The organism is Microcoleus sp. ARI1-B5 (assembly GCF_036705795.1).
Lineage (GTDB): Bacteria > Cyanobacteriota > Cyanobacteriia > Cyanobacteriales > Microcoleaceae > Microcoleus.
The window spans coordinates 399,919-457,589 of record NZ_JAUBVK010000002.1; the positions used below are offsets into that span (position 1 = coordinate 399,919).

At 46.8% G+C, this 57,671-nt stretch carries 57 protein-coding genes and 1 pseudogene (1 of these 58 running past the window's edge); 28 read left to right on the top strand and 30 right to left on the bottom strand.

The annotated features are described in order from the left end of the window. Both QUB63_RS04490 and QUB63_RS04495 read right to left on the bottom strand, forming a co-directional pair. Positions 1–1,842, bottom strand: a 1,842-nt coding sequence (locus QUB63_RS04490) for a calcium-binding protein (RefSeq protein WP_332943599.1), incomplete at its 3' end; no start/stop codon positions are given. 659 nt (positions 1,843–2,501) lie between these two features. Next, positions 2,502–3,161, bottom strand: coding sequence for a restriction endonuclease subunit R (locus tag QUB63_RS04495; RefSeq protein ID WP_332943600.1), 660 nt, complete (start codon positions 3,159–3,161; stop codon positions 2,502–2,504). Between the two features lie 108 nt (positions 3,162–3,269). On the opposite strand from QUB63_RS04495, the gene QUB63_RS04500 reads away from it, so the two are divergent. The 3 genes from QUB63_RS04500 to acs all read left to right on the top strand — a co-directional run bounded on the left by QUB63_RS04500 (position 3,270) and on the right by acs (position 6,217). Next, positions 3,270–3,785: a DUF433 domain-containing protein gene (locus QUB63_RS04500; RefSeq protein WP_442921755.1), complete on the top strand. Its 516-nt coding sequence runs from the start codon at positions 3,270–3,272 to the stop codon at positions 3,783–3,785. Next, positions 3,763–4,122, top strand: coding sequence for a DUF5615 family PIN-like protein (locus QUB63_RS04505; RefSeq protein ID WP_332943601.1), 360 nt, complete (start codon positions 3,763–3,765; stop codon positions 4,120–4,122). The genes QUB63_RS04500 and QUB63_RS04505 overlap by 23 nt, the downstream gene beginning before the upstream one ends. Positions 4,123–4,246: 124 nt before the next feature. After that, positions 4,247–6,217: an acetate--CoA ligase gene (acs, locus tag QUB63_RS04510; protein WP_332943602.1), complete on the top strand. Its 1,971-nt coding sequence runs from the start codon at positions 4,247–4,249 to the stop codon at positions 6,215–6,217. Between the two features lie 304 nt (positions 6,218–6,521). On the opposite strand, the pseudogene QUB63_RS04515 reads toward acs, so the two are convergent. Then, a pseudogene (locus QUB63_RS04515) lies at positions 6,522–7,200 on the bottom strand (iron uptake porin); the annotation flags it as partial. Positions 7,201–8,138: 938 nt separating this feature from the next. Here QUB63_RS04515 and QUB63_RS04520 point away from each other — a divergent pair. Beyond that, positions 8,139–8,906, top strand: a complete 768-nt coding sequence (locus QUB63_RS04520; RefSeq protein ID WP_332943603.1) for a class II glutamine amidotransferase — start codon at positions 8,139–8,141, stop codon at positions 8,904–8,906. Between the two features lie 57 nt (positions 8,907–8,963). Further along, the gene (locus QUB63_RS04525) at positions 8,964–9,431 is read left to right on the top strand and encodes a hypothetical protein (protein WP_332943604.1); all 468 of its coding nucleotides are present in this window, start codon (positions 8,964–8,966) and stop codon (positions 9,429–9,431) included. 83 nt (positions 9,432–9,514) lie between these two features. On the opposite strand, the gene QUB63_RS04530 is transcribed toward QUB63_RS04525, so the two are convergent. From QUB63_RS04530 to gltB, 10 genes are all read right to left on the bottom strand, one after another. Further along, on the bottom strand, positions 9,515–10,120 hold the full coding sequence (locus tag QUB63_RS04530) for a transglutaminase-like domain-containing protein (RefSeq protein ID WP_332943605.1): 606 nt from the start codon (positions 10,118–10,120) through the stop codon (positions 9,515–9,517). A gap of 23 nt (positions 10,121–10,143) precedes the next feature. Next, positions 10,144–10,650 carry an O-acetyl-ADP-ribose deacetylase gene (locus tag QUB63_RS04535; RefSeq protein ID WP_332943606.1) on the bottom strand — a complete coding sequence of 169 codons (507 nt, stop codon included), beginning with the start codon at positions 10,648–10,650 and terminating at the stop codon, positions 10,144–10,146. Positions 10,651–10,735: 85 nt separating this feature from the next. After that, complete coding sequence (locus QUB63_RS04540; RefSeq protein WP_332943607.1) at positions 10,736–11,593, bottom strand: hypothetical protein; 858 nt, start codon at positions 11,591–11,593, stop codon at positions 10,736–10,738. An 85-nt stretch (positions 11,594–11,678) separates the two neighbouring features. Further along, positions 11,679–12,029 (bottom strand): DUF5615 family PIN-like protein, encoded by a 351-nt coding sequence (locus QUB63_RS04545; RefSeq protein WP_332943608.1) that lies wholly within the window; start codon positions 12,027–12,029, stop codon positions 11,679–11,681. Next, entirely contained in the window at positions 12,026–12,346 is a 321-nt protein-coding gene (locus QUB63_RS04550; RefSeq protein WP_332943609.1) for a DUF433 domain-containing protein, read from the bottom strand. The genes QUB63_RS04545 and QUB63_RS04550 overlap by 4 nt, the downstream gene beginning before the upstream one ends. Positions 12,347–12,382: 36 nt before the next feature. After that, complete coding sequence (locus QUB63_RS04555) at positions 12,383–12,616, bottom strand: hypothetical protein (protein ID WP_332943610.1); 234 nt, start codon at positions 12,614–12,616, stop codon at positions 12,383–12,385. A gap of 122 nt (positions 12,617–12,738) precedes the next feature. Beyond that, positions 12,739–12,933, bottom strand: a complete 195-nt coding sequence (locus QUB63_RS04560) for a DUF4926 domain-containing protein (protein ID WP_015175412.1) — start codon at positions 12,931–12,933, stop codon at positions 12,739–12,741. 6 nt (positions 12,934–12,939) lie between these two features. Next, positions 12,940–13,287: a XisI protein gene (locus tag QUB63_RS04565; protein ID WP_332943611.1), complete on the bottom strand. Its 348-nt coding sequence runs from the start codon at positions 13,285–13,287 to the stop codon at positions 12,940–12,942. Between the two features lie 39 nt (positions 13,288–13,326). After that, positions 13,327–13,830, bottom strand: a complete 504-nt coding sequence (locus QUB63_RS04570; protein ID WP_332943612.1) for a GUN4 domain-containing protein — start codon at positions 13,828–13,830, stop codon at positions 13,327–13,329. A 148-nt stretch (positions 13,831–13,978) separates the two neighbouring features. After that, positions 13,979–18,565 carry a glutamate synthase large subunit gene (gene gltB, locus QUB63_RS04575; protein WP_332943613.1) on the bottom strand — a complete coding sequence of 1,529 codons (4,587 nt, stop codon included), beginning with the start codon at positions 18,563–18,565 and terminating at the stop codon, positions 13,979–13,981. Positions 18,566–18,900: 335 nt separating this feature from the next. On the opposite strand from gltB, the gene QUB63_RS04580 reads away from it, so the two are divergent. The 6 genes from QUB63_RS04580 to QUB63_RS04605 all read left to right on the top strand — a co-directional run bounded on the left by QUB63_RS04580 (position 18,901) and on the right by QUB63_RS04605 (position 24,542). Beyond that, positions 18,901–19,092: a hypothetical protein gene (locus QUB63_RS04580; RefSeq protein ID WP_332943614.1), complete on the top strand. Its 192-nt coding sequence runs from the start codon at positions 18,901–18,903 to the stop codon at positions 19,090–19,092. 5 nt (positions 19,093–19,097) lie between these two features. Further along, positions 19,098–19,517 carry a phosphomannose isomerase type II C-terminal cupin domain gene (locus QUB63_RS04585; RefSeq protein ID WP_332943615.1) on the top strand — a complete coding sequence of 140 codons (420 nt, stop codon included), beginning with the start codon at positions 19,098–19,100 and terminating at the stop codon, positions 19,515–19,517. 135 nt (positions 19,518–19,652) lie between these two features. Further along, entirely contained in the window at positions 19,653–19,979 is a 327-nt protein-coding gene (locus QUB63_RS04590; RefSeq protein ID WP_332943616.1) for a HesB/IscA family protein, read from the top strand. Positions 19,980–19,990: 11 nt separating this feature from the next. After that, positions 19,991–20,557, top strand: coding sequence for a Uma2 family endonuclease (locus QUB63_RS04595; protein ID WP_332943745.1), 567 nt, complete (start codon positions 19,991–19,993; stop codon positions 20,555–20,557). A 116-nt stretch (positions 20,558–20,673) separates the two neighbouring features. Then, positions 20,674–21,519, top strand: a complete 846-nt coding sequence (locus tag QUB63_RS04600) for a class I SAM-dependent methyltransferase (RefSeq protein ID WP_332943617.1) — start codon at positions 20,674–20,676, stop codon at positions 21,517–21,519. A gap of 182 nt (positions 21,520–21,701) precedes the next feature. Further along, entirely contained in the window at positions 21,702–24,542 is a 2,841-nt protein-coding gene (locus QUB63_RS04605; RefSeq protein WP_332943618.1) for a two-partner secretion domain-containing protein, read from the top strand. Between the two features lie 65 nt (positions 24,543–24,607). Here the strand turns inward: QUB63_RS04605 and QUB63_RS04610 are convergent, their stop codons facing one another. The 6 genes from QUB63_RS04610 to QUB63_RS04635 form a co-directional block, all read right to left on the bottom strand. Further along, positions 24,608–25,606, bottom strand: a complete 999-nt coding sequence (locus tag QUB63_RS04610) for a glycosyltransferase family 2 protein (protein WP_332943619.1) — start codon at positions 25,604–25,606, stop codon at positions 24,608–24,610. A 299-nt stretch (positions 25,607–25,905) separates the two neighbouring features. Beyond that, a complete protein-coding gene (locus tag QUB63_RS04615; protein ID WP_332943620.1) occupies positions 25,906–27,117 on the bottom strand; it encodes a response regulator in 1,212 nt (403 codons plus the stop codon). 320 nt (positions 27,118–27,437) lie between these two features. After that, complete coding sequence (yidD, locus tag QUB63_RS04620; RefSeq protein WP_332943621.1) at positions 27,438–27,668, bottom strand: membrane protein insertion efficiency factor YidD; 231 nt, start codon at positions 27,666–27,668, stop codon at positions 27,438–27,440. Between the two features lie 10 nt (positions 27,669–27,678). Beyond that, positions 27,679–28,362, bottom strand: a complete 684-nt coding sequence (locus QUB63_RS04625) for an NADPH-dependent F420 reductase (RefSeq protein WP_442921757.1) — start codon at positions 28,360–28,362, stop codon at positions 27,679–27,681. After that, complete coding sequence (truB, locus tag QUB63_RS04630; RefSeq protein ID WP_332943623.1) at positions 28,338–29,276, bottom strand: tRNA pseudouridine(55) synthase TruB; 939 nt, start codon at positions 29,274–29,276, stop codon at positions 28,338–28,340. The genes QUB63_RS04625 and truB overlap by 25 nt, the downstream gene beginning before the upstream one ends. 434 nt (positions 29,277–29,710) lie before the next feature. Beyond that, positions 29,711–30,460 (bottom strand): calcium-binding protein, encoded by a 750-nt coding sequence (locus tag QUB63_RS04635; RefSeq protein WP_332943624.1) that lies wholly within the window; start codon positions 30,458–30,460, stop codon positions 29,711–29,713. Positions 30,461–30,928: 468 nt separating this feature from the next. Between QUB63_RS04635 and QUB63_RS04640 the strand changes: the two genes are divergently transcribed. Continuing rightward, the gene (locus QUB63_RS04640; RefSeq protein ID WP_332943625.1) at positions 30,929–31,267 is read left to right on the top strand and encodes a hypothetical protein; all 339 of its coding nucleotides are present in this window, start codon (positions 30,929–30,931) and stop codon (positions 31,265–31,267) included. Positions 31,268–31,515: 248 nt separating this feature from the next. After that, positions 31,516–32,562, top strand: coding sequence for a galactose-1-phosphate uridylyltransferase (gene galT, locus QUB63_RS04645; RefSeq protein WP_332943626.1), 1,047 nt, complete (start codon positions 31,516–31,518; stop codon positions 32,560–32,562). Between the two features lie 160 nt (positions 32,563–32,722). On the opposite strand, the gene QUB63_RS04650 is transcribed toward galT, so the two are convergent. Both QUB63_RS04650 and QUB63_RS04655 read right to left on the bottom strand, forming a co-directional pair. Next, positions 32,723–33,016, bottom strand: coding sequence for a hypothetical protein (locus QUB63_RS04650; protein ID WP_332943627.1), 294 nt, complete (start codon positions 33,014–33,016; stop codon positions 32,723–32,725). A 146-nt stretch (positions 33,017–33,162) separates the two neighbouring features. After that, positions 33,163–34,089 (bottom strand): acetamidase/formamidase family protein, encoded by a 927-nt coding sequence (locus QUB63_RS04655; protein ID WP_332943628.1) that lies wholly within the window; start codon positions 34,087–34,089, stop codon positions 33,163–33,165. A 36-nt stretch (positions 34,090–34,125) separates the two neighbouring features. On the opposite strand from QUB63_RS04655, the gene QUB63_RS04660 reads away from it, so the two are divergent. Then, positions 34,126–34,410, top strand: coding sequence for a transposase (locus QUB63_RS04660; protein ID WP_332943746.1), 285 nt, complete (start codon positions 34,126–34,128; stop codon positions 34,408–34,410). A 412-nt stretch (positions 34,411–34,822) separates the two neighbouring features. Here the strand turns inward: QUB63_RS04660 and QUB63_RS04665 are convergent, their stop codons facing one another. The 3 genes from QUB63_RS04665 to QUB63_RS04675 form a co-directional block, all read right to left on the bottom strand. Then, entirely contained in the window at positions 34,823–35,107 is a 285-nt protein-coding gene (locus QUB63_RS04665) for a hypothetical protein (protein ID WP_332943629.1), read from the bottom strand. Positions 35,108–35,394: 287 nt separating this feature from the next. Continuing rightward, positions 35,395–37,134 (bottom strand): sulfatase-like hydrolase/transferase, encoded by a 1,740-nt coding sequence (locus QUB63_RS04670; protein WP_332943630.1) that lies wholly within the window; start codon positions 37,132–37,134, stop codon positions 35,395–35,397. A gap of 98 nt (positions 37,135–37,232) precedes the next feature. After that, positions 37,233–37,949, bottom strand: a complete 717-nt coding sequence (locus tag QUB63_RS04675) for a peptidoglycan-binding domain-containing protein (RefSeq protein ID WP_332943631.1) — start codon at positions 37,947–37,949, stop codon at positions 37,233–37,235. Here QUB63_RS04675 and QUB63_RS04680 point away from each other — a divergent pair. Continuing rightward, the gene (locus QUB63_RS04680) at positions 37,941–38,609 is read left to right on the top strand and encodes a response regulator transcription factor (protein WP_332943632.1); all 669 of its coding nucleotides are present in this window, start codon (positions 37,941–37,943) and stop codon (positions 38,607–38,609) included. The two genes, QUB63_RS04675 and QUB63_RS04680, sit on opposite strands and share 9 nt — an antisense overlap. Before the next feature lie 7 nt (positions 38,610–38,616). Continuing rightward, on the top strand, positions 38,617–39,933 hold the full coding sequence (locus QUB63_RS04685; RefSeq protein WP_332943633.1) for a hypothetical protein: 1,317 nt from the start codon (positions 38,617–38,619) through the stop codon (positions 39,931–39,933). Between the two features lie 84 nt (positions 39,934–40,017). On the opposite strand, the gene QUB63_RS04690 is transcribed toward QUB63_RS04685, so the two are convergent. Continuing rightward, a complete protein-coding gene (locus QUB63_RS04690; RefSeq protein ID WP_332943634.1) occupies positions 40,018–41,223 on the bottom strand; it encodes a DUF4336 domain-containing protein in 1,206 nt (401 codons plus the stop codon). A gap of 716 nt (positions 41,224–41,939) precedes the next feature. Beyond that, positions 41,940–42,740, bottom strand: a complete 801-nt coding sequence (locus QUB63_RS04695) for a Uma2 family endonuclease (protein WP_332943635.1) — start codon at positions 42,738–42,740, stop codon at positions 41,940–41,942. A 119-nt stretch (positions 42,741–42,859) separates the two neighbouring features. Between QUB63_RS04695 and leuB the strand changes: the two genes are divergently transcribed. After that, entirely contained in the window at positions 42,860–43,945 is a 1,086-nt protein-coding gene (gene leuB / locus QUB63_RS04700) for a 3-isopropylmalate dehydrogenase (protein ID WP_332943636.1), read from the top strand. 298 nt (positions 43,946–44,243) lie between these two features. Here leuB and QUB63_RS04705 read toward each other — a convergent pair whose 3' ends face one another. Then, positions 44,244–45,722 carry a bifunctional orotidine-5'-phosphate decarboxylase/orotate phosphoribosyltransferase gene (locus QUB63_RS04705; RefSeq protein WP_332943637.1) on the bottom strand — a complete coding sequence of 493 codons (1,479 nt, stop codon included), beginning with the start codon at positions 45,720–45,722 and terminating at the stop codon, positions 44,244–44,246. Positions 45,723–45,851: 129 nt separating this feature from the next. Between QUB63_RS04705 and QUB63_RS04710 the strand changes: the two genes are divergently transcribed. From QUB63_RS04710 to QUB63_RS04730, 5 genes are all read left to right on the top strand, one after another. Continuing rightward, complete coding sequence (locus tag QUB63_RS04710) at positions 45,852–46,241, top strand: pentapeptide repeat-containing protein (protein WP_332943638.1); 390 nt, start codon at positions 45,852–45,854, stop codon at positions 46,239–46,241. A 150-nt stretch (positions 46,242–46,391) separates the two neighbouring features. Further along, positions 46,392–47,102 carry a DUF547 domain-containing protein gene (locus QUB63_RS04715; protein WP_332943639.1) on the top strand — a complete coding sequence of 237 codons (711 nt, stop codon included), beginning with the start codon at positions 46,392–46,394 and terminating at the stop codon, positions 47,100–47,102. A 325-nt stretch (positions 47,103–47,427) separates the two neighbouring features. Then, positions 47,428–47,643: a hypothetical protein gene (locus tag QUB63_RS04720; protein ID WP_332943640.1), complete on the top strand. Its 216-nt coding sequence runs from the start codon at positions 47,428–47,430 to the stop codon at positions 47,641–47,643. Positions 47,644–47,760: 117 nt separating this feature from the next. After that, positions 47,761–48,063, top strand: a complete 303-nt coding sequence (locus tag QUB63_RS04725) for an acyl carrier protein (RefSeq protein ID WP_332943641.1) — start codon at positions 47,761–47,763, stop codon at positions 48,061–48,063. Positions 48,064–48,477: 414 nt separating this feature from the next. Beyond that, positions 48,478–48,894: a hypothetical protein gene (locus tag QUB63_RS04730; RefSeq protein WP_332943642.1), complete on the top strand. Its 417-nt coding sequence runs from the start codon at positions 48,478–48,480 to the stop codon at positions 48,892–48,894. Between the two features lie 272 nt (positions 48,895–49,166). Here the strand turns inward: QUB63_RS04730 and QUB63_RS04735 are convergent, their stop codons facing one another. Next, on the bottom strand, positions 49,167–49,760 hold the full coding sequence (locus QUB63_RS04735) for a Uma2 family endonuclease (protein WP_332943643.1): 594 nt from the start codon (positions 49,758–49,760) through the stop codon (positions 49,167–49,169). A gap of 191 nt (positions 49,761–49,951) precedes the next feature. Between QUB63_RS04735 and QUB63_RS04740 the strand changes: the two genes are divergently transcribed. From QUB63_RS04740 to QUB63_RS04750, 3 genes are all read left to right on the top strand, one after another. Continuing rightward, the gene (locus tag QUB63_RS04740; protein WP_332943644.1) at positions 49,952–51,352 is read left to right on the top strand and encodes a DUF2157 domain-containing protein; all 1,401 of its coding nucleotides are present in this window, start codon (positions 49,952–49,954) and stop codon (positions 51,350–51,352) included. A 98-nt stretch (positions 51,353–51,450) separates the two neighbouring features. Beyond that, positions 51,451–52,149 carry a GDYXXLXY domain-containing protein gene (locus QUB63_RS04745; protein ID WP_332943645.1) on the top strand — a complete coding sequence of 233 codons (699 nt, stop codon included), beginning with the start codon at positions 51,451–51,453 and terminating at the stop codon, positions 52,147–52,149. A 279-nt stretch (positions 52,150–52,428) separates the two neighbouring features. After that, positions 52,429–53,550 carry a hypothetical protein gene (locus QUB63_RS04750; protein WP_332943646.1) on the top strand — a complete coding sequence of 374 codons (1,122 nt, stop codon included), beginning with the start codon at positions 52,429–52,431 and terminating at the stop codon, positions 53,548–53,550. A 275-nt stretch (positions 53,551–53,825) separates the two neighbouring features. Here QUB63_RS04750 and QUB63_RS04755 read toward each other — a convergent pair whose 3' ends face one another. Further along, entirely contained in the window at positions 53,826–54,479 is a 654-nt protein-coding gene (locus QUB63_RS04755) for a class I SAM-dependent methyltransferase (RefSeq protein WP_332943647.1), read from the bottom strand. 100 nt (positions 54,480–54,579) lie between these two features. On the opposite strand from QUB63_RS04755, the gene hemH reads away from it, so the two are divergent. Continuing rightward, a complete protein-coding gene (gene hemH / locus QUB63_RS04760) occupies positions 54,580–55,743 on the top strand; it encodes a ferrochelatase (protein WP_332943648.1) in 1,164 nt (387 codons plus the stop codon). A gap of 346 nt (positions 55,744–56,089) precedes the next feature. Here hemH and QUB63_RS04765 read toward each other — a convergent pair whose 3' ends face one another. Further along, on the bottom strand, positions 56,090–56,701 hold the full coding sequence (locus QUB63_RS04765) for a DUF4126 domain-containing protein (protein ID WP_332943649.1): 612 nt from the start codon (positions 56,699–56,701) through the stop codon (positions 56,090–56,092). Between the two features lie 22 nt (positions 56,702–56,723). On the opposite strand from QUB63_RS04765, the gene QUB63_RS04770 reads away from it, so the two are divergent. Both QUB63_RS04770 and QUB63_RS04775 read left to right on the top strand, forming a co-directional pair. Further along, a complete protein-coding gene (locus QUB63_RS04770; protein ID WP_332943650.1) occupies positions 56,724–56,930 on the top strand; it encodes a hypothetical protein in 207 nt (68 codons plus the stop codon). Positions 56,931–57,116: 186 nt separating this feature from the next. Next, positions 57,117–57,671 carry the start of a Glu/Leu/Phe/Val family dehydrogenase gene (locus QUB63_RS04775; protein ID WP_332943651.1) on the top strand. It continues 732 nt past the right edge of the window, so 555 of the gene's 1,287 nt are visible here — the first part of the coding sequence; it begins with the start codon at positions 57,117–57,119; the stop codon falls past the right edge of the window.

A 57,671-nucleotide genomic window follows, 5' to 3' on the forward strand; every position in this document is an offset into this window, starting at 1 on the left:
TGGTGTTGGTGTTGGTGCCGGTGCTGGTGTTGGTGTTGGTGCCGGTGCTGGTGTTGGTGTTGGTGCCGGTGCTGGTGTTGGTGTTGGTGCCGGTGCTGGTGCAGGCGTTGGTGTTGGTGCCACAACTGCCGATGCTGCGACCGTGTAAGTTCCTGTGGCATCTTCATTAAAACAGGTGACGCGCGCGACGTACTGAATGCCACTTTGTACCGTAAAGTTAAGCTCAGATGCAGATGTCTCAGAAGAACTATTTGGGCTCTCGTTGTTTTGACCGATCGCCTGTCCCGTCGCAGCATCAATCAGTTGTATTTGAGTATCAAACTGACTCGAACTCAAGACGATTTGCACCTGTTGACCCGGAGTAAGCCCTGTCAAATTATAGTTGTCCATAAAGCTACCGGGACGAAGTGGGTTATCCAGGTCAGTGGCAGCATTGAAATCGCCATTGATTGTTTGTCCCAGAGACAAAGTACCGTTAGCTGGAGATGTGGTAGATGTGGTTACGGTATAGTCACCAACTTGCCCGTTTTCACTCAGAATTACAATGTCGTAATCAGTACCTGGTGCTACTGTAAATTTCAGTTGTGAGGTCGTAGTGCTGTTGTTGAAATTGTTATTTTCCGCAATAACTTGACCAGTAACTACATCCACAACTTGTAACTTTGGATCGAACTGAGTGGAGGTGAGGTTGACAGTAACTTGTTGATTTGTCAGTACGTCAAACAAGATCAATTCTTCTTCTAAGTTGGCATCTAACAAGCTTCCCTCAAAAGTGTCATTTCCTGCGATTCCTTCTTGGAAACCCGTAGCTGGAGTTGGTGTCGGTGCTGGAGTCGGAACCGATGTTGGTGTTGGACTTGGGGTCGGTGCTGGAGTCGGAACCGATGTTGGTGTTGGACTTGGTGTCGGTGCTGGAGTCGGAACCGATGTTGGTGTTGGACTTGGTGTCGGTGCTGGAGTCGGAACCGATGTTGGCGTTGGACTTGGTGTCGGTGCTGGAGTCGGAACCGATGTTGGAGTTGGACTTGGTGTCGGTGCTGGTGTGGGAGCTGATGTTGGTGTTGGTGTTAGCGTTGGTGTTGGCGTTAGTACCGGTGTGGGTGTTAATGCTACAGAGACAAAGCGATCGCTCAATTCTGAAGCTGATACACCGGCCACCAATCCCAAAATCCCCCCAGTTTCCTTCACCTCAATTAAAATTCCCCTGTTTGTAGGTGTTAGGAGCAGATTGGCTTCGGTAAGTCCGTTCGGCAAACCAATGCGATCGGAATTTCTATTGAAGTCTTCAATTACATCCGCAGTAGTGGCTGTTACTCCCGATATCTGGGTCAGCACAAATTGATCGGAGCCAATACCGCCGTTTAAGGTATCCTGACCTGCTCCTCCAATCAAGGTATCGTCTCCAACACCCCCAATCAAGCAGTCATTTCCGACTCCTCCAATCAGCGAATCATCCCCGAAATCGCCAAAGGCTGTATCGTTGCCATTATTACCAATAATAATGTCATCTTCTCGACCGCCGTAAAGCAGGTCATTTCCGAATCCACCATCGATCGAGTCTTTTCCTCTGTTTCCTAGAATCAGATCGTCACCTAAGCTACCGTCAAGACAATCTTGACCTTTACCCCCGTAAAGGGTATCTGAACCTCCTTCACCAAATAGTCGATCGTCCCCTGAATTGCCGTTGATGAATTCTGGAGAATCAGAACCTGTTACTGTGTCGTTTCCACCTAGTCCTTGTAAACCTCTTGGATAAGGAACCAGTAGGTTGGGAGCGATCGCAAAATTGTTAGCTTGCTCGTCTAAAAGATAGGACAATCCATCAGAACTAGGACCAATCATTTCTATTCCCTGCTATATAATGTTTGGGTTGATTAGAGATAGTACGCACAGATTTACTCCCATCAACTCTCTGGGTTTTGGGACTTTAACCGTTTGTGCTTGTGGTAGATGCCGATTCTTTCAAGCTATGAATGCAGCACCTTTAATCTCTCTCTTTAGATAGATGTAATCTTAGATTGCTTGCGCTATAGTCCGCTCGCTTCCACACAAAACTTTACATAAGTTATTTATCTTTTAAAAATAATTAAAGTCATATATACTACAGGACTTAGGCAGACACACTACATATAGTGTGCCTGCATAAAAACGTTACTAATTAACCGAATAGTGGTTCACAAGTTGGTCAGGATTCATAGAGAACCTGATTGTTTACGATCGTACAAGTTGACATGGAGCGCGATCTGCGCGTGAAAGACGATCGCGCTCTTCTGCCACCCTTCAAAATCAGTCCTGGGCGCACAAACTCTATCTGTAGGGTGCTTGTAGCGCACCTTACCCCCATAGATAGTGTAAAAATTGCTCCCTGGCGCCAATCCTAAATTTGTATACCCAAATACATTTTTTTATTCAAACAGAGACGAGAACATAAAAGACTTGAAAAAGATCGGAGAAGTACGATCGCCATTTTCTACAGCAAACAACCGCTTTTGCTGAAAACTTTATGCCAACTGCAACTGCACATTCTGCAACTTGCAAATAGCTTTCAAGACTTGCGCCAACAAGAGCGATCGCTCTGGGTCAATCAAATTCAATTCCGGTAAAATCTGATAAGTACAAGGATTTCCCCGCGTCACCCGCACAAACTGATAGTTACGTCCATTCGTCGTCAATCCCCAAACAGACGGTTGCTGCTGCAAACTTTTATAAGCATAAGTCAGCAATTGTGGCAAACCGGCCCAGGAGTCGATCGCACTATTTTTCGCCTCCACCACCAAAATCCAGAACTGCGCCGCCCCTATCTCCGCATCCGGCCCATTCACCGCAAGAATATCCAACCGCCCTTTAATTAAAGTATCTCCATCTTCAACCTCGATCGGAATGCTATCCTCCATTGTCAACACCACAGGAACATCGAAAAATCCAGTTAATCGCATTAGTGGCGAAAGTGCTAAAAATTTCACTAATTCTTCAGATACTTTACCTGCGGCTAAGTACCGGCGAAAGTTCTGTCTAATTTTCAATAATTCCTGCTGTTCAGATTCGCTCAACGGTTCCAGGGAAAAAAAATCGGTCACTGAATCTGCTTCTCCCTCCTCCAGTTTGAGAAGGTGGCGAACGTCATTTAGCGAGAGTTGGCTGGCTTCTAAATTTTGGGTCATAGCTTTTGTGCGATCGGCTGTTGCGACAACTTATATTATAAAAGCATTACAACTGATTTGCTATGATACAATCATGCTAGATATCACGCCAGCAAATGGGTAAATTTTATGAAAGAAATTAAAGTGATGGCAACGATCGACGATCGAGGACAATTGTGCGTTGATGAACCGCTAAAGTTAGATCGCAATAGCCGAGTCGAAGTAATCGTGCTGATTCCAAAAGTAACAGAAATTAATGAAGACGAGCCATCTGATGAAGCCAACGACCAAGCCACGCAACTAGAAGACTACTTCAACTTCCTGAGACCTGATGATATTCGGCTCAAAGGCTCCCGCATTGGCATCGAAACCATCCTTTATGAATACCTGTTTCGCGCTCGAACTCCCGAAGAAATTGCCAACATTTATACATCGCTCACCCTCGAACAAGTTTATGCCACCATCTTGTACTACCTGCACAACAAAGAAGCAGTCGGTCAGTACATAACTGAATGGGTGGAATGGGGTGATAAAATGCGAGAAGAACAACATCGCAATCCTTCTCCAGCGGCTAAAAAAATCCGCAAACTGAGAGCAGCAAGAGATGCAATGAGAAAAGCTGATGGCAATCCAGTATCTATTTGATGAAAATGTCGATCCTGCCTATGCTAACCAAATTCGCAGGCGCAATCCAGATTTGGTTGTTCTAGCAGTGGGAGAACTAACAGCACCTTCCAAAGGAACTCTCGATCCAGAAATTCTTATTTGGTGCGAAATCTACAACTTCATTCTTGTAACTAACAACCGTCGCTCCATGTTAGTTCATTTAACAGATCGCATAGAGAAAAGTCGCCATATTCCAGGAATATTTTTCCTGAACTCCAAGATGAGCATCGGTCAAAATATTGACGAACTGATTTTGATTTATCAAGGATCGTTTGATGATGAGTACCAAGATAAAATTGAGCATTTGCCACTGTAATAATTTCTAACACATCCCCAACGCTTACAAAATCTTCCAAAGTCTTAAGGAAAATAAACATACTTTTTCCCCAATTTATGCACACAATAGCTAAAAAGAGTAACTGAACTAAAAACTAACAGCGATGTCACAAGATACCATCGAATCAATTCTGCATGAAAAACGCCTGTTCCCGCCCACCGCTGAATTCTCCGAAAAAGCTCACGTCAAAAGCTTAGAAGATTACCGCGCCCTCTACGAAAAAGCCGCTTCAGATCCCCAAGGATTCTGGGCCGAACTCGCTACCCAAGAATTGGACTGGTTTCAAAACTGGGATACCGTACTCGACTGGCAGCCGCCCTTTGCTAAATGGTTTGTCAACGGCAAAATTAACATTTCTTACAATTGTCTCGACAGACACCTGACAACTTGGAGAAAAAATAAAGCCGCCCTAATTTGGGAAGGCGAACCGGGAGACTCCCGCACCCTCACCTACGCCCAACTCCACCGCGAAGTCTGTCAAATGGCTAACGTCATCAAAGAATTGGGTGTCCAAAAGGGCGATCGCGTCGGCATTTATATGCCCATGATTCCCGAAGCTGCGATCGCCATGCTAGCCTGCGCCAGAATCGGGGCAGTACACAGCGTTGTTTTTGGCGGATTTAGTGCAGAAGCTTTGCGCGATCGCCTCAACGACGGCCAAGCAAAACTCGTCATCACCGCAGACGGAGGCTTCCGCAAAGACGCAGCAGTCGGGCTGAAAGTACAAGTAGACAAAGCCCTCGCCAACAACTCCGCACCCAGCGTTACCAACGTTCTCGTCGTCCAGCGTACCAAACAAGAAGTACACATGGAACCGGGGCGCGATCGCTGGTGGCACGAATTGCAAAAAAACGCCTCCGCCGACTGTCGGGCCGAAGCGATGGACAGCGAAGATATGCTGTTCGTACTCTACACTTCTGGAAGTACCGGCAAACCGAAAGGAGTCGTCCACACCACTGGCGGCTACAACCTTTACACGCACATGACAACCAAGTGGATCTTCGACCTCCAAGATACCGATGTCTACTGGTGCACCGCAGACGTAGGCTGGATTACAGGCCACAGTTACATAGTCTACGGCCCCCTTTCCAACGGCGCGACAACCGTCATGTACGAAGGTGCGCCCCGCGCCTCCAACCCCGGCTGCTTTTGGGATGTAATCGAAAAATACGGCGTCACCGTTTTCTACACCGCACCCACTGCGATCAGAACATTCATGAAAATGGGCGAAGAATTGCCCAACGCGCGCAATTTGTCATCTTTGCGGTTGTTAGGAACCGTCGGCGAACCGATCAATCCCGAAGCTTGGATGTGGTATCAGCGCGTAATTGGTAACTCGAATTGTCCCATTGTTGATACATGGTGGCAAACAGAAACTGGCGGAATTATGATTACCGCTTTGCCCGGTGCAATTCCGACAAAACCCGGTTCTGCAACCCTTCCATTCCCCGGAATTGTTGCCGATATCGTTGACCGAGATGGCGAACCAGTAACTAATGAAAGCGGCGGTTATTTAGTTGTAAAACATCCTTGGCCGGGAATGATGCGTACACTTTACAACGATCCCGACCGTTTCCGCCGCACTTATTGGGAATATTTGCACCCGAAAGATGGCAATTTTGTCTACTTTGCAGGAGACGGCGCGCACAAGGATCGAGACGGTTATTTCTGGGTAATGGGCCGCGTTGATGATGTGATTAATGTCGCCGGACACCGACTCGGCACGATGGAAGTTGAATCGGCTTTGGTATCGCATCCAGCGGTGGCGGAAGCTGCGGTTGTTGGCAAACCGGACGAGATTAAAGGTGAGGAAATTGTCGCTTTTGTGACGCTGGACAACTCGCAGCAGCCGAGTCCAGAATTGGAGAAGGAGTTGAAGCAGCACGTTGTTAAGGAGATTGGGGCGATCGCCCGTCCCGGCGAAATTCGATTTACCGATGCTTTGCCGAAAACGCGCAGCGGTAAAATTATGCGCAGGTTGCTGCGTTCTTTAGCCGCCGGACAAGAGGTTTCTGGGGATACTTCGACTTTGGAAGATCGGACTGTTTTGGATAAGTTGCGCGGCGGTTCGTAGGGATATGCAACCGCAGATTTTAGCAGATGAACACAGATGTGTTTTGAGATGCTAAAATCTGCGGTTTAATTGTTGTTAATTCACTTATTTACCGCGCCACAAATGAACTGCAGCGGGGTGAATTTTCGACCTTACTTGCAGCCAATCTTCCAGCAAGTAGTTATCATCGACTGCTTCAGAATGCTGTTCGTCTTTAAATTGATTGGGTTGACATTTGTACCGTGGTCTTTGGTATCTCTTTTGCCGTCTCTGGGAGGGCGATCTGCACGGTTGGGACTGCGACCTTGTATCCCCACAGCAGTCAATCCTGATAGCTTGACTGTAGGCGAAAATTGATTGGCTTGTAGTTCTGTTGTTCGCGCTTCTAACAAGTCGGTGCGGCCCCGCAGCACGGCGATATCTGCGGCAAATTATTCTTGCAATCTTTGCACTGTTAGCAAATCTTCTCGCTTGATTAGGTTCTCATTTCCGGTGCTGATTAATTCGCGAATTTTATCTAAACAAGCATTGACTCCCGCCGCGAATTCATATCTTGTTAAAGCACGGTTTCCGCGAAAACTTCGGTCGGGATATCCAGCTATGCAGCCGTATCTTTATACTAAGGATTGCAGTGCTTGAAATGCCCAATCTGTGGGTTTTACGTCGCTTAGTTGAGAAACAGATGTGACTTGTTCTGCGCTTTCCTCTGCGACAGTTTCACTCGGGTTTTCCATAGTCGCGGGAGATTCTGGTAAACTGGGATCGGATGCTGGGATGTGGCGATCGACAAATTGCTGATTTTCGGGTAAGATGGTCTCCGGTGCATCAACCGCAATTTCCGTAGCGGCGGCTTCACCAACATTTGCAGTAGCAGCGGGAGATTCAGGTAAACTTGGTTCTGCTAGTGCCCGAATGCTAAATAATCTCTGCAATCCCCATCCTAGGATTAAACCGGTCAGAATTTGTCGATTTGGGCGATCGTATTCTTGAGTTGAATTTTTCATTTTCAGTTGTTATACTTGGTGCTTGTTCATGGAAGATATGTGATATCATTTCCTCCGAGAACTCCCCTTACAAGATTGGTTGATAGTGAGGACTAAAGTCCTCACTATCTGAGGACTAAAGTCCTCACTACCAACCGTTTTTACTAGGGGTAAATGACAGGAAATAATATGAAAACGGGACGAAATGATAAAAATTGAGGCTGTGAAATTAAAGATATTAGTAGTGAACCGCCCCGGAGCAACCTGAAAATTACTGCGGAATTGTAGTTAATGCAGCCAACATTAGACCCCTGCTAACTGTCGCCAAAAATAACGCGCCATCTCGGTCATGTTTTGGCGGTCTAGCTATCCTAATTCGATCGCGCAGCCATTAATCTGATTGATTTGATGGGGAATTGCGACATAGGCATCGAGGTGCTGGTCAATGCGATAACTGATACCATCTTAAAAAATAATAGAACTACAGTCAAGCTCCAAACCCGCTCAAATAAGTTATTTCCAATTCTTGGATCTAAAATCTAAAATGCTATTACTTTTTGCTGCAAGTGAATTGCCAGTTGGTTAACACAGGACTAAGGCTAAAAAGTGATTTGATTCGCTACTTATAGGGTAAGGTGCGCATTGCAAACCTACATATAGAGGATATGCGCCCTGGCAGGGCGAACAGTTGTTTGACCGTTTCGTAGCGATAAATAGATAGATAGCCCTACAGCAGCGAAAATTTGTAACATAAACGGAACAATCAAGACTGTTCTCCAGGATACGCGACTGAATTTTAGGGGGCACTTTTGTGAAGTTTCAGTAGCATTACGGTTGACAATCCAAAATTATTCGGTTTTTTTATTAAGCTAAATCAATTCATACTATAATGCTATCATCGCAAATCTGTAGCTGCCAATAGCTGCGGCATCCATCCAAACTCCAGAGATTTAAAAGCTATGTGCCAATTACTGGGAATGAACTGCAATGTTCCAACAGATATTTGCTTTTCTTTTGAAGGTTTTTCTGCAAGGGGCGGCAGAACCGACGTTCATCAAGACGGTTGGGGAATTGCTTTTTTTGAAGGTTTGGGATGCCGCCTGTTTATAGACTCTAAACCTGCGGTTGCTTCTCCGGTTGCTGAAGTAGTGCGCCGCTATCCCATTCATTCAACTAACGTTATTGCTCACATCCGCAAAGCTACTCAAGGCGAAATTGCTCTGGAAAACTGCCACCCTTTTATCCGGGAACTTTGGGGGCGCTATTGGGTGTTTGCTCACAACGGAAATCTGGAAAATTTCAATCCTGAAACGGCCGGATTTTACAAGCCTGTTGGCAAAACTGACAGCGAAAAAGCTTTTTGTTTGATATTAGAAAAAATGCGAGAAAGTTTCCCTCAAAATAAGCCTGCTTTGACAGAAATTTACGCGGTACTGAACGAAATTACTAAAACTTTGGCCGAGTACGGAATTTTTAACTATTTACTTTCTGATGGAGAACACTTGTTCGCACACTGTTCTACCAATCTGCATTATATTGTGCGACAAGCACCTTTTGCCAGCGCGCACTCGATCGACGAAGATGTAACTGTGGATTTCCGGGAACTGACAAAGGAGGACGATCGCGTGGCTGTAATTGCCACTTTTCCGCTGACTGATAACGAAGTTTGGACGCAAATACAACCTGGAGAATTGCTGGTATTTCAGGATGGTTTGCCTGTCATTTGAAGGCAAAATGTAGAAAAGGTGAATGAAATTTAACCTGGCTGTATATTAGTTTTCCAAGTGGATACTTGGACTCGCTCTGGTTCCAAAATTATTGATTCAAGGACGAAGCTTATGTATATTTTATTTGATGGTAACTGGGACAAACCAGAAATAGAAATATCTGATTCATCACAAGGTTTGATTAAAATGGGGCAACTTCTCGCCAGCATCAGTAAAGATTTTAAACTTTACGCGGACAAAGAAGACTCAGAATTTTATGCAGAAAATCTTGAACTTGTTTCAATGAGGTTATCTCCGAGTAGGAAGGGAGAACAATTAGATTTACTCAAGACTTTCATTTTTAATAATGAGCTGGTATTTGAAGGTTCTCAATTAGCTTTTCATAATCTTGGTAGATCATTACTCAACTACTTCAGTGAAGACAGTAAAAAAGGTAATCATTTTCACTTAGACTACATCGAAGGATATTCTCTTCTATTAGCACCTACGAACTGTCACCTAATATTTATGTCTAGAGGTCAATAAATCTCACGCTCAGTTAAATAGAAAAGAACCCGGAGCGACGTGAAAAAATTTACCCAAGGCATCAGCTTGTTGCTTAGGGATTTCTAGCCGATGGCCAGGCCGTATTGCTGCGCCGATTCTAGAGAAATGTCTGGAAGATTCAGAAGCAGCTCATCCCATGTACTATGATTTTCTAAAGCCTCTACAACTACTGGAAGCGGCTCCGATAAAATGGTTTGAAAGTCTGCTTCTTCAGGAAACTGAATTTTAAATGCTAATTGCTCTTGAGGAGGTGTAAATTGAGCGTTAACATTCTCGCGGTTGCCTCTTGCATCGACGCGATACCAACCTACTTCTGGCAAGTAAACGGCATTGAAACCGTGCAATGTGTAGGGCGCACCTTTGTCATCAAAGCTCAATCTTTGGTAGCAAAAACCTGCGGGAATGTTGTTGGCGCGCAGCAATGCTGCTAATAAGTGACTTTTCGCAAAGCAATAACCTGTTTTGCGATCTAGTACGTCTGATGCGCGACAGGTGACGGGATTCATCTGATAGTCGTAGCTATGGCGAATTTCGTCTCGAACCCACTCAAAACAAGATTTGGCGATCGCCTCTGATGTATGATGTTGTGATGCTATGTTCTGCGCGAGTGCTAAAATTGCGGGATGATCGCGATCGATAATTTCAGTCGCTGCTAAATAGGTTTTCATTTCTGGAATTATTTTTGATACCTCTACTGCTTGATAAGTGCTATAATGCTCTCATAAATTTCATAATTTTCCGAATCGAAACAGCAAAAAGTTATGTTTTGAGGAGCGCCGTTTTTTTGCATTTCTTCGTAGCATATCTTAACTGCAATCTCACTTGCTAAATCCTTGGGATATTTGTAAATGCCGGTGCTAATGCAAGGAAATGCGATACTCTCGAACTTTTGCTCGATCGCGATTTGCATACATTTGCGGTAACACTGGGCTAAGAGTTCGGGTTCTTTGCGAGATCCTCCGTGCCATACTGGGCCTACGGTGTGGATGATGAAGCGCGCAGGCAAGCGATATCCTTTAGTTAGTTTAGCATCCCCAGTCTTGCATCCTCCGAGCGATCGGCATTCGTCAAGAAGTTCCGGCCCTGCTGCTTTGTGGATTGCGCCATCTACTCCACCACCTCCAAGCAAACTGGTATTTGCAGCATTGACGATCGCATCTACTTTCAGTTGTGTGATGTTGCCTAAAATAACTTGCATAAAATTAATTAAGCTTTAAAAGTCCATACCTATAATGATACAGATAAAGTGCGGGCGATCGCCAACTGAACAATTTGGAATCGCATCAAATCCCAGATTCAGTAAAAGCTCGATTCAAATCGTCAATCAACCCCAATTGTTGCGCCCACTCTGTTAAGTAACCGCGCTCCAAATGCTCAGCTTGGACTTTCAGAATTCCCAAAACATCATGCCATTGTTTTTGAGACTGAGACTGTTGCCGCCAGAGCAGTTTGGCCAATATAATATCTTCAGGAGAAGCTATCCAAAACTGTTCTAAACCAGCCTCGTCAAGGGCTTCTAATCGCCGTCTTGCCATTTTTGAGCGATCGAATTCAGTATGAGAATTCAGCACAATATCGGCGTTCAATACAGAAGTCATGTGAGTGACGCTCAACACCATCCCTCTACCCTGTTGAATATCTTCTACCGAACCCGGAGGGCAGTAAAAACCAGCCGTTTCTAGTGCTTCAACTAATTGAGAAATATTGTCCCGGATTAATTCAATTACTAAATCTAAATCGCGTGTTGTTCTGGGGTCGCCATAGACGGAAGCGGCAACTCCTTCTGTAATATAATAAGGGATATCTAATGTTTCAAAAATTCGGTGCAACAGTCTGGCGATGTGGCTGGGGTCTTGCGTCCACATAGATGGGTCACTGGTGGGGGTTAAAATTGGCAGCCATTTGCTACGCAAGATCGATCGGGCAAATCGCTCTTGGTAGGTTGAGGGACAAGCTTTTTTCATCCCGCGCAAGCTAACAGTTTTTGCCCAACGATTTAATTTTGCCCCCATTTGCCACCGTTGGGAATTGGTGAGTTGCCGCAGTAGGTAAAAATCAATTGCATCAGCTTCAGGAGTTTTATCATCCGACTGGGGACGGTATCCAGGTTTGATGGATATTTTTGGTATGGATGGAATCATTTTGGTTGTTGATTTTCCTAGCCATTCACAAAACTCTTGATAGTTCCTGTTGATTTTCGTACAATTGTATCTCCCGTAGCTGGAATCACAGAGGTAAGTATGCAATGCGATTCACCCAGTCTTCTGATTCGGATGTCTGCCATATTTTGATTAAATTGTCGATCGCGTCGCTAACAGGAAAACTTTGCAACACTATAATTACACCCGAACTTGTTTGAGTAGAAATAAACTCTGCAAAATATCTAGGCATGGTTCTTTGGTCGTGGGAGACGATAATTCTCTTTTCCTGTGCTGCCAAAGCCAGAACTTCTAAATCGGTCAAGCCACTTAAAAGCGATGCGTTTGATGTTTGAAAATCAACAGTTGCCTCGCGTCTCATAACTCCTGTTACAATCGCTTGATTGAGGTCGGCATCTGCTTGGAAACTAATTTTCATTGCGGGCTAGTCTGAGTGTAAAATTTTTGATAAAGCAACGAGTTGTTTTCCCTTGCTTGCTGTCTCAATGTTTCAAATAGTTGTTCTCCCTCGGATAAATAAGCATTAATAGCTGTGCGATTAGCCAAGTAAAAGGTAATCGCTCCATAAACTTCTTCTAGTGTCAGTGCTGGGAATGACTGAACGATGCTTTCAGGTGATTGTCCTGCCAGGAAAGCATAAATAATTGAATCGAGAGAAACGCGCTTCCCGACAATTCGGTAGCAATCTTCCCGTTCTTCAATGTACTGTTTTGTAGTTAGGGCTGCTGTACTCATGGTTTGCTGCATTAACTCCTAATATTTTAAATCTTATCAGCGTTGTAGCTTTAAGCGCAAACTCCGAAACATATCTTCAGCATCAATTACTTCACCTCGTTCGGCAGCATCCATTCCCCGACGAATTTCTTGTTGCAGTTCTTTGAAGCGTCCTTTATAGATATGTTCCCATTTATCGGACTGCAAGAATTTGATGAAAGCTAAGACTTCTTGTTGCTGGTCTGCCGATAAGACCTTCACATTTTCCAAAATGGCTTGTTCGACGGTCATAATTATCCCTTTTTTGTGATTGCTATTCTACAATCTAGTAACAACATTATATCAAACGGGTGGGTTGACAGCCATTCAGGAGTGAGTTCAATTTCGATCGGTTGTGGATCGGTTGCGATCGCTCAATTAAATCGCAAATAACTTCCAGGTAGTGTGGCAACTGCTGCAATGTTTCCCAACAGATCGAAGAACTCAACGCTATAACCTGTTTCTAGTCCCTCAACGTGATGCTGTTCTAAAACTGTACCGATCTCGCCGGTATAAAGTCCTTCTTCTGGAAGGTTGCACAGCAAGATGACATCTGAATAAAGTTTCATGAAGTGCTAAGAAGCTACTGCAAAATCCGTGTATTGCCGCATTCCAGGCTCGTGAAATGCCAACACAATATCTTCCTTGGGAACTCCTGCACGCACCAAATCCGTTGCAATCCCATCTTCTGTCCAGTCTTCCTCGATCCAGAATTTACCATCGCGCAGGCGAACATAGACTGTCATTCCCGTAAGGCGATCGCCATTAGGCCAGCCCAGATTCATCCAGATGTAATGACCGTTTTGCTCGTCTGCAATCAAGAATGTCTCGATCTCTTGTTGAGAAGGGCGATTATTGCACAATTCTATATACTCGGTCAAAATACGCTTGATTAGTTTGGGATATTCGATTAGTTGATCCATTGCACAATTTTCTCTACTTCTGTATTTACGATAATTATTTTATAGATGACAAGCAGATAGTTTGGAATCTAACCAATGCAATCCCACTCCCCAGCTATTTCCACCAGGGACGATGACACTTCTATGTCCTAACCAATATACAAAAGTATGGGGAAGATGACCAAGGGGAGCGCGGAGTTCATAGGTCATTCTACTATTAAATAAATCCCATTTAACGTATTCGCAGAATTTGTCATAATCTTTGCCCGCTTGTTGCCAAATAGACCTTTGTACTGAAAATCCGAAACGCTCATTTGAGTATTTTACCCAAAGTTGGTTAATTGTTTGGAGGTCTGTACAAGGAAAGTTTACCCAATCTGAATGCCCTAAATAGCCTAATTTTTCACAGCACGCTACCCAAAGTATAATTTGTTTAGTTTCGCAATCAGCTTCTTTAAACTTGCCCTCTGCTAAAAAATTGCGTAATTGAGTGTAATCAGCTCCGCTTTCTGAAGCTAGATTAAGAAATTGGTTGTCATAATTTAAAGATTGAAAATCACTCATGGTCAGCGCCCAAGATATTTTGAATATGAGATTATTTGACTTGAGCCGTATGAATTTGCTTCGCGCCCGCTTCGAGAAACCCATGCTTGAGTTAATTATAGTTTTGTAGGGTGCGTTAGGCCGTAGCCGTAACGCACCCATACTAATACTAGCTGCCGCCAATCCGAGCGACATCGCGAGCATTTTCTTCAAACGCAGCCGTCAGCGCATCATCACCGCTTAAACCCGATGCGATCGCCCTTTCAATGGCCTGCAACACCCGCTTGTAATCCCTCGGCATCACCTTCACAAACAGCGGCACCATCTCATCCCACGCAGCCAGAACCTTCGATCCTTTCGCACTTCCAGTCAAATCGACGTGAGTTTGAATTAACTGGCGCAAATCGCTAATTTCCTCAACATCCTCCAATTTTTCCAACTCCACCATCGACATATTGCAGCGAGTAGCAAAATCCCCCGCCTCATCCAAAATGTAAGCAACACCGCCACTCATACCCGCTGCAAAATTGCGCCCGGTTTTGCCCAAAACCACAACTTTGCCGCCAGTCATGTACTCGCAACCGTGATCGCCCACACCCTCAACTACTGCATTCACGCCGGAGTTGCGTACCGCAAAACGTTCGCCCGCAATCCCTCGGATGAAAACCTCGCCGGCTGTCGCGCCGTAAAGCACTACGTTACCGACAATCACGTTTTCTTCCGCGACAAAGGTAGAAGCTGGCGACGGATACAAGATAATCTTGCCGCCGCTGAGCCCCTTGCCCAAATAGTCGTTAGCTTCGCCTTCGAGCTCCAGGGTGACTCCCTTGGGCACAAAAGCCCCAAAGCTTTGCCCGGCGCTGCCTTGGAAGTGCAGGTGCACCGTGTCATCCGGCAAACCTTCCCAGTGGCGTTTGGTGATTTCGTTGCCGAGAATTGTGCCGACAACCCGGTTGACATTGGTAATCGGCAGTTTGGCCTGTACCTTTTCGCCGTTTTCGATCGCACCTTTGCACAAATCCAACAACACCGTCATATCCAGGGACTTTTCCAAACCGTGATCCTGCGCCATCTGACAGTAGCGCCCCACCTCCGGCCCAACTTCCGGTTGATAAAGGATTTTCGAGAAATCCAAACCCTTAGCCTTCCAGTGTTCCACAGCTTGTTTCGCTTCCAAAACATCAGTCCGCCCCACCATTTCATTCAGCGTGCGGAAGCCCAACTGCGCCATAATTTCCCGGACTTCCTGGGCGACGAAAGTCATAAAGTTTACCGTGTGCTCCGGGTCGCCGGTAAAGTTTTTCCGCAGCAGCGGGTCTTGCGTCGCCACGCCCACCGGGCAAGTGTTCTGGTGGCAAACGCGCATCATGATGCAGCCCAAAGTCACCAGCGGCGCCGTCGCAAAACCGAATTCCTCAGCACCAAGCAAGGCAGCAATTGCTACATCGCGGCCGGTTTTCATTTGACCGTCAGTTTCCACCACAATCCGGCTGCGGAGATTGTTGAGTACCAAAGTCTGATGAGTTTCCGCCAGTCCCAACTCCCAAGGTAATCCCGCGTGTTTGATCGAAGTTTGCGGCGAAGCGCCGGTTCCGCCGTCGTAGCCGGAAATCAACACGACATCGGCGTGGGCTTTCGCAACACCGGCCGCGATCGTCCCGACTCCAACTTCCGACACGAGTTTGACGCTAATCCGCGCTTCCCGGTTGGAATTTTTCAAGTCGTGAATCAATTCGGCCAAATCTTCGATCGAATAAATGTCGTGGTGAGGAGGAGGCGAAATCAATCCCACACCCGGAGTCGAGTTCCGCACCTTGGCAATCCACGGGTATACTTTTTTACCGGGCAACTGTCCGCCTTCACCGGGTTTCGCGCCTTGCGCCATCTTGATTTGCAGTTCCCGCGCTTGGGAAAGGTACAAGCTGGTAACGCCGAAACGCCCGGAAGCAACTTGTTTGATCGCGCTGTTTTTCGAGTCGCCGCGATCGTTCGTCCAAGTGTAGCGTTCCGAGTCTTCCCCGCCTTCACCGGTGTTCGATTTGCCACCAATGCGGTTCATCGCGATCGCCAGAGATTCGTGGGCTTCTTTAGAAATCGAACCATAACTCATCGCCCCAGTTTTAAAGCGTTTGAGAATAGATTCGATCGGTTCAACTTCCTCAATCGGTATCGATTCCCGCTGCTTGAATTGCAGCAAACCGCGCAAGGTAAAATGCTGCTGGTTTTGTTCGTTAACCAGCCCAGAATACTGTTTGAAAAGCGTATAACTGCCCTCGCGCACCGACTTTTGCAGCGCGTGAATTGTCTGCGGACTAAACAAATGCGCCTCGCCTTCTTTCCGCCACTGATATTCGCCGCCAACATCGAGAGTATGTCCGCTGGATGGGCGGTCTGGGAAAGCGTGGGTATGCCGCAAAATAGCTTCTTGGGCGAGGACTTCGAGGCCTACGCCTTCAATCCGCGAGGCTGTCCAAGCAAAGTATTTATCGACTACGGATTTGTTTAAGCCGATCGCCTCAAAAATCTGCGCGCCGCGATAGCTTTGAATTGTGGAAATCCCAATTTTCGAGGCAACTTTCGTCACACCTTTAGTTGCCGCTTTGACGTAGTTTTTGCAAGCTGTTTTGTACTCGACATTTAGCAGCAATCCTTCGCGGATCGAATCGGCGATCGTCTCAAAGGCCAAATACGGATTAATCGCGCCGCAACCATATCCAATAAGTGTCGCAAAGTGATGCACTTCCCTCGGTTCGCCGGATTCGAGCACGAGTCCCGCCCGCGTGCGCGTACCTTTACGGATCAAGTGGTGGTGCAGGCCCGCAACTGCCAGCAGCGCCGGAATTGGGGCTTTGTCTGGACCGATCCCCCGATCGCTCAAAATGATGATATTCACCCCGGAGGCGATCACGCTGTCTGCTGCTGCAAAAACCTCTTCTAAGGCTTGTTCGAGACCTTTGACCCCGCTTTTGGGGTCAAACAAAATCGGCAGTGTAATCGACCGGAAATTGCCCTCATTTACGTGTTTGAGCTTAGCTAATTCTTCATTGCTGAGAATTGGCGTTTTCAGTTCAATCAAATGACAGCTTTCGGGTTCTGGTTTGAGCAAATTGCGTTCAGCGCCGATCGTAGTTTCAGCAGAAGTTACAATTTCCTCGCGGATAGAATCAATCGGCGGATTGGTAACTTGGGCAAACAACTGCTGGAAGTATTCGTAAAGCAGTTTTGGTCGGTTGGAAAGCACCGCCAGCGGCGTATCCGCACCCATCGCGCCGACAGCTTCCACGCCATCTTTCGCCATCGGCGCTAACAGCAACCGCAGTTCTTCAAAGGTGTAGCCGAAAGCCATTTGGCGCTGGATCAATGTTTCGGGGTGGGATTCTGGCAATGCCGGCGCATCTTTCAGTTTGGCGATTTCGACCATGTGCTGGTCTATCCACTCGCGGTACGGGTGTTCTGTGGCGATTTTGGTCTTAATTTCTTCGTCAGAAACGATGCGGCCTTCCTCGGTATTTACCAGGAACATCCGCCCCGGTTGCAAGCGGCCGTTGGATGCAATTCGTTCTGGGGCAATCGGCAAAACTCCCGCTTCCGATGCCATAATTACCAAGTCGTCTTTGGTAACGCAGTAGCGGGAAGGACGCAAACCGTTGCGGTCGAGCACGGCCCCGATCGAAGTACCGTCGGTAAAGGCGATTGAAGCCGGGCCGTCCCAAGGTTCCATCAAGCAAGAATGGTATTCGTAGAAAGCCTTTTTCTCGTCACTCATGGACTCGTGGGCCGTCCAAGGTTCCGGAATCATCATCATTACAGCGTGCGGCAAAGAACGCCCAGCCAAAGTCAGCAATTCCAAAGCATTGTCAAAAATCGTCGAGTCGCTACCTTCGATGTTGATTAAATTCGGGATTTTCTTCAAATCGTCTCCGAACAACTCCGACTCGAACAGCGATTGCCGCGCGTGCATCCAGTTAATGTTGCCGCGCATCGTGTTGATTTCGCCGTTGTGGGCGATGTAGCGGTAAGGGTGCGATCGTTCCCATGAAGGAAAAGTATTCGTGCTGAAGCGCGAGTGAACCAGGGCTAGAGCGCTTTCCATGTCCGGGTCGTGCAGTTCGGGATAGTAATCTCCCACTTGCACCGGCATTAACATTCCTTTATAGACGATCGTCCGGCACGACAGTGTGGAATTATACCAGTAGGGGTCTGTGTTAGTTCTGCGGATGGCATTGTGAGCGCGTTTGCGGATGACGTACAGTTTCCGTTCAAAGGCCGCCTCATCGATACCTGCGGCGCGCCGGAGGAACACTTGCTGCATGAACGGTTCGCTGGATTTGGCGGTGTCGCCCAGGGACGAGTTGTCGGTGGGAACCTCGCGCCAGCCAAGTACGGGACAGCCTTCTTCGGCGGCGACTTCTGCAAATATGCGTTTGCCGTTTTCGCGCTGAGTTTGGTTTGGCGATGAGTAAATCGCCCCAACTCCGTACTCGCCGGCTTCTGGAAGTTCGATATTTAAGGCGGCGGCTGCTTTTTTGAGAAATTTGTGGGGCACCTGCATCAAAATGCCCGCCCCGTCTCCGGTGTTGGGTTCGCAGCCGCAGGCGCCCCGGTGGTCGAGGTTCAGCAGGATTGTCAGGGCCTGCTCGACGATTTCGTGGGATTTGTTACCTTTCATGTGTACGATGAAGCCGACTCCGCAAGCGTCGTGCTCGAACTGCGGATCGTATAGGCCTTGTTTTGGAGGCAGTCCGTTGCTGTTCATTTTGATGTTTTCCTAAAAGTGACGGAGAGATTGCGATCGAGACAGTCCCAAGCTTTTTATTGTACCTAATCTGTATTTTCTAATCATGTCAGCTTGTAGGTTTTAGTCATCAGTCATCAGTCATCAGTCATCAGTCATCAGTCATCAGTCATCAGTCACAAGAAAAATTCTCCCCATCGGGCCCTCCCACTCCCGCTCCCTCCCACTCCCCGAATCCCTCTGGCAAACTCCCCCTCTCCCTCTCTCCCCCTCCCTCTCCCCGTTAAGCTTCTTTAAAGCACAGGCCTTTGAGAATGAAGATTTGATGTAGATTTGGACGATCGAGCCAATAACGGGTGACAACTACTGTGATGATTTTGCTATGGTGGTCGAGGTGCGTCGATCGAGCTTTCGCAGGCAAAAGTGCAAAAATCCACAGTCCGCTAACCGGTTCGCGCGATCGGACGAAAGGTTTTCAGGATAAATTAGCTAATATCAAACCCAAAGTCGTTTATCAAAGGATTCAGCAAGCAATCCTCAAGGAGTGAAAATCATGGTTCAAATTCAAGAAATTGTTCAACTATCTACCCTGCACGCACCTGCTGCACCCAACGAAACAGCAGCTACAGAATCGCGGCCTTGGGGCTCGTTTACCACACTAGAAGAAGGCCCAGGATATAAAATTAAGCGGATCGAAGTCAAGCCAGGACACCGCCTCAGCCTGCAAATGCACCACCACCGGAGCGAACACTGGATCGTAGTTTGCGGTACTGCAAAAGTTACTTGCGGCGAAACTGAACAAGTTCTGTTTACAAATCAGTCTACCTACGTTCCGCAGTGCATTTCTCACCGTCTGGAAAATCCAGGAGTTATCCCGCTGATTTTAATTGAAGTACAGAATGGCGAATATCTCGGAGAAGATGATATTGTTCGCTTTCAAGACGATTATGCCCGTACAGAAAAGGCTAAGTAACTGATTAACTGGTTATTTGTTATTTGTTATTTGTTATTTGTTATTCGCACCAATCAGCAACCAATAACCAGTAACCAGTAACCAATAACCAGTAACCAGTAACCAATAACCAATAACCAATAACCAATAAAATTAATGATTCATCTGAGCAAAACAGCAGCGACAGAAGTAAAGCGCCTCAAGTCAAAATATCCGAACCCCAATGCTTTGTTTCGTCTGGGCGTGGAATCGAGCGGCTGCTCCGGTTTGTCTTATACAATGGCATTTGACGGTGCGCCAGCCCCAGAAGACGCTGTATGCGAGTCCGAGGGAGTTCAAGTTGCGATCGACCCCCAGCACTTAAAATATCTGAATGAACTCACCTTAGATTATTCAGAAGACTTGATGGGCGGAGGTTTCCGGTTCCACAATCCCAATGCCGCCCAAAGCTGTAGCTGCGGCAACTCATTTTCTGCCAGGTAACAATCAATATGATGACACTCAAAGACTTAGAAAAAGTCCAAAAAACCTTCAAAGAAGCCGGTCAAGATTACCAACTTGAACTAGAAAGCGGGAAAATTATCATTGTGGGCCCATCAGATATTGTATCTAGTGAAATTGGCATTCGCTTGAGTGCCTTCCTCTTCGTTTGGGTGAATCCCCGCCGTTTGGGCCGAATATTTGACTCAGCAGGCGGCTTTATTTTACCTGATGCTAACCTCACAGCACCCGATGTTTCCTTTGTGCGGGCCAGCCGGATCAGGCAAAGTCCCCGTTATTTCGCAGAATTAGTCCCAGACTTGGTAGTAGAAATTAAATCACAGAGCGATCGCATTAAACCGCTAGAAAAAAAGATTCTGAATTTTATCCAACTCGGAGCGCAAGTAGGAATTCTGATCGATCCTGATGAACAAACTGTAACAGTTTACCGTCAGGAAGGCGAACCAATTGTGCTGGGAAATGAAGATATTTTGACAGTAGCCGAACTGTTTCCTGGTTGGGAATTGCCAATTTCCCAACTGTGGCCACCAATTTTTACCGAAGCTGAAACTCAACCATAATATCGCATTTTTTTATACAATTATTTTGAACGAACCGCGTTGGCGTAGCCTGCGCGTAGCGCTTAGACGCAAAGGACGCGAAGGAAGATAAGAGAAGAGAAAAGGAAGATTTCACAATGGTAAAAGCATCAGAAAAAAACCAAGAGTGGTATAGCGAATACATCGCCAGCTACACTTACGAACAGCGAAAAGAATGGTACAGCGAAATCGCAGATGCCTACAAAAAAACAAGACCGCGCTATCCTCAAGAACTAATTAATCGCGTCGTCGAATTAGCCGAACTTCCCTCAAACGCCAACATTCTTGAAATCGGATGCGGCCCCGGAATTGCCACTGTTCCCTTTGCGGAATTCGGCTTTGCAATGCTTTGTCTCGAACCCAGCCAGCCAGCTTGTCAGCTAGCGCGACAAAACTGTGCAACTTATCCATCTGTAGAGATAAAAAATCAAACTTTGGAAGAGTGGGAATTAGAAGCTGATAAATTCAATGCTGTACTCGCCGCAACTTCTTTTCATTGGGTGTCACCGGAGATTCGCTATCAAAAAACTGCCGCTGCATTAAAAGATAAAGGTTCTTTGATTTTGCTGTGGAATGCCGGAGTTTTGCCGCAGGATGAAATTTACCGAGTTTTGCATCAAGTTTATCAAAATCAAGCTCCGTCTCTAGCAGAATATCATGCCAAAGAAAGAGCCAATCAAGCAGAAAGTATCAAAGAAATCGGACAAAATGTCATTGACTCAGGGCTGTACGACGATTTAATTTACGAACAGTTAGTGAGTCAGATTACCTACAGCATAGAAGATTATCTGGCTCTTTTGAAGACTTACTCAGTCTACATAGCGCTAGATGACGAAAAGAGAAATTATTTGTTAGCAAGTTTGCGGGAAGCGCTCGAAAAAAACTGCGGAAATAACATCAAAGCTTCCTATCTTTCAGCATTTCACATTGCCCAAAAAATCTAGCGCTCCTTCTTTTCTCTTCCTACCCTTCGGGAACGGCTTCGCCGAACGTGTCCTTTGCGCCTAAGCGCTACGCGCAGGCTACGCCAACGCGGTTCGTTTAAAAAAAATCCCAATCCTGCCAAGATTGCTATATACAATTAACACGCAAAATGGTATAACCTAAATAAAAAAATAGTTAATTAATGAAACCCATAACTGGCAAATTATGGCTCAGTATAATATTTTGTAGCTTTAGCCCGATCGCCCCCAGCATAGCCCAAATCGTCCCCGATGCCACGCTGCCCGTCAATTCCACCGTGACAGTCGGCGACAAAACCACCTCCATCGAGGGCGGAACCACAGCCGGAAGCAACCTATTTCACAGTTTCCGAGAATTTTCGGTTTTGACGGGAAACACGGCTGTTTTCAACAATTCCGCCAATATTCAAAATATTTTTACCCGCGTTACCGGCGGCTCGATTTCCAATATTGACGGCGCGCTGAAAGCTAACGGGACTGCAAATCTATTTTTGCTCAATCCTCACGGGATTATTTTTGGCCCGAATGCTTCCTTAAATATTGGCGGTTCGTTTTTGGCGACTACGGCGAATGCTGTGGAGTTTGGCGGTGGGGCGGATTTCTCTGCCATTCTTCCCGGACAAAATACGCCTTTGCTCGTCGTTAGCGTGCCGCTGGGCCTGCAATACGGACAGCCTTCTGGAAGTATCGTAAATCGATCGACCGACGGATTGCAAGTGCGATCGGGCAACAGTTTGATACTTGCTGGCGGCAATGTGAGATTGGAAGGCGGAGTTTTACTCGCTCCCGGCGGTCGAGTCGAACTCGCAGCCGTTGGTGGCTCTGGAACTGTGCCGCTCAACTTCTCCGGTAACAATGTGAGTTTAGCTTTTCCTGCCAGCATCGAGACAGCCGATGTATCTCTGACAAAGGCGGCGGGCATCAACGTGCGCGCAGCAGGTGGCGGGAATGTTGTTGTCAACGCTCAAAACTTCAACGTTTCAGAAGGCAGCAAAGTGCGGGCGGGCATCAATGAAGGGTTGGGTACGGCGGGCGCTAGAGGTGGAGATATTTATGTTAACGCGGCGGGGTCGATCGCGATCGACGGTGAAGGCACATTTATTTCTAATGCAGTGCTGTCAAACGCTACAGGCACCGGTGGCGATGTCAACCTCACAGCCAACTCGCTGTCTGTAACCAACGGCGCTCAAATATACGCCGGGACTTACGGGCGCGGAGATGCCGGCAGCGTCAATATTAACCTCAGCGGTGCAGCGTCCTTTGATGGAGTCGGCGACGGCATTTCCAGCGGTGCTTACAGTCGGGTTGAAAGGTTAGGGGTAGGGCAAGGAGGCAACGTTAATCTCACAGCAGGTTCGCTTTCCCTAACTAATGGGGCTGCCCTGCAAGCGAGCACCTACGGACGGGGGAATGTCGGCAGCGTCAATGTTAACGTCCGCGATGCAGCGATTGTTGACGGGACGAGTCTCGATGGCGAGGTTTTCTCCACCGGTATCTATAACAGAGTGGAGAACTCTGACAACGCGGCAGGTCAGGGAGGTAGCATTAATCTGGTGGCGGGGTCGCTGTTTGTGACTGGCGGCGCTGTAATTACTGCCAGCACCGGCGCCCGGGGCAATGCTGGCAATATCGCGGTGACAGTCCGCGACGGTATTGCCTTAGATGGTACCGGCCCGCTGTCGCCGTTTTTGGGAATTGGACAATCCAGCGGTTTGTTCAGCAGCGTCAAAGAAACAGCAGTCGGAGAAGGCGGAAATATTCGCGTCACTGCTAACTCGCTGTCCGTGACAAACGGTGCTGTTGTAATTGCCAATACTTTCGGTGTCGGAAACGGCGGCAGTATTCAAGTTAATGCCAATTCAGTCAATCTGGCGGGAGTTGATGCTGGCGGACAGTCTAGCGGCATATTTACGCCGACTGAACCAAGTGCGATCGGCAACGCTGGAGAAATTACAGTTAATGCTAATATGTTGCGGCTGGCAGACGGCGCTGTGGTCAATTCCCGAACTTTCAATGCCAGCAGCGGCGGAAATATCGCGATTAATGCCCGCACTTTGGAAGCGGTTGACGGCGGACAAGTGCTGACTACGGGTAGCAGTGGCGGCCGTGCGGGAAATATTCAGTTGAACGTTTCTGAAAGTATAAGGCTTTCTGGGAGCGATCGCACGAGTGGCGATCGACTCGCTCGATTCGGTCAAAATTTGGTTAGCAACTCCGGTGCTGCTAGCGGAATCTATGCCAATACATCAGAAACTTCTACAGGTGCGGGCGGCACTTTAACTGTTCAAACCAGGCAATTAACTGTCCGAGATGGCGCCAAAGTTACTGTCAGTGCCGACGGCCGAGGGGCAGCGGGAAATTTAAGAATTGCCGCCGACTCAATTCGTTTAGATAGCGGAGCAATTACAGCCACAACACAATCCGGCAATTTCGGCAACATCACCTTGCAAGCTCCAGATTTGCAACTGCGCCACAACAGTCAAATTACTACTAACGCCTTCGGCACTGCCACCGGTGGCAATATTGATATTAACACAAAGTTCTTAATTGCTAAGGAAAATAGCGACATCCGCGCCAACGCAGTCCGAGGCCAAGGCGGAAATATTATCATTACTGCCCAAGGTATTTTTCGCTCGACTGACAGCGACATCGACGCCAGTTCAGAATTAGGAATTGACGGCAACGTCGAACTCAGAACTCCCGATACTGACCCCGTAAAAGGATTAAATCAGCCAGAAACCACCCGAGTTCCCCCGCCACCCGCGCGAGGCTGTCAAACTAGCGGCCAAAGAGCAAGTCGGTTTGTCATCACCGGGCGCGGCGGTTTGCCCCCGAGTCCCAGGGAACGAGTCAGCAGCAGCAGCAACGATAATTTTGATGTCCCCAAGCCACTGGTTGAGGCTCAAGGCTGGATAATTAACGCTCAGGGCGAGATTGAATTGATAACAAATTCGGCGGCTGTTGTGCCTTACAGCCCTGGGGGAACGCCACCTATTTGCAATTAATATCAATTAATCAAAAAGGTTCGCAGCATCGGACTTTAGTCCTCTAAGAATGACTAAAGTCCTCACTACAAACCAGTTTTATTGTGGCTGCTGAGAATTGTCCACTGCATTAACTGCTGCCACTCGGGAGATTGAGTTAATAAATCTGCATCCAATTCATTTCCCGCATCCTGCGAAAATTCGGCGAAACATTCTGCCCAATTAATTACTGTTTCCACGGGCAAATAAGGCGTATAATTCCAAGAACGCTGCAAAAACTCTGCCATCTCAACAGCATGACCGGTGCGGTGCAAATACCAAGCAATCCAAACAAATGTACTGTACTTGATTTGTTTTTCCAACAAACGTATTTTATCCGGCAATTCGGGGCGAGCAAAAAAAGTTTCCGTGACGGCGGCGAGGGATTTAGCCTGCGGTAAACCTTTGTACATGGCGCTTTGTTCGTGCTGGCGGTAGCAAACTGTTATTTGCCGCAGCCACTCTGTTTCGCATCCCATTAACGCTAAACGCAGCACTAAATCTGTATCTTCCGCCGGAGGAAATCTAGGGTCAAATCCGCCGGCGCGCTCTAACCAATGGCGGCGAAATACCATTGCGCTCGGCAATACTGGTTTCCACCGCAGCCACATTTCTAAGTCTAATTTAGGGACGTTTTCCCAGGGCTTGACATCTTTTATCGGTTCTCCTATACTGTTGACTTGACGCCAGCCGCTGTGGACTATTCCTAGATTTGGTTGCGCTGCAAATACAGCGATTTGTGCTGCTATTTTGTCGGGGAAGAAGTAGTCGTCAGCATCGAGAAAGGCGATGAATTCTCCTCGCGCTAGCTCGATACCCCGATTTCTGGCAATGGAAACTCCTTGATTTTTTTGGTAAATGTAGCGAATGCGATCGCCATATTGCTCTAAAATTAATCTGGTGTCGTCTTGGGAACCGTCGTCTACGACAATAATTTCCCAGTCTGTATAGGTTTGGTGCAGCACGCTATCTACGGCTTGGCCGACGTAAGCAGCGCAGTTGTAAGCCGGAATCACCACGCTTACCTGCGGGGTTCGATCGCTCATAATTAATAAAATTTAGTCCGATGGATTATACCATTTTAGATTTGAGATTTGAGATTTAAAAATTGAAGGATTGGGAGTGACTGATGATTATCGATACAATATTTGTAGGGTGCGCCATCCTCTGACCCTGCCAAACAACGGGTACAAGCCCCGACGCGAGCGTCAGGGTCTATCCCAAAATTTTAGATTAAATTTCGAGAACCCAGATCCAATGGTGCAAGTAAATCTAAAATAGAAAATCGAAAATCGAAAATCGACAGACGCACCCGATAAGCAATGCTTTTTGAGCATAATTTTGGTCAAGAATTTGCCAAGGTAAGTTGCCGCGAATTCAGTAAATCGTGGCGGCGAATTGCTAAAGGGCGAGATCCTTTTACATTCAAATATTTCTCAGCTACTTGCAAAACCTGTTCGGGATTGGGCGGCTTGGTCAAAAAATCGGAAGCACCTGTAAGTTTCGCTCGTGCGCGGTCAATTATACTGTCTTGACCGGTCAAAAACACGATCGGAGTTTCCCGAAAACTCGGTGTTTTCCGCAAAAAATTGCACAAAGCAAAGCCGCTTGTCTTCGGCATCACCACGTCCATAAAAATTAAAGCAGGCTTCTGTTTGGAGATGATGCCCACTCCCTGCATCGGGTCTTGAATTTTTAGGACTCGATACCCCGCCGGCAATAAAATTTGCTCCAAAAATTCGCATACTGTCGGACTGTCATCGATACAAGCAATCAAAGGGCGAACTGACCCAGCCATCGCCGCAGCAAGGCGCCACTGTTCTATAGGCGACGGCAAATCTGGTACTGTTCGGAAATTTACTAAACCCTGCTTCATGTAATTAACTAGAGCGCGAGTTGCCACTGTCACGCACTGCTTTTTCTTAAGTGCAATATCCCAAAGAGTATTCTCGCCGTTAAATACGTTAGCCAAAGCTATCAAAGAATTAGAACTAAATCGATTTTTATGCAACTCGGCCGACCCTTTTAAAAGCGGTGCTTGTTCGGGCTCTACCAGCCACAAACCCATTCCTTTCCACTTGTGCCAAATTTGTTCTGTAGAACACAGAATTTGATCTACTTCTGTTACAGACAGCAGCAAAGAAGAGATAATTTTAGAAAAATATTTTTCCGACGGACGCCACTCCCGGCGCAAACCCGATTGACCGATCAGAGCAAAGAACACTTCGGAAATGCTGCTGTGGACGATCGCCTTAGCTTGTTCCAAACTCATTTCGCTGGCAGCCAGCCCTTGCTGAAGCAGTTGATATTCCCAGAGTTCCCCAGCATTGAGGTCTCTGAGATCCACTTGAAAGTTGCGACAGTGTTGCCCGATCGCCCTGTACCAGCGCCTCGCTCTGTGCGCTCCTCCTGTCGCATAAACCAAACTACCCTGAAAAAAGTAAAGTTGCCACTGTTGTTCGCCTTGCTCTAACAGCAGTTTCCCCGTTGCTTGTTTCTGGCCCAGCACTGCCAGAGTATGAGACAACATTTTGTACCCGATTGCGGTAGCAGACATATCAACTCGCATCCCCTGTACTCCCGTTTTTCCTATTATATAGCTGCTGAGTTGTGGAAAAAACAGTAATATTACTGAATTTTGCTCAAAAAAAACACTTAATGCTGCGAGTTTTACCCCCTCAGGTAGTGATACCAGTTCCCCAAAATAATGCAACTGTATGCCAGCTCGAAACCCTTAATTCATCAGGCATTCCCAAATCTCAAATCTAAAATCTAAAATCTAAAATGGTATGATTCCCCTCAGGAGTTTTAGCCATGAGGATGCAGCGCCTATTTGCACGATTAACTAATAACTAAAATCCTGCTTCTCACTAATAACTAATTCCCCTCGCTATCTTTGGGAGGTACTGGATCGTAACCCCCAGGATGAAAAGGATGACAGCGCAAAATCCGCTTAACTGCCATTGAGCCACCCCGGGCCGCCCCAAATCTTTCTATAGCTTCGATCGCGTATTGCGAACAAGTTGGCTGAAATCTACAGGCGTTAGGCAAATAAGGAGAAATCCCCATTTTGTAGCCTCGAATTAATCCGATCAGCAATACTTTCACAATCTTGACCTCAGCGTTTGATTAAATTAATCGCAAAATCTTGTCCCATACCGCTGAAAGCTAGGTTAATCCACAGCATCCCCAAAGGTTCCAACAATCTAGCTTGTTTGAGTGCCCCTGCATCTACAACTTCAAATCCGATATCTTCCGCAAGATTGGTGACAATTTTCTTCGCATCTGCATTGTCTCCGCAAATAAAAGCAGTAGCTGTTTGCGAACCGAACTGCAAATTTTCAAAACAGCTCGCGCCAATGTTATTAAACGCTTTCACAACTTGCGCTCCGATCGCCAATTTGGCAATTTCTTCGGCTGCGGAGGTAGTGTGTCCGATTGTCAGTCCAGCAGCAAGTCCAGCGGGTGTCATCTCGATCGGGTTTGTAGCGTCAATAATAATTTTGCCAGTCAAATCTCCCGCAGCGGCGATCGCCTCTTGCGTGCCATTCCAAGGCGTAGCTAAGATCAAAACTTGACCGTGACTTGCAGCTTCCTCCACGCTAGCCGCTCGTGCATTTCCTCCTGTAGCTTCTACAGCAGACTGCACTTTTGCACTCTGCGGATCTCTGACGCCAAATACAATGGAGTGACCTTTTGCTGTTAAAATGCGTCCGAGAGTTCCGCCAACATTTCCCGCGCCAATTATACCTATTTTCATTTTTACCTCTTGGATAGCTAAAACACAATTTGAGGAGACAATATGGTACTTGTTTCTGAGGAAGCTACTTGACCGATACCTAAAAAGTTACCATCAGGGTCGTAAACTTGCAAGGGATAGGGAGGTTCGGGTTTTAAGTTGTCGGGGGGATGTTTGCTACTTTCCTCCCCTTCTACCGGCGTTTCGGGAATCGGGAGGCGCTGTCCTTGAAACCAGCGTTTGGTATATTCCGGCGAAAGGACGATCGCGCCTAAGTGTCCCAAAACCGCTGATGGCAAAATCGGGCTGAATGTATTCTCCTGCAATTGCAGTTCTAATTCTGCAAAACTGAGACTTTGGTCGATCGAGAAACCGCTGCTTTCGGTACGGGTCAAATTAGCCAAAGTACCGCCTGCATTCAACACGGCGCCCAAGTCCCGCGCGATCGCCCGAATGTAAGTACCGGCCCCGCAGGCGATCGACAAATCCAATTCCGGAAAATCCCCCGGCCGCCAATTCAAGATTTCCAGCCGAAAAACCTCGACATTCCTAGCAGCAACTTCCACAGTTTCGCCTTTTCTAGCTAACTCGTAAAGTCGTTTACCTCCGACTTGAACCGCACTAAAACTCGGCGGAAATTGAGCGATTTTTCCGATAAAATTCGGCAGTGCGGCTTGCACTTTTTCTAAAGTCAACTCCGGCACCGGTTGAGAATGCAGAATTTCTCCTTCTAAATCGTCGGTAGCGGTAGTTAAGCCAAACCGAATCGTACCTCGGTAAGCTTTGTTGTGTTGGAGGAATTGCAGCAGTCTGGTGGCTCTGCCGAGGGCGATCGGCAAAACGCCAGTCACAGCAGGATCGAGGGTTCCTCCGTGTCCGACTCGCTTGAGTTTCAATATTCGGCGCACTCGCCCCACGCAGTCGTGAGATGTCATGCCCGCAGGTTTGTTGAGATTGAGAAAACCGTCAATAGTCATTAGTCAGAAGGAAGAAGGAAGAAGTCATTAGTCATTGGTCATTAGTCATTGGTCAAACAGGTCATGGGTCAAACAGGTCATTAGCCATTGGTCATTAGTCATTGGTCATTAGTCATCAGTCATTGGTCATCAGTCATCAGGAAGAAGGAAGAAGGAACTAACGGGTTTAATGGATAGAAGGAAGAAGGAAGTTCGGCCACGGATTTTTTAACGGATGCAAACGGATAGAAGTCCGATCGAAGTTGGGCTTGCGTCGCAGTGTAGGAAATTTAACGGATAGATGGAAGAAGGTAGAAGGAAGATGAAAAGTTTTGAGATTGCTTTGTTACTCGCAACGCGAAAGCCATGCTAGAGTTGAAAAGTTCAACATTCACAACTTAAAACTCAAAAGTCCCCATGCCCTTTTTCCCCATTCCCTTTTTCCCCATTCCCAATTAAAGAATAAAGTCCGCCTGACTGATAGAAGTGCGGGGAACTCCCAATAAAGTAGCCAGAGTTTCCTTGGTGCTTGTAAGCTGAATAATTGTACTCGGCGAAGTTCCTGGCCCAGCGGAAATAGTGAGATCGGCAAAGGTGAGGCCGGCACTCAAGCGAATTCGATCGCTCGCATCGGTAAAATCTGTAATCACATCCGCCTCTGTCAAACGCCCGATCGCAAAAGTATCATTCCCGGCGCCGCCAGTTAAAGTATCTCTACCGCGATCGCCCGACAAACAATCATCGCCGATGCCGCCCGATAAACAGTCATCGCCGGCCCCCCCAAACAGCGTGTCATTCCCCGCGCCACCCAACAAAGTATCGCTGTCTTGGTTGCCAAACAGCAAATCATTGCCCTCATCGCCGCTTACCGAGTCAGCACCTTTGCCGCCGTATAAAGTATCGTCGCCCGCGCTGCCAAAAACGCTGTCGCGGGCTGCACCGCCGAACAGCAAATCATTGCCCTCGCCGCCGCTTACCGAGTCGTCGCCGTCCTCGCCGTAGAGGGAATCGTTTCCCCCTAAGCCGAAAATGCTGTCTGCCCCACCCAAACCGAATATCAAGTCAGCGCCTGCAGTACCGCTGAGGGAGTCGGGGCCGCTGGTGCCCCTCCGGCCGTTAGCTGCCCCTCCGGGACTGGTACCCCCGCTGCCGGGGGTTGGGGTTGGGGTGGTGATGGTGATCCTAGCTGGTACTGCTGATGGCATGATTTTGAAGAGTGGTAGAAATTTGCCATTCTAACTTAGCTTAAAATCGGAAGTTATCGAAAGTACCAGGAACACTCTGTGTCTTCAGGCGGGGAATCGGTCAAAAATCTGTTAGCAGCGTTGCTTTTTTGAGGATAAATTAAATTCCCGTTCGCTGGCACAGTCCTAGCTGCATATTTTATCTTACTGTCATTTTATTTTAGTTAGATTTGGAAGAGCTTATTACAGCAAAACTTCCAGCCGCCAACCCCAAGTTTGAGTCTCAGGCATGAATTTTTGGGTCGAGCGTAATTTCAAAGGACACGGCGTTCTTTTCTCAGCTATCATTTTGAGTAGTGGCTGGCTAGATTGGGTATTCATTCCCTTTATCATCTTTGACGAAATGGGCTTGCCAATCAATAGTGACGATCGGTAGTCTGGCAGTTTTCTCAATCAAACCCGATGATTTTGTTGGCAGCGAATCGGAGTATGAAAGGCGAGAAATCTCGGGAAAAAGTGATGCGCGAGGAAATTACTTCTACATCATTCCCCGTGATTGCTATTAGCGATGCTGACCGCTTGTTGAATGACTCTGAATATCGGCAGCGTTGTGCGATTCGTCTGGTGGAAATTGTGATTGATGAACTTTTTAAATTATTCGGTAGCGACACGGCGCCGTGCCCGTTGCTGTCAACAAACACGTCAAACGCAGTCACAGAATCTTGTTTTGTGACTGGGTTCAGCTCCCCGAAGGAAGAGCCCCCTACTCCCCGCTCCCTAGGGGGGGACAAGAAGCATTCAAACTCCCCCAAGGGCGAGGGGGAGTAGGGGGTATGCGAGGGGGATCGAGAGTAGGCAACAAACGAGAGATACAAAGAACTTTAGCGTTAAGTTGACACCAATTGGCTGAGCCTAAGTCCCTACAATATTGTAGTAAGAGGCAATTTCATATCCTACAATATTGTCGGCGACAGATCTTCGATATCAAGATTTGTTAAAAATTTGCAATTGGGCAATGACAGATCGCAAAGATTTATCTAAAATTGGAACTAAACCCAGAAACTGAAGGTAAGAAAATGTCTGAACTTAGACAAAATCTAATTACCAGAGATTGGGTAATCATCGCTACCGAACGGGCGAAAAGACCGGATCAATTCGCCAACAAGAAAAAGTTGATGGTAGCAGTGCCGCCTCACCGCGCCGATTGCCCGTTTTGTGTGGGAAATGAGGAAGATGGAACTTTAGAAACTTTTCGTTTGTGCGATTCCCTACAAGATAGCTTCCCCGCGCGCACGGGATGGAAAGTCAGGGCAATTGGCAACAAATATCCCGCCCTCTCCCCGACAGCAGAACCGCTCCGGATCTCATCGGGAATTCACCGCATGATGTCGGGAATCGGCTTTCACGAAGTAATTGTCGAACACCCGCGACACGATTTGACGACTGCTTTGTTGAGCGTAGAAGAAGTAACGGACATACTTTTAGTATACCGCCACCGCTATTTAGAAATTAGAAAATATCCCCACGTTGAAACAATTGTTATCTTCAAAAATCACGGGGAAAGTGCCGGAACTTCTCTCGAACACCCTCACTCGCAGATAGCAGCGACGCCGGTTGTACCCAGCCAATTTCGCAGCCGCATCGATGCAGCAGTTCGCTATTTTGACGACACGGGAGAATGTCTGTTTTGCCGCACTTTGGAAGATGAGTTAGCGTCGGGTGAAAGAGTGATTTTTGAGAGCGAATATTTTGTGGCTTTTATTCCTTATGCTGCGCTTTCACCGTTTCATATCTGGATTTTTGGGCGCCGGCATTCGTCTTCGTTTGATGATATTACTGATGCGGAAATTACGGATCTTGCTGATACTTTGCAAACTGTACTGGCTAAGCTTTATTACGGATTGAACGATCCAGATTATAACTATAGTATTCGATCGGTACCGACAGCGGAACAGGCGACCAAATATTTTCACTGGTATATCGCAATTATTCCCAGAGTGACGAAGCAGGCTGGGTTTGAGTTGGGTAGCGGGATGTTTATCAATACTGCTTTGCCAGAGGAAAGTGCCGAGTTTTTGCGATCGACCGAAATTCCTAGCGACCGTAATTTCCGCCTCACCTAATGTATCATAAATTACAATTGGTTGAACGATGTCCGAGGGGAAGACGGGAGAGGATTTGATGATGTTCAATCATCTGTTGAAATATACAATTTAAATGCGCCGCAGCTTAATTTACGATCTAAAATAATGAACGTACAAATACTTATGGATTAGACCAAACTCACAATAAATTTTCGACATACTGCCAGCAGTCCTCGCTAAAATTAGCTTTCAACATATCTCTAATTTTAGCATCGAGCGACAATCTCGCCTCGCCAGAGTCCCCACTCTCGCCGATTTCGCAACTGTCATCAGATAAATGTTCTTGAAGGCGGGCGAGAGTCTCGGCGAAATTAGCCAGAAAATAATGTTCGTCCACCCAGGCTGTCGGATCTGGTATTGCTGCACTCCCAAAAGCCCGATCGACTAAATCTTGTTTTGCAGAATCATCAGTCTGGTTTTTCATGGAGTCCATTTAGATATAATTTGCAACTTATCCCAATTTTAAGCTTAATTTTGAATGATTGTGCGATCGCGAGCGGCGCACCGCAGTGACAAATTTGTGTAATTTGTGCGATCGCGATCGAGCTTGTTTTGTCAGTCCAGTGGTATTATACCACGTCACAGTCGGCGATCGATAATTTTTACCTCCGGCCAAATAGACTTGGGCACCATTCCGTGAACTCCTTTGTGGGGATTGTTGACAGCCTGCGCAATCCTAAAATTTACGGCGATGGAGCACAAAACATAAGCATCTTCTTCTTTGAAACCCGCAAAAGTTTGCAGCCAATAAACCGTCTGTTTTACTGTAAATTCAACAGCCTCATCCAATGTTCTACCGAATCCCACAATCACAATATGAGTAGGCGTTTCAGCAAACGCAAATATTAGAAACAAGTCCGGGCGCAAGATAATTTGAACAGTCCAGTTCATCGAAGTTTCAATCGCAGTACCGTCAACTTCGCCGTCTCCCTGTGCGGAATGTCCGTCGCCAATTGACAGTAAACCGCCGCGCATAAAAACAGGTAAAAATAACCGCGTTCCCGGTTGCAGTTCGGGGTTGTCCATATTGCCGCCGTAGCGGCCAGGAGGAATAGAAGAACGGTTAATTTCGGGAGCGGCGACGCCGATAATTCCGAAGAATGGATGCAGGGGAATTTTCACGCCGCTACCTGCTGGAAATTCCGCAATTTTTTGCTCTAAATCTAGGGGAATAAACCGCAATTTTGGTTCGGGGAAATACTCGGGTAAAGCTCCCCATCCGGCGCGAATTGCATTGAATCCTACTGGTAAACTCGGGTAAACTTCCTCGATGCGTACTTCTAAAACGTTTCCTGGTTCGGCATTGTTAACATAAATCGGGCCTGTTAGCAAGTGCGGGCCCGGGCCGACTTTGCGGTTGTCAGGTAAATTCTGACAAATATCTAAAAATTCGGGGGTGAGAAATTCCGGCGGGGCGGGGAAAAAGTCACAGTAATTGGTGCAATTAGTCTCTCTTCGAGTAGTGGCATTAATGACAATAGATAACTCGATGGCGGGACCAAGCATTTGAAGTATTTACCCTTGAAATGTTGGGCCCCACGATTGTGGTCGGGAGCAGTAGTAGTTATGGATAATTTACCCGCTCATAAACTAGCTTCTATTAAGCCTATGATTGTCGTGGTGGCTGCTTCCATCTTATGTTTGTCCCCCTACTATCCTGATTTTAATCCGATTGAATTATGGTGGTCTCAGCTTCAATCTTTGTTGCGACAGTTTTTACCCACCACTACTAAAATGGTTGACACCATAATTGCTGTGGCTCTTGACTTAATGAATCCCAACCATCTCAAAAACTGGTTTACTAATTGCTGCTACTCTACCTCATAACATCCGGAAGTGCTGTATCTGCTATCTCCACAAGTGCTGTTTTTGTGGAAAATTGGGCTGAGGCAAGTTTTGAGTTCCCTTGTTATCATTAGCCATTTTTTACGCATCCCAATTAATCAGTAGTGGCAGATGACTTATGTATTGATGATTCCAGTATAGAAAACTTAGGCCACAACAATCATTGGTAGTTTCAGACAAGTTGAGTTGGTATTTTCGGTCATCAGCATTCCACTTTTCGGTAATCAGCTTGATAGGGTCTTGCCTTTGCAGGTTAATCGCCCAAACCCTTGATGGCTATCAGGTTGGCTGTGGGTTGAGAAGCTCCAGTCGTGACCGGTTAAGAAAGTGGAGCGAATGTCTATGAGCCAATCTACGCAATTCAACAGAGAATGGCTGTTAAAGCCATCTTAAATTAGTGGGATTTGTCAGGAGAAAGAGCCGCCTGAACATCTTGATAAACAGAGCGTAAATGTTGGAGTAACTCTTGTTGGGACAACTCATGAATCTGAAGCTCTCTGATCAAGAACGCCAGCCTTTGTAAGGCACCATTGTGAATTTCTGCCTCAAGCAGCTCGATTAACTGTTGCTGTGTTAGCAGTTGTTGTTCCAAACAACGCATTCGTCGCCACCAACAAAGTCCATGATAGACAACGCACGCAATTAATCCGGCTGTACCAAACATAATTAGGCTGGACACAAGAGTTATCTGATCCATTAGTCTTCCTCCTTCCCTGCTTCATCAAAAAAAAGGTGAAGTCTAACCAGACTTCACCTGGCTTAAATTAGGAATTGCTAAGTCAGCCTTATTAACTTTTCCGGAGTGCTTCTTCTAAAACTGACTAGGTATTATTCCTAACAATTCCATCAGTGCTTAAAGCCAAAATTGATGGGGTTTAACAGTGGCTTCGGAATCAGGCATGGGGTTTTTATACCGCACCGCCGATTTCAGGTTCCCCAAAATTTTTCGATCTATGTGGCGCGAAGCTACAAATTAGCAATTGCAGCATTTAACGCCAGGAGATGTTCATCTGTTTTATCCAGGCTGCTTTTTGTCTGGGTTGTCTGGTTGGCAAAGGACAAATAGTCTTTTAAGGCTTGTTGTTGCACGGCTTGCAGTTCGGGTGTAGGTAGAGGTTTACGCAACTCATTAGGAATAGCGTCGTTAAAGAGATGGCTCACCAGTTGAGAGTACAATCTAAGTTCAGAGTTCCTGACGTTGTCTAATTCCTGCTTTCCTCTAGCGGTACTGTAGTTGTAAAGTTCTGCTTCCATACCTTTTGTTTGAATATCGATGGTGCCAGAACGCCAGAAGTTATAAGCTCCTAGTTTCGCTTTGTCTGTGCGATATCCAATCACATGATTTGGAGCATCGCCGGCGAGTAGCAAAGCGCCCAACAAATCTAAGATCAGTTCATCTGTCGTATGAAGAATGTAAGGGCGACCTGACGCATTTGGTTGGCGCAGGATTTGGGCAATATCCAAGCGTGTCTTTAAATGCGAGAATGCCCGTTGGGTACGCCATCTATTATCTCCACTAGCGAGGGTAAGTAACAAGGGAACAATATCTACGCTAGAGCAAAGTTGTGTCCGTTCTGTTCCTGGGGTGGAAACCCACTGTTTAGTTGGGTCTTTGATGTAAAGAGGAACGTTAATTGATTCTTCATAAACACCACCACTTTTACCGCGCAACCCGTGAGAACCTCCATACTCGCCGTGGTCTGAGGTAAATACGACGATCGTATTTTGGGCAAATGGGGATTTTTCTAACATATCAAGTGCTTTCCCGATTTCAGCGTCCACAAATTGTTGGAATAGTAGGTATGAATCCAACAGTTTCAGCCAGGGTTCTCCGAATTTTGGCGGTAAGTAGCCAACCCCTAAGTTTGCTGCTCGGCGGAATGCTTCTTGCAAGCGGGGCTTTTTCGCTAACCCGATGGGGTTTTCAAAGTTGGGAATTCTATCTTTGAAGACACTTGGCGGGTTGCTTTCTGCGGGTATTTCCTTCGTTCCTTGGGGGTACCAAGAAATGTCATGGGGGTTGATTAAGCTGATGGTCGTACACCAAGGAGTATTTCTGGCTTCGTTGGAATTGAGCCACTCGGTAAACTGTTCGGTGGATTTAATTCCTTGAGGAGGCGTACCGCCTTTGACAATATAAGGGTCTACTTCTAAACCTTCTCCGGGATTACCATTGGGGGAAGGATAAGTTCCGCCACTAAATCCGTAGGGTTCTAGGGAATCTCCGGTGGATAAATGCCATTTACCAAACCACCAGGTACTGTAACCAAAGTTCTCTCGCAACAGTTTTCCCCAGGTAGGGAAGCCAGCGTTAAGGCTTGGCGCTGGCGCTTTAATGAGTACACTATTCCTACCACCCTCACCATCATTCAAATGTGTATCCATCACAAACGTTTGGTGGGAGTATAAACCTGTCACCAATGTGCCGCGAGCCGCAGTACAGGCTGTTGCTGCTGTATAGTATCTTGTGAAGTTGACTGAACTCTTCCGCAATTTTGCGATCGCGGGTAGATATTTGTCGAGAGTGGCTTGTGCTGGAAACCATTGGGGAGTGCGTAGTTGGTCTACGACAATCACAAGGATATTGGGCTTTTTATATCCCGATGTTTGTGCAATTGCCGGAGTGTCGGATTTATTCAGAAGCTGAGACCCAAGTAGCGCAGCTCCTGTCATACCAGTTGCTGATAGAAATGTTCGTCTTTTCATGTTCTTGATTTAATTTTACGAAACATAAGAATTTTGTCCGGTGAAGTCTAATCAGACTTTACCCTGCCTAGGCATTAGTAATTGCTTTGTCAGCCGTGTTAGCTTTTTAAGAGCGCGTCTTCTAGAACTGTCCAGGTCTTATTGCCAACAATGCCATCAGCACTTAAATGGAAATCGGATTGAAATTGTTTCACTCGCGTCGCGGTTGTATTGCCAAAGTTGCCATCTATAGCAATCGTCGTTGTCCCTGATTTCCCTTGTCTTTTGGCTTGATTGAGCCGCGCCTGTAGATATTTCACTTCCGAAGGATTGTTGCTAGAGCTTTGGCTCAAGGTGGAGTGCTGCTTCTGGGAATAAGGGACAATGGCGTCGAGGTAACTCCAAGTTGGTGACCCAACTATGCCATCAACTTTTAGGCAGCAATCGGCTTGAAATTTCTTGACGTATTCTTCAGTAATATCGCCGAAGTAGCCATCAACACTAATAGAGCTGTGGTAGAAAAGATTGAGTTGTTCTTGCAGGTATTTAACGTCACTATTGTTGCTACCTTTGCTTAAGGTGGTGTAAGCTTTCATCGTTTTATTTCCTGAAATCGATGTGTGTTTTCTTTGATGATTCCAGTATCGAAAAACTAGGCAGGCAAAAGCATTGGTAGTTTCAGACAAGTTGAGTTGGTATTTTCGGTCATCAGCATTGCACTTTTCGGTAATGAGCTGATAGGGCCTCGCCTTTCCAGGATTAATTGCTAGCGGCTGTAAGCGTCTCTCGCGGGCGTAAGATCGAATTGTTGCGTCCAGGTATAGGTAATGTCCCATAACTCCACCCAAGAACAGCAAGTAGAGATTCTGATTGTTGATGACCATCGCCTGCTTCTCAATGGAACGATTAGTCTGGTTGGCGATCGCTTTCCTAGGGCACAAATCCGCTCTTGCCAAACCGTCCAGGACGCTCTAACCGAAGTGAGAAAGCATTTGCCTGACTTGGCGATCGTGGATTTGTCCCTTCCAGAGATATCAGGAACGGCTGCCAATGTTGAGCAGGGATTGGGGTTGCTCAAGGTCTTGATGCAGGATTATCCCCAGCTAAACCTGATGGTGCAAAGCAGTAATGTCAAGGCATTAGTTCGCATCATGCCTGAAATTGACAATCATCAGGGCGGATTTACGATCGCAGACAAAAGCCTGCCAATAGATACCTTCCTGACCCGGATGGAGTGGGCTATGCAAGGTTTAACCCATACCAAAGACCTGCAAACCGACTTGGAAGTGAAACCCGAATGGTTGGAGGTAATGCGGCTCGCTTTTGAGGAGGGGCTTCAGGATAAAGCGATCGCCCAAACTATGCACAAGTCCGAACGGATGATTCGCCACTATTGGTCTAAGATTCAGGATGCACTCTCAATCTACCCGGAAGAGGGTAAAAATATGCGGGCACAAACCCAAATTCGTGCCCGTAAAATTGGATTAATTGACTGAACGGGCAATGTCTACGATTAATGAGCCATATAATATTTTAATTTTAAAGCGCCGAGTCGTGCTGGCCATGTTGAGTTTGGCGACGATTGGCGCAACTATTGCTACATTTCTGCACCGACTGCAACCACATCCTTATTTTATTTATCTGATTACACCTCCGTTGTTGGCGATCGCCTGCCTGATTTTACTGATTCGTCTCTACAAAAAACCAGAGAGCTTGCAACAAGTGATAAATCTGGCTTTATTAGCAGGGGTACTGTTTGTAGTGGTTCCCAGTTGGTTATATACCCTACAAGCGATCGTCTCATCGGACACCACCCTCGTAGGTAGTCTGCCCCCCGTAACACCAGCGTTGTTCGTGTTGACACTGGTGATGCTGATCGCCCTGCGTCGCCGCCAGCAATTGGTTATTGCAACTCTCATTGCTTGGATGGCGATCGCTGCCCCAATTCTCACCTATTTGCTGCTGCACCCGCCAGAACTTCGCACTTCGCGAGGATTGGATTTATTCATCTCCCTCGGCCCAACAATGGGGATACAAATTCTCCTCATTCTGTTTTATAACCGCGTCCAAGATATCGTCGAGGGCTTATATACCGAGCGTCTCCAGTACTATGCTCAAATTGTCGAGCGACAGGCGATTCGTCAGCAGGCAATGGAACAAGCCTTCACGCAAATCCACAATGGCCCTTTGCAAACCTTAGCTCTCCTCCTGCGGGATATGCAGCAAGAACAGATGCCATCTCAACAATTGTTCCAACGCTTGCATGACCTGAATGCAGAGATCCGGGCAGTGGGGCGCAGTCTCACCGATGAAGCGGATTCAGAGCAACACTCAGCAGCCGTTTTAACCAGCCTAGAACCCCCTAATTCCGAACAAACTCTCCGTCTGGGGGAAGGCACTTGTATCGATCTCAACCGCCCCCTGCATAATTTATTGTATGAAGTTTATGCCATTACTTTGAAGCGCAATTTGCCCTATTTCCAGACCATTCAAGTCAAAGTGCGGAATTTCGCCCCCATCGAGCAAACTAACCTCACCCTGGAGATAAAGCGGGATTTGTGTTTGTGGTTAGAGGAAGCTTTATGTAACGTGGGGAAACACGCTCTTGGAACAACTCGAATTGTCGTGACGGGAGAACATCACCAGGGGCAATATGTTCTCAAGGTGCAAGACAATGGCGCTGGACTTAAACCCGAACAAGGACAACAGGGAACAAAGCACTCTCACATTTTGGCTCAACGATTGGGGGGACAGTTTCGACGAGAATCTTTGCCCAAGGGAGGGGTGATTTGCGAACTTTCTTGGTTAGTGAAGCCATAGCTATTGTTGAATTGGATTGGGTTTTACTTCTGGCCCAAGTTAGGGCAGACTGTCCTGTTCTTAACAATAGTGCAAGATGTAAGATTAAACCTTCTCTTTCGCAGGCGGAACCAAACCGGTTTTATTCAAACCCGCATCAATCTGCCTGAGCAATTTAAAATCGTCTTCGGGTAAAGAATTAACAGGCGAGTGTTTTTCCAGAAACGAGAATGCTTGGCGAAATTCGCGGGGCCGAGAGTCGATCGCGCGATCGAAGTGACAAGGTACAATCCTCTCAAAGTCCCAACTCGCGACTTTATCCACCCAATTGAGAGTCTCCCTCGGCGCGCGGTTGAGAATCAGAGTCTGCAAAACCGGCGCCACCAACAACCGCCCTCCTCCGCGCAAAGCCTCGAACGATCGCTCCCAATCTGTTTGCCACTGGAACGGATACAATCCAAAATAAGCTTTTCTCGATCGTTCTGGCGCTTTGAGGGCGCTAGCTAACACCCCCGACCACGGCCGCACGTCCAGCACGCTAGGGCGAAAATACATGGCAAATAAGGCGATTCTCTGCCATCCTTTGCGCCGATTTTCGTGGGTGTCTGCCACCACATCCGAGGCGCTGTCTTTGGCGTGAAACAGCAGCGGGTACGAGTCGAGTTGGACGATCGCGGGCGGGTTTTCGGGAATGGAAACGACGGAATCTGTTAGCATTAGCGTGCGCGATCGCCTGTGAAATAACGCAACTTCCGCAAAAAAGCCTAAACCGAGGTCGAGCGGGCCCAGGATTGCCCAGTCAAATTCACCTGCAAGAGGCGTGTTGCTGCTGTCAGAGGGCAGTACAGAGGTGCGTTTAGCCGGCAAACCCAGCCAACTCAGAGGCAAATTTAGCGGAAAACTCCACTGCTTGGGGGCGACAAACACCTGCGCTTCGGGAAAACACCTCGCAAACGGGCCGACAAACACTTTGTGTTCGATGCCCGAAACCGTTGTCAGCAGGATATACTTAACCTCGCCGTGTTCTGCGACTAACTCGTTTACTAAGCGGATGCACTCGGGAGTCGGGGCGACGGGGGCGTAGACGAGAAGGCCTTCGGGTTCTAGTTTGATTACTGTCATCCGCACCGGCACAATTACGTAGAAAATGCCTTGCAGTTGGTCAAAAGTCCAGATTGTGTCTTTGACTATTTCTTTGCGGATGGTGCGCCGCCTGCTGTAGGGATAGATTGGGACAACCGGCCAAAATGCCCATGAATAGTCCCGATTGTCAGTCTGTGCTGATGTTGGTGTGCTTTCGCCGTCTGTCACTGGTGCGACTCCTTGCCGATTTTTTGTACGTGCGTGCGATCGAACTATTTTTATCTTATTTCACTCGTGTTGCGCGGATTCGAGGAGTTGAAAAGGGGTTATGGGCTATCGGGCTTTTGGAATACTCAAGCAAGAATTACGCATGGGGGCTAGAAACCCGGTTTCTACGAGTTTTGGGACGAGTCACGAGAAATAGAAGGAAGAAACCGGGTTTCACCAGGCCTGGGTGCGAGAACTATTAACTCAATCGGCGTAAGTCCCACGCTATAACGGTACTCCGTTTAGCGCGGGGATATAAGCCGAGCAAGGTCTGTGAAAAAGATCGACAATTCCCGGATTTTCTAACAGAAACGTGTAAGATATAAGTGGTTGCGACCCACCCACTCGACTGCAAACAATAGGTCACAGTAGCAGTAATATGCTTACCAAGGATAACTGCGAGAGAAAGGGGGAAAGAACAGACCGCTGGTTGGTAAGGTAACGCCCTGCTGTAAAAAATAAGCCATGTTTGTTGCACGAAGAAAAATTTTGCCTTGGGAAACAGGGCTTCTGCGTGGGTTCCCTACGAAGGGATAAAGGCTGCAAAGCCAGAGATGCTGTGTAAGACTCGGATCGTCTTCAGTGACGAATACTCGGTAACGGGTATTCCCAACAGAGCAATGGCAGATGAGACACGAAGCCCGAACTATAACGGTACTCCGTTTAGTTTGGGTATTTCACACCAACTGTTCAGGATCGATACCTAGTTCCCGCAACCGCGCCGCTAGCCTTTCCTCTCGCTGTTGAGATTCTATCAGTTGCTGTTGATATTCTATCAGTTGCCGTTCCGCCACCGTTGCTCTTTCATCCGGACTCAAAATCAACCCTCCTTCCGCAGTAAACCACCGCAGCCACAAACGATTCATACTCTTATAAGTACCTTGCCACAAACCTAAACTCAACTGCAACTCAGGAATAAATAACCGCCCATCAATTAATTCTGCCTGTTCATAGTGGCCTCCTACAAGATGAAAAGCTCGCAATTCATCCGTGTAGCGACTGAACACAAAATAGTAAGGAATCCGCAAAATTTGTTCGTAAACTTGCCACTTAGTCGGCGGTTCCCCAGCTTGCTGAACAGTCCGCCCCAAATCTTCATCCTCAGTTCCCGGCGATAGCAATTCCACCACCACAAACGGATTTACCCGTTCTTGCCAAACTACATAACTCAAACGCATATCGCGCCCTTGATAAAGCCTGGGCACACCCACCGCAGCAAACCAATCTGGGCGTTTATGCCAGCGCGGCTGTGTTGCATCGTAATACAAATTTAGGTCACTGGCTGTAAATACTTGCTCCGCATCCCATCCAGGTGGCAAAAACGTGAATTCCAAGAGTTGCGGCTGATCTAAATGAAATGTATCTGGCAAACCGGGCTCCTTTGGGTCTTCGCTAGGTAAATCATACATTGTTGGCAAACTCTGCCGGGGGTCTAGAGGCGGTTCAGTTTGAGCAGGCGGGTAAGTCGGGAATGTCATAATGAATTCTGAGGTTGCTTATCCTGATATGATTATAGCCTTGTGAGAATGTCTTGGATTGCCAAAGAATTCCCATTAACTCTCAATCACAAATCTACAATCAAAACTCCTAAATCGATATGACTCAAAACTACCGCATCACTCTTTTACCAGGAGACGGCATCGGCCCTGAAATTATCGCTGTAGCGGTAGATGTCCTGAAACTTGTCGGTCAACAATTGGACATCGGCTTTGAATTTCAAGAAGCTTTAATGGGCGGCGCTGCTATTGACGCAACAGGCAATCCGCTGCCAGAAGAAACACTGGAAAAATGCCGCAACAGCCATGCAGTATTGTTAGCAGCCATCGGCGGTTACAAGTGGGACAATTTGCCCCGCGAACAGCGCCCGGAAACTGGATTGTTAGGACTGCGCGCCGGATTGGGATTGTTTGCAAATTTGCGTCCTGCGACTATTTTACCGCAATTAGTTGATGCTTCTAGTTTGAAGCGCGAAGTTGTCGAAGGCGTGGATATTATGGTGATCCGCGAACTCACTGGCGGCATTTATTTCGGCAAACCGAAAGGCATTTTTGAGACGGAAACCGGGGAAAAACGCGGTGTGAATACGATGGCTTACACCGATTCGGAAATTGACCGCATCGGGCGCGTGGCTTTTGAGACGGCCCGGAAGCGCGGAAAAAAGCTGTGTTCCGTTGATAAGGCGAATGTTTTGGATGTTTCGCAACTGTGGCGCGATCGTATTATTGCCCTTTCTTCAGAATACCCCGATGTGGAACTTTCTCACCTTTATGTTGACAACGCCGCCATGCAGTTAATTCGCTGGCCGAAACAGTTCGATACAATTGTCACTGGCAATTTATTCGGCGACATTCTTTCGGATGCGGCGGCGATGCTAACTGGTAGTATTGGAATGCTGCCTTCTGCGAGTTTGGGTGCCAGCGGGCCTGGTGTTTTTGAACCAGTACACGGTTCCGCGCCGGATATCGCCGGACAAGATAAAGCTAATCCCATCGCCCAAGTTTTAAGCGCGGCAATGATGTTGCGCTACGCATTAAATCAGCCGGAAGCTGCTAATAAAATTGAGCAAGCAGTTGTGGCAGTTTTGGATCGAGGTTATCGCACTGGTGATATCATGTCGGAAGGCATGAAACTCGTCGGCTGTCGGGCGATGGGCGATGCTTTAATTGAAGTTTTGCAAGGTTAATCGAATTGCGTGGTAGGGACTCGTGAGCCAACAATCAACGCCGAAAACAGATAATTTCCTAAACCCGCCCCCACCCAATCATTAATTCAAATGTACCGATTTGTAGGGGCCCGTGAGCCAACAATCCCGCCAAAAATCCATCATCTCATAAACCCGCCCCCACCCAACCATTAATTCAAATGTACGATTCATTTATAGGTGAAATGTTCATGTAAACAAGGGCGAAGAGGGCGGGTTTATGAGATTTTTTTATGGGTTTCATAGATGTCGGCGAACCCGCCCCTACAACAATTTGGACTTAACCTTCGGCTGTCAACATATTAAATTGCTCGGTATCTATGCGGTTTGCTCGATACAAAATCTCAGCTATTTCCGAAAGTGCTAGCACAGAATGTGCGCGATAACCGTTAGCCTGCAATTTATCTTTAACTCCCTGTTCGTGGTCGATCAAAACCACAATATCTTCTACATTCAACCCAGCAGATTTTAACTTTCCCGCACCTTCCATCACGCTTTTACCGCTAATCAAAATATCATCTACTACGACAATCGTTTCTCCAGGCTGAAAATGCCCCTCAATTAACTTACCCGCGCCGTAAGTTTTCACTTCCTTGCGCGGGAAAATCATCGGGCGTTCCATCCGCAATGCTAAACCGGTTGCTGTGGGCAAAGAACCGTAGGGAATTCCCGCAATGCGATCGAATTTTAAATCCTTGAGAATGTCTGCATAGGCGCTGACAATTTGATGGAAAATTTGCGGAATTGAGATGATTTTTCGCAAATCAATGTAATATGGAAATACGGCGCCCGATGCTTGTACGTGGTCGCCAAAAACTACGCAGCCGATGTCATAAAGTTGCAAGATTAAATCGCGGTTGGGTTCGGGTTGCAAAAAGCAAACATCCGGTAGCCACAATTCGCAAGTGGGACTACCTTCGATCGCCCGCAGCCTCTGTTCGTTAATATTATCCCGCAATTTCTCGATTTCTCGGCGCGGCTCTTTCGCCGCCAACAAACTCGGGGGCACAGGCAGCAATAAACCCTCACCATTCTTGCTTAAACCGGCCGCCAGCAGTTGCGCGAGGTCGTTTTCTTCGGTCAAGTCATTTTCTTCGCCGATGTCTCCTTCGACTAAAATCAGGCGTTCGGGAGCAGCTTGGCGGATGCGCGCCAACATATCCGGCATTACTCCTACTTCTAAACCGAGTTTTTCGGGAGTTCCCCAAGTTTGAGATACTCGGACTAATTGCAAGTATAAAGGGTTTTCTGCTGTCGGGTATTCTTGCAAAGCCGCCGCTGACGGATTGGCAGTTGCACAGAGCACAAAAACTGTTTTTCCGGCGTATAATAAAAATGGCGCTACTTCGTCGAATCCGGCATAGGGACTTAAGGTAATAGCGTCAAATTGCCAGTCTTGAAATACGGTTTTGGCAAAGACTGCGCTGGTGTTTAAATCGCTGTGTTTGGCATCTAAAATTACGGGAATGTGAGGGGGAATAATTGTTAATATTTGTTGCAGCAGTTGGCAGCCGGAAATGCCGAGAGATTGGTAAAAACCGAGGGTGATTTTGCCGGCGCAGATTAAATCCGATGTTTGGTCGATCGCACTTTTGAGCCTTGACAACAAATCTGTTACAAAACTTTGAGTTTCCTCGACAGTCATCGAAACCAGTGCTGGCAAGGTTTCTGGGTCGGGGTCGAGGGCTAAATACAGCAGGCTTTGATTGATTTCAACAGCCGCTAACAGTTTATCAAAAAAGTTGGTGCGATCGCTCATAGTTCGTGAGGGAGGTAAGGGAAAATTACAAATTTGCATCTGAAAGTGGGATTAGTGTTGTGCCGGAATAAACCGCTCCCCGTTGAAGTTTAAATTAAGAATCTTTTATAATTGTAGAAGGTAAAGAGCATGAAATCTGTAACTTTGGGAGCAGTTTCATTCGGACTGATATTCGGGTTGGCGGCAGCGGTGATTGCAGCGAACCCCCAGCAAATCAACCAGTTGCGGCAAACTAACCAATGTCCGGGATGCGATTTGAGAAGCATTCCCCTCCAGCAAGCGAGTTTAGCAAATGCCGATTTGCAAGGGGCCCATTTGAGAGGAGCAAATCTCAGGGAAGCTAATTTAGCTGGGGCTTCTTTGAGCGGGGCTTCCCTCAGCGGGGCTTCTTTGCGCCAAGCTAATTTAGCAGGTGCTGATTTGACTGAGGCTAATTTAACCGGAGCCGATTTGACGGGGACAAATTTGGAAAATGCTAAGCTTAAAGGCGTGACTTGGGTTGACGGTAGTATTAAATAAGCTGTACTGTATTATTAAAATTGAAATTTTGGGCGCTGCTCAAAGCCCACCCTACAAAAATTTCCATAAAATAAGTGTACAAGTTAAATGCGCGACAACTTAAAACAAACAGTTAAAGCAATGCCCGTCTTAGAATGTGGATAGTAATGAATGCTAAATTCGATCGACTTTTCGACTTGGGATGAGTTGCTAAAACGCTACGTTGACGCTGGGGGCCGCGTCAATTACCGGCGCTGGAAAGCTGAGGGGGCCGATGTTTTGAGCAAGTGGCTGGGAACTTTAGCGGATGTAGATTTAGCTGGTATGACGGATGCGGATGCGCGGCTGGCGCTGTGGCTGAATGCGTACAATGCGATCGCAATTTCTCAAGTGATCGGAGTATACCCGATCGCATCCATCCGTCCCAAAGTTTTGGGAATTCCAAATTGGCTGGCTTTTTTGGATTTCTTCACCCGTTCCAACTCGATTATTGGGGGCAAAAAGTACAGTCTCAATCAAATCGAACACGCAATTTTGCGGCCGGAATTTGCGGAACCGCGCATCCATTTTGCATTAGTTTGCGCTTCTGTCGGGTGCCCGCTGCTGCGCCGGGGGGCTTATTTCCCGGAGTCGGTACGGACTCAACTAGAAGCGGATGCGAGCCGTTTTATTCACAATCCTGATAAGGTGCGATATGATGCCCAGAAAAAGACGCTTTATTTGAGCAAGATTTTTAAGTGGTACGGCGAGGATTTTGTAAAGGCGGCGGGTTCGGTGGCTGAGTATGTGGGCGGTTATTTGGGGCCGGAGGCGGCTGTGGGTGATGGATGGGCGATCGTTTTTTTGCCCTATGACTGGAATTTGAATCGGGTTGATGGATAAAATTTGCGCCTAGGGATAGGTGTTTTTTTGAGGGGGTAATTTTTTTAGTCTGTCGTTACCCCTTCAAATTGCCAGATTCAACAGGGCGATCGGATGACTCCGAGGCGATCAGATGATTTTGAGGCAACAGGGTGATCGACTTGCTGGCACGTCGGGCACGGCTGCACGTTCGGAGCGCTGGCACAGTCGGATAGGTTGGCACTGTTACAGGTCTTTATGTAAAGAGTTGATGTTTAAGTATCTTTACGGTAGACACTGAATTGAAAAAAGGTTAAATTATGCAATAGGACTTACTTGTAATCCCTTTCTTTTGGAGAAATGATAAATGTCTAATCATAAAGATAACTCTGAAGATAAAGCAGAGGCAATTGGGTATGTAGCTGGTGGTGCTGTGGCTGGAGCTGGTGTAGCTGGTGCAGTAGGTGGGATGGGTTTAGCTGTTGGCGGAACGGCTGTTGCAATTGGTGCAGCACCCGTTGTTGCTGCTGGTGCTGTTGTCGGTTTAGCAGCATACGGACTCAAGAAATTGTTTTTTAATTAAAATTAAACGAAATTTTATTTTTTCAATTTACTGGGGTAAGTTATGTTGCTTACCCTATTTTTAATTGTTTAACAAGGTCTGCTATGAAAGTTTTTAAAAAAGAACAAAATAGGTGTTATGGATAAATCTATAATTTTTGAAAAAGTTAAAAAAATTGTTGCTGAGAATCTAGAAATCGAACCTTGTGAAGTCACACTCAATACTGATTTTACCGAACATGGTGGAACAATAGATGATTATTATGCGAAACCATGGTGGGAACGAAGCATTTCCAATTGTCTTTATATGGACATAGACAAAATAGAGATAATCATGGCATTAGAGGAAGAATTTGACATTGAGATACCCGATGAAGATGCGGAAGATATAAAAACCGTTCAACAGGTTGTTGATTACATTTACAAAAAACTTGTAGTTTAAAAAGCAAAATTAATCATATCACGAATTTACTCTATTCTGATGGACTGAGAATAGTTTCAGGCTTTAACCTGGTAAATAGGGTTTTGATGGTACGGTTGGACGATCGGAACGGTTTGAGCGGTCGTAGCGCTGCACGGCTGGCAAGGTGGCAAGGTTGGAGAGGCTGCACGGTTGGTACGGTTGGCACAGTCTAGCGGCATGGTTGGAGCGGTGGCAGTGTCTAGCTTTTTTGCTTCACACTCGCACGTTGCAACACACTGCTTTTTTTAAAACTGGGATGAGGTGGGAGGGGGCTGGCACAGAGAGAGAGCGGTCAGAGCGCCGTGAGAGCGGTAGGGTATAGTTTTTATTGACTAAATACAAGAGTTCACTATAATAAATTTAAATTTGAAAAATTCATTGAGGTAATTGTTTATGACTGAATATCGTACTCGACATTATCTAAACGCTAATCTTGAGCTGAAATCAACTTCAGAAGGTGAGCAAGTCAAGGTTTCTTATCGACCACTTACTATAAACCAAAGTGTGTATTCAACTTCTAAGGAATATGTAACTCCCAATTATCCCATTCCTGAACAAGCTTTCATTCATGCAAAGGGATGGTTGGATTGTATGAGGTATTCTTATACTACTCGTGAGATTCCAAACGACAATGAAGATTCTTACAAAAAGGAATATGAGGAACTATTAGAGAATCTTGAAAATAATCGTTTTGAACAAGATGTTGATAATTCACGGGCTTCTAAGCAAGAACGAGAGTTAGCCTATCGACAAGGTTGGAAAAGTAAGTTAGACGAATTGAACAATACGGAAGTTATAAATCGCGAGTAGGATACTTATAACATGAATTAGCTGCAAGGGTTACAGGTTCTAGGCTGGGAAATGTGATTTTCCCCGCCTACATTTATTTAGCAAAGTAAGGTTGATGATATTCTCACGTCACTATCTAAAAATGGTGTGACTGTTAGCGAAACTTACAGGTTGCAATCAACCTAAATCCCTATCAGGGATTGAAACATGGCCTCAATCAGGTTGAGGGTGGAGATTTTCACTAATCGGTAGGTGGTTAGATGAATGCTAACCAATTAGCTATTGATCCGCCCTTAAACCTCTCCACTCAAAATCTGTTGAACCGTCAAACTTAGCTGTGGAAACATCGGAGATACGATCGCCTCTCCATCCCGAAACACCCCAACCTCAACATATTGCCCATTCTCAAGCCGCAAAACCGTCACCACTTCTTCTATTGGATCGATAACCCAATATTCTGCGATGCCCCGCGCTGCGTACTGAGCTCGTTTGCAATCGTAATCCCGATCGCTACCCACTCTACCCCGACTGACTACCTCCACAACAAACCGAGGAGGCAGCATATCGAAAGTGATAGTTAGCCTGGTTGCTGTCAGCGGAATGTGTTCAGGTTCCAGAATTATCAAATCGGGGTAGCGGTTGGCCGCATCGGACGATCGCAAAACGGCAACTTGAACCTCGCAATTATGCGTTTTAATCAGTCTAAGTGGCACTAGCCCGCTGCTAGCCAGATAGAAAAATAGATAGTTAGCAATGAAATTATTAGGTTCAGATTCTGGCGGCAAAGCGATTAACTCCCCATCAATTAACTCATAGCGTTGATCCGTATCATTTGAGTAATTAAGGTACTCGTCAAAAGTTAATTTTTTAGATTGAGCTTGTACCATAAAATTACCTTCCTTAATTTATTCGTCCCTTGCTGCAGGGAGTTTGTTTATATAGAAACGGTTTCAACCGCCGAATGATCTCAATCCAATCTGCTGTGCAAGTTCAGCAGGTGTCCCAGCCTCCATCGACAATCAACCCACAAGTGACATATTAAAAACTATCACAGTTCAAATCCTCTGGAATATAAACAATGATTTCAGATAAATTTCGACGGGAGTTGCGCGAACAAGCCAAACTCTGGCAAGCAGAAGGACTCATCGATACTTCATTCTACCAACAACTTTCGGAACGCTACCAATTCAACACACTCGAAACCGCCTCCCGCAACCGCTTCCTCAGCATTCTCATCAGTCTCGGCGGCATTCTCCTCGGTATAGGAGTCATCACCTTTGTAGCCGCCAACTGGCAAGTTTGGTCGCGAGAAGTGAGAGTTGCGCTGCTGCTAAGTCTTTTCGTAGCAGTTAATGCGGCGGGTTTCTATCTGTGGCGCATTCCCCCATCCCGAAGCCAAAACTCCAATCTCAATTTGCCCATAACAATAGGGCGAAACAAACTCCTAGGTGAAGGATTGTTGCTGTTAGGAGCTCTGATTTTAGGAGCAAATATGGCATTGATGGCACAAATGTTTCACATTGGCGGTTCTTCCTACGGACTTTACCTCACTTGGGGAATCGGCGTGATCGGAATGGCTTACAGTTTGCGGTTGACTTCCTTGGGCGTTTTGTCCGCACTTTTAGTCGGTTTAGGCTATTGGCTTGCCGTGTTAGATTGGTCTTCCAAAGTTGAGTTTTCTTGGCTGGAAGTTTTGGTGCGGCAAATGCCGATCGCAGCCAGTATAATGTTTGTGCCGCTGGCTTATTGGTGTCGATCGCGTGCTATTTTTGCCATAAGTGCGATCGCGATAATTTTTTCCCTACAAGTTTCAATCGTCCAAGGGTTAAATCAAACCTGGGGTACAGCAATTTTTTGCGCCCTACCGCCCGCTTTGCTGTGGGGATACGACGATGCAATGTGGCCGAAGGTACACAGCAGGATGTTTCAACCTACCGCCCGCAGTTTAGCACTGCTGTTTCTCGCCGGTTTGTTTTATCTTCTTTCTTTCTACGGGTTTTGGCAAGATTCGCCGAATCCTTCGCCAATTTCGCTGGATTGGGTTTTGCTGGCAAATGTGGTTGTTTTGGGCGGTTTCACGGTGTTTGAATGGCTGCACTTGGGACGTTTGGAACTGCGGCGACCAAAACAAAAAGGAGTGAATTTGACCACAGGTGCGATCGCACTTTTGATACTCATCACCGCTTTAATACCGCTTTACCACTTGAATTTTAATCGGATTCCAGAATTAGCGACTTTTCTGTTTAATGTTTTATCATTTCTGCTAGCCGTCTGTTTAATCCGAGAAGGTTTAGCTTTAGGAAACCGCAAGAGTTTTTGGGGAGGCATGGTATTAATCACGCTACAAATTCTCAGCAGAGTGTTGGAATATAACACAGAATTGTTGCTCAAATCTTTTCTATTTGTTTTGTGCGGAATTGGTGTTATTGCTGCTGGTTTGTGGTTCGAGCGCCACTTCGCAAAAATCCCCGATGAATAGAAATTATCCATCTCTCTCTTGTCTCACTCAGCGCCCTCTGCGGTCTCTGTGGTTTAATCCTTCCGAAACAACCCTAAACAATATAACCCATACCTAACATGAACACAAACAACATTGACTTATTAGTTAAAAATCCAGATACAACAAATGTGTTTCAGCTTTCCCCCGAAGCAAAACGCCTTCCCGCGTGGCGGCTGTGGGTTCCTTTACTCTTGCAAATCGGGCTAATTGCCGCCGTACCTGCTCCCGCAGTTTACACTTTTATGACTGGCAAAACAGTTGTTCTGCAAACAGCACCAGTAGACCCTTACGACTTTTTGCGCGGATATTACCAAGTTTTGAGCTATGATATTTCTGCTAACACAAATCTCCAAAAACTCCCCGGCTGGAAAGATTTACCTGCCGAAAAAACACCTTGTCCGCCCGGGGCTGTGTGTTCACAAAATACGCACAATGTCAAGCCACAAACCAGTTTTTATGTAATTTTAGAAGCCCCAAAAACTGCGACTAATCCCGGCCGCCCCCAAGCTTGGAAACCCGTCCGCGTCAGTCTAGAAAATCCCACCAATTTGCCCCCCAACCAAATCGCTATTAAGGGCAAATATAACGGTTGGCAGATGGAATACGGCTTAGAAACTTATTATATGCCAGAGCATGAAAGGGAAAAAGTCAATCAGGAGATTAGCGAAGCTCAAAGGAACCAGCGCCAATCATTTTTGGTAGAAGTAAAGGTTGACAAAACAGGCCATGCTGTGCCTGTGAGTTTGTGGGTGCGCGATCGCAATTATCGATTTTAGCTTGTTTCGCCGCCCGGTCGTGAAGCGCAGCTATCGTCCGCCGGAATCGACCGCGCGACCCTATCTTGGGTATTTTTGCTTAGGAATGGGTGGGTGGCGGGCGATCGAGATCCCAGGTCAAATCCCGTGAAATCGACTCAGAGCCCAGAATATCGGTAACAATTGGCGATCGGATTTGAATGCAATTGCCGACAACTCAATAGAATCTATTAAGATATATAGACTTGCGCTAATCTTGCGAATTCAAGGGCGCAAGTTCAGACTCTACTGGAGCTTCTCATGTTAGCCGAGCTAATCTCTTCCAGACGAATACTCAAGGCCAAACTCCTCGACTTCTTAGGACTTCCCGACGATTGCCAAGACAAAACAGATCGCATCGTCAACCAAATTGTATCCGTGCTGGAAGTAAACGCAGCCGAACAACAAAGATTTTGGGAGACCTTCAAAAGTGAATTAGCCGTCGATCCGGTAGAATTAGAAGCAATGCTCAAGTGTTCGGCAGCAGAACGCCAGCAGTGGATCGAACAAGGCAAGCTCCCAATTTTAGAATACCGCTCTTTCCGCAAATCAGGCATCCATTTAGAATATCCCGTTCACGACAGAAGATTCATCCTCACTCTCACGCCAACTGACATTAACAACTGGCGCAAAGAACCCAAAGGGTCGATTAAAAATAATCGCCAAATATCCGCCCCAATCAATACAGAAAACCCCGAACAAAACGAACAATCCCGAGTAGCTTTTAGTTCAGCGTGGGAAAAAATTATTGCCGACTGGAAAGAACAAGGTTCGGCGGAAATTTCAGCAACCTTCCAGCTAGCTTATTGGACAGTTTGGGCGTCCAGGTGGGCAAAAGAAAATCAGCTCAACAGCATTAAAGCAATTAAATCTAACGAAATCTACGAAACTCACCAGCAGGAATGGTACGAGCGCAAAAATCAAGCAGTCAAGTTACTGATTGAAATGCCCTACGCTATGCTTTACTTTTACCGTCCTCGCGATGCTGACAAATTATATCTCGAACTGTGCGACGACCACCAAGACATGATGAAAGATGATTACTATTGGGACAAGTGGGATTTTTTCTATCAGAACCGGAAACTGGTAAATAAGTGCCGCGAATGCGTGTACTGCGAAACCAAAGATTATTACTCGCTGTACTACCTTGAAATCAAGAGCGACAAGTTTCCCGATTTTAGTTTTTCTTTCCACACGCCGTACACGATCGGCCGCAAATTTTTGCCGCATCCAGAAACGCTTCCTGCTGTAGACCACGTAGAACAAGATGGCATTTTTCGCTTTGGCCGCCCGCTGCTGGAACAAGAGAAAGTTATTCACACAGAAAAGGATGTATTGCTCAAGTTTGAGGCGGCTTTGGCTGAAGCGAAAAAGTTTGTTTAGTCATTAGTCATTAGTCATTAGTCAGCAGTCATTAGTCATTAGTTGACAAGTATAGTAAGATGCGCGCGCCGACCTCAGAAACCGGGTTTCTGCCGAGATTTATTGTCACTCAACTCAAAATTCGTAGAAACCCGGTTTCTTACGCGCGCACGCCGACCTCAGAAACCGGGTTTCTTCCGAGATTTATCGTCACTCAACCCAAAATTCGTAGAAACCCGGTTTCTTACCCACTCACTAATGACTAATGACAACTGTCAACTGTCAACTGTCAACTGTCAACTGTCAACTGACTTTTGAACTTGAATAACTTGAATGCTGCCGCCAGCATAAAGTTTCGGTTGTTGAGCTTCGGCAGAATTGTACTGTTGAAATCCCACGTCGGCCAATACACTCCCCAAGTCAGTTTCGATTAACTCCCAAGCAGTTTCAGTCTCAAACAACCACAAAAACACAGCTAACCCAGGCCAAAACACCAGATTTGTGGGCCGATGAAAATCTACCAAAGTGAATACACCCCCAGGCTTGAGCGCGCGGTATACTTCCTGAAAGATTTGTCGCAATTGCGCCGATCGCATTTCGTGCATCGCAACGCTGCTGTGCACCAAGTCAAACTGACAGTCGCCAAAAGGCATCGACTCGGCAAAAGCTTCTACATAATGGGCTGAGGGTACATTTTTCCTGGCCCGTTGCAGAGATAATGGCGAAGCGTCCAGTCCTGTGACATCCTGGGAATATTTCACCAGAAATTGCGTAGTTTGACCGCTGCCGCAACAAAGGTCTAAAACTTTAGTTTCCGCGCCCACGCTCAAATTTTGCAACGCTAGCTGGCGAAAACGAGCTTCGCCACCTACGCTCACAGCAGCCAGACGGGCGATCGCATCGTAGAGCCACTGATACCGATAACTTAAATCTCTCAAAATTGTTGCCATATTCAAAATTATGTATACCTTGCTATCGACTTAAGATATTATTAAGTTATATGATAAAAATAAGTAACAGAACTGAGACGATGGGAGAGCCGTAACCGCTATGGGCCGTGTGGGAGTATTACTATTAAACTTGGGCGGGCCAGATAAAATCGAGGATGTCCGTCCTTTCCTGTTCAACTTGTTTGCTGACCCGGAAATCATTCGCATTCCGTTTCCGTGGATGCAGAAACCGCTCGCCTGGTTGATTTCGACCCTGCGCTTTCAAAAATCCCAGGAAAACTACCGCCAAATCGGGGGCGGCTCTCCTTTGCGGCGGATTACCGAGGAACAAGCCGCTTCGCTGCAAGAAGTCTTGCAGTCCAAGGGACAAGATGCTCGAGTATACGTGGGGATGCGTTACTGGCATCCTTTTACCGAAGAGGCGATCGCCAAAATTAAGCGCGATCGCATCGAACATTTGACAATCTTGCCGCTCTATCCTCAATTTTCCATCAGCACCAGCGGTTCTAGCTTCCGGCAACTAGAAGAAATCTGGGGCAAAGATCCAGCCCTCAATGAGATCGAATATACCGCTATTCCTTCTTGGTATAAGCGGCCGGGCTACATTCAGGCAATGTCGGAACTGATAGCCCAAGAATTAGACCACAGTCCAAATCCCGATCGAGTTCACATCTTTTTCAGCGCCCACGGCGTCCCCCTCAGCTACGTAGAAGAGGCTGGAGACCCCTATCAGCGCGAGATCCAAGATTGCACTCGTCTGATTGTGGAACATTTGAACCGATCGAACGAACACACTCTGGCTTACCAAAGTCGAGTCGGCCCGGTGGAATGGCTCAAGCCTTACACCGAAGAGGCGATTACCGAATTGGCAGAAAGTGGAGTTCAAGATTTGTTGGTAGTTCCAATTAGTTTTGTTTCCGAGCACATCGAGACTCTGCAAGAAATTGACATGGAGTATCGAGAATTAGCAGAAGAATCTGGGATAGAAAATTTCTACCGAGTCCCAGCCCTGAATACTCATCCGGTGTTTATTGAAGCCTTGGCAGATTTAGTCATCGAGTCTATAGAATCTCCCAGCGTTAAATTCTCTGATGTTATACGCCCTTCCAAGATAGTGAAAATGTACCCTCAAGAGCAGTGGGAGTGGGGTTTGACGACGGGGGCGGAAGTTTGGAACGGTCGTGTGGCGATGATTGGTTTTGTGGCACTATTGATCGAGTTAATTACGGGTCAAGGCCCCTTACACTCGATCGGCTTGCTTTAAAAAATCGGTTGTGCGATCGATCTTTTGAAGCGGTTTGGGCCCGCAATCAGTGGTGTCAACTTGAGTGTGAAATTGTTTATATCTCTGGTTGGTATCAAGCGTCTAGATCCCCCCGGCGCCCCCGCAACGATGGGGGGGAGAGGAAACGGCTTAAAGTCCCCGCAACGATGGGGGGGATGCCAGGGGGATCAGGCCTCGCGTCAAAGCGAGAGTTCTCAATGATTTGAGGCTTAAGTTGACACTCATACCCTGCAACCAGAACCAACAGCAAACAAATAATCTCAATCCAAAACCCGCCTCCCGCGTCTTAGCACCGCCAGAGGGCGGGTTTTGATTAGAAACTAAATTAATCGGGATCGCGCTTGCGGCGGCGGGGATTTCCCCCATCGCCCGGTATTCCCTGACTTCTGTACCAGCGGTACCACTCCTTAGAACTGCGAATTGCCAGCCACAGCAGCAGCATAGCAATTAAACCTCCCTGCCGCGGCGCATCAAAGGCAAACAAAACCAACGAAATACACAGAACATCTTGGAGGAAAATCACCCAAATCGGCAAACTCCTCAACCGGTAAAGCCATCCTGCTTGTACCAGTTGCAGCACAAAAGCCAACAAACCTCCGACAACACCAATAATCCACAGCATCCAAGGGTGAGCAATAACTTCGTCGATCGAACTTACCTGAGCGATCGCAATTGCCATAATTGCTCCTACAATGGGACTGAAAATAATTTGCACAACTTGCAGCACCCGCTGTCCTACAAAGGTTTTAGAAGCAAATAACTCTAACAGCGACCAACTTACCAAAATGGCGATCGCCACTTGGGGGTGAACCCCAGACAATAAAGGTATTTCCGACCAAAGTTTGTCAATCCGCAACAAACCAATTAACAGCAGGGGCAGGGCAATTCTCATACCCCCCGCCGCAGACGCAGAGAGCGCGGCTAGGAGTCCAACCATAATAATAATTTCAGTTTGTAAGGTGTGTTACAGCGTCGATCGATTTCAGAATTGGATTCCCCTGGTGGCTGGCGGTGATTTGAGCGATCTCTCCTCAAATAGCGACTTGAGCTTGAATATCACCCTCTATTTTAAGTGTATCTGCTCAATTGCTGCTTGGGACTACCAGATTGTCGCTCGACACAAGGTAGAAAGCACTTATGCAGAATTAGACCGGGATTGTGATTAAATTAGAAAGTATCGGAAAACCACCAGGTAAGCCGAAATAATTAAATTTAAGACGGCAGCTAACCAAGAGCTTTCCGGCAAATTATTCTCCAGTCTTCCCCCGAACCTCGAACTCCGAACCTCGAACCTCGAACCTCAACATCCGTTAAATCCGTTAAAAAATCCGTTGCCGAACTTCCTTCATCTTATGTCTGACTCATTATTTGCCGATGCCAGCCGCCGATTAGAAAGAGCCTTAAAATATGTATCCCTTTCCGAGGATACGATCGAGCGGCTCAAATATCCCAAATCCAGTTTAATTGTATCGATTCCCGTGCGGATGGACGACGGTTCCCTACGAATTTTCCAAGGTTATCGCGTGCGCTACGACGATACCAGAGGCCCGTCCAAAGGAGGAGTGCGCTACCACCCAAAAGTATCCCTAGATGAAGTGCAATCCTTGGCATTTTGGATGACGTTTAAATGTGCGGTTCTCAACATACCCTTTGGAGGAGCCAAGGGCGGAATTACTGTCAATCCCAAAGAATTGTCCAAACTCGAATTGGAACGGTTGAGCCGGGGTTACGTGGATGCGATCGCAGATTTCATCGGCCCAGATGTCGATATTCCCGCACCGGATGTCTACACCAATCCCATGATTATGGGTTGGATGATGGATCAGTACAGTATTATTAAAAGGCAGCTTTCTCCGGCGGTGGTGACAGGTAAACCAGTCACAATCGGCGGCAGTTTGGGCCGAGAA

Excerpts from the sequence above, each read along its gene's own strand:
- QUB63_RS04745 (WP_332943645.1), top strand. The coding sequence starts at position 51,451 with ATGAACACAAACAACATTGACTTATTAGTTAAAAATCCAGATACAACA.
- QUB63_RS04710 (WP_332943638.1), top strand. The coding sequence starts at position 45,852 with ATGAAATCTGTAACTTTGGGAGCAGTTTCATTCGGACTGATATTCGGG.
- QUB63_RS04565 (WP_332943611.1), bottom strand. The coding sequence starts at position 13,287 with ATGGATCAACTAATCGAATATCCCAAACTAATCAAGCGTATTTTGACC.
- QUB63_RS04680 (WP_332943632.1), top strand. The coding sequence starts at position 37,941 with ATGTCCCATAACTCCACCCAAGAACAGCAAGTAGAGATTCTGATTGTT.
- QUB63_RS04655 (WP_332943628.1), bottom strand. The coding sequence starts at position 34,089 with ATGCTTGGTCCCGCCATCGAGTTATCTATTGTCATTAATGCCACTACT.
- acs (WP_332943602.1), top strand. The coding sequence starts at position 4,247 with ATGTCACAAGATACCATCGAATCAATTCTGCATGAAAAACGCCTGTTC.
- QUB63_RS04530 (WP_332943605.1), bottom strand. The coding sequence starts at position 10,120 with ATGAAAACCTATTTAGCAGCGACTGAAATTATCGATCGCGATCATCCC.
- QUB63_RS04670 (WP_332943630.1), bottom strand. The coding sequence starts at position 37,134 with ATGAAAAGACGAACATTTCTATCAGCAACTGGTATGACAGGAGCTGCG.
- QUB63_RS04755 (WP_332943647.1), bottom strand. The coding sequence starts at position 54,479 with ATGGCAACAATTTTGAGAGATTTAAGTTATCGGTATCAGTGGCTCTAC.
- QUB63_RS04735 (WP_332943643.1), bottom strand. The coding sequence starts at position 49,760 with ATGGTACAAGCTCAATCTAAAAAATTAACTTTTGACGAGTACCTTAAT.
- QUB63_RS04555 (WP_332943610.1), bottom strand. The coding sequence starts at position 12,616 with ATGACCGTCGAACAAGCCATTTTGGAAAATGTGAAGGTCTTATCGGCA.
- QUB63_RS04615 (WP_332943620.1), bottom strand. The coding sequence starts at position 27,117 with ATGTCTGCTACCGCAATCGGGTACAAAATGTTGTCTCATACTCTGGCA.
- QUB63_RS04550 (WP_332943609.1), bottom strand. The coding sequence starts at position 12,346 with ATGAGTACAGCAGCCCTAACTACAAAACAGTACATTGAAGAACGGGAA.
- QUB63_RS04500 (WP_442921755.1), top strand. The coding sequence starts at position 3,270 with ATGAAAGAAATTAAAGTGATGGCAACGATCGACGATCGAGGACAATTG.
- truB (WP_332943623.1), bottom strand. The coding sequence starts at position 29,276 with ATGACTATTGACGGTTTTCTCAATCTCAACAAACCTGCGGGCATGACA.
- QUB63_RS04560 (WP_015175412.1), bottom strand. The coding sequence starts at position 12,933 with ATGAAACTTTATTCAGATGTCATCTTGCTGTGCAACCTTCCAGAAGAA.
- QUB63_RS04610 (WP_332943619.1), bottom strand. The coding sequence starts at position 25,606 with ATGAGCGATCGAACCCCGCAGGTAAGCGTGGTGATTCCGGCTTACAAC.
- QUB63_RS04685 (WP_332943633.1), top strand. The coding sequence starts at position 38,617 with ATGTCTACGATTAATGAGCCATATAATATTTTAATTTTAAAGCGCCGA.
- hemH (WP_332943648.1), top strand. The coding sequence starts at position 54,580 with ATGGGCCGTGTGGGAGTATTACTATTAAACTTGGGCGGGCCAGATAAA.
- QUB63_RS04495 (WP_332943600.1), bottom strand. The coding sequence starts at position 3,161 with ATGACCCAAAATTTAGAAGCCAGCCAACTCTCGCTAAATGACGTTCGC.
- QUB63_RS04725 (WP_332943641.1), top strand. The coding sequence starts at position 47,761 with ATGGATAAATCTATAATTTTTGAAAAAGTTAAAAAAATTGTTGCTGAG.
- QUB63_RS04520 (WP_332943603.1), top strand. The coding sequence starts at position 8,139 with ATGTGCCAATTACTGGGAATGAACTGCAATGTTCCAACAGATATTTGC.
- QUB63_RS04675 (WP_332943631.1), bottom strand. The coding sequence starts at position 37,949 with ATGGGACATTACCTATACCTGGACGCAACAATTCGATCTTACGCCCGC.
- QUB63_RS04540 (WP_332943607.1), bottom strand. The coding sequence starts at position 11,593 with ATGATTCCATCCATACCAAAAATATCCATCAAACCTGGATACCGTCCC.
- QUB63_RS04640 (WP_332943625.1), top strand. The coding sequence starts at position 30,929 with ATGAAAGGCGAGAAATCTCGGGAAAAAGTGATGCGCGAGGAAATTACT.
- QUB63_RS04535 (WP_332943606.1), bottom strand. The coding sequence starts at position 10,650 with ATGCAAGTTATTTTAGGCAACATCACACAACTGAAAGTAGATGCGATC.
- QUB63_RS04595 (WP_332943745.1), top strand. The coding sequence starts at position 19,991 with ATGACACTCAAAGACTTAGAAAAAGTCCAAAAAACCTTCAAAGAAGCC.
- QUB63_RS04545 (WP_332943608.1), bottom strand. The coding sequence starts at position 12,029 with ATGAAAATTAGTTTCCAAGCAGATGCCGACCTCAATCAAGCGATTGTA.
- QUB63_RS04585 (WP_332943615.1), top strand. The coding sequence starts at position 19,098 with ATGGTTCAAATTCAAGAAATTGTTCAACTATCTACCCTGCACGCACCT.
- leuB (WP_332943636.1), top strand. The coding sequence starts at position 42,860 with ATGACTCAAAACTACCGCATCACTCTTTTACCAGGAGACGGCATCGGC.
- QUB63_RS04750 (WP_332943646.1), top strand. The coding sequence starts at position 52,429 with ATGTTAGCCGAGCTAATCTCTTCCAGACGAATACTCAAGGCCAAACTC.
- QUB63_RS04720 (WP_332943640.1), top strand. The coding sequence starts at position 47,428 with ATGTCTAATCATAAAGATAACTCTGAAGATAAAGCAGAGGCAATTGGG.
- gltB (WP_332943613.1), bottom strand. The coding sequence starts at position 18,565 with ATGAACAGCAACGGACTGCCTCCAAAACAAGGCCTATACGATCCGCAG.
- QUB63_RS04765 (WP_332943649.1), bottom strand. The coding sequence starts at position 56,701 with ATGGTTGGACTCCTAGCCGCGCTCTCTGCGTCTGCGGCGGGGGGTATG.
- QUB63_RS04600 (WP_332943617.1), top strand. The coding sequence starts at position 20,674 with ATGGTAAAAGCATCAGAAAAAAACCAAGAGTGGTATAGCGAATACATC.
- galT (WP_332943626.1), top strand. The coding sequence starts at position 31,516 with ATGTCTGAACTTAGACAAAATCTAATTACCAGAGATTGGGTAATCATC.
- QUB63_RS04605 (WP_332943618.1), top strand. The coding sequence starts at position 21,702 with ATGAAACCCATAACTGGCAAATTATGGCTCAGTATAATATTTTGTAGC.
- QUB63_RS04650 (WP_332943627.1), bottom strand. The coding sequence starts at position 33,016 with ATGGACTCCATGAAAAACCAGACTGATGATTCTGCAAAACAAGATTTA.
- QUB63_RS04590 (WP_332943616.1), top strand. The coding sequence starts at position 19,653 with ATGATTCATCTGAGCAAAACAGCAGCGACAGAAGTAAAGCGCCTCAAG.
- QUB63_RS04570 (WP_332943612.1), bottom strand. The coding sequence starts at position 13,830 with ATGAGTGATTTTCAATCTTTAAATTATGACAACCAATTTCTTAATCTA.
- QUB63_RS04635 (WP_332943624.1), bottom strand. The coding sequence starts at position 30,460 with ATGCCATCAGCAGTACCAGCTAGGATCACCATCACCACCCCAACCCCA.
- QUB63_RS04740 (WP_332943644.1), top strand. The coding sequence starts at position 49,952 with ATGATTTCAGATAAATTTCGACGGGAGTTGCGCGAACAAGCCAAACTC.
- QUB63_RS04705 (WP_332943637.1), bottom strand. The coding sequence starts at position 45,722 with ATGAGCGATCGCACCAACTTTTTTGATAAACTGTTAGCGGCTGTTGAA.
- QUB63_RS04695 (WP_332943635.1), bottom strand. The coding sequence starts at position 42,740 with ATGACATTCCCGACTTACCCGCCTGCTCAAACTGAACCGCCTCTAGAC.
- QUB63_RS04715 (WP_332943639.1), top strand. The coding sequence starts at position 46,392 with ATGCTAAATTCGATCGACTTTTCGACTTGGGATGAGTTGCTAAAACGC.
- QUB63_RS04730 (WP_332943642.1), top strand. The coding sequence starts at position 48,478 with ATGACTGAATATCGTACTCGACATTATCTAAACGCTAATCTTGAGCTG.
- QUB63_RS04505 (WP_332943601.1), top strand. The coding sequence starts at position 3,763 with ATGGCAATCCAGTATCTATTTGATGAAAATGTCGATCCTGCCTATGCT.